This window comes from Streptomyces sp. NPDC046866, from assembly GCF_040704625.1.
In the GTDB taxonomy this organism is placed as follows: Bacteria; Actinomycetota; Actinomycetes; order Streptomycetales; family Streptomycetaceae; genus Streptomyces.
This window is the reverse complement of record NZ_JBEYXN010000037.1, coordinates 1-45,825: the sequence shown is the minus strand read 5'-3', so window position 1 is coordinate 45,825 and position 45,825 is coordinate 1. Positions and strand designations below refer to the sequence as shown.

The window sequence follows — 45,825 nt, the reverse complement described above, 5'->3', positions numbered from 1 at the left end:
GCGCGGACCGGAAAAGGGCATGGCGAAGAGGGCCGCTGACGGCCATATTCATCAACCTCCCTGCACCGGAGTCGTGTTCGCGCGGGCTCGCGCCGGGGCGACCGTAACAGACCGAACACCGAGCCCTCCCGCCCGCCCCCCGCAAACAGCCGCCTGTCGAGCCGGCAGGCTGCCGGGCGTTGGCCGGCGACGTGTTCCTCGGCGGCCGCAAGCGTGAACGACCGGCCGCTGCCGGTCCGTTCCATCACGGGCAACGCCTGCCGGGCGATGCCGACGACTTCCAGGCGGCGCTCGCCGGCTCCCGTGAGCCAGGGCCGCCCTTCGGTGACCCGGGCCCACGTCGCGGTGCGGCGGTTCAGCGCAGGCAGCCCCGCAGCCCGGCGAGGTCGACGTGTTCCAGGGAGGCCGCGAAGGACCGCGCCCGGGAGGCGGCGACCTCCAGCAGGGACGGCACCACCAGCACCGCGCAGCCCGCGGCCTCGGCCGAGGCCGCGCCGTCCGGGGAGTCCTCGACGGCCACGCAGGCCCCCGGTGCGGCGCCGAGCCGGGCGGCGGCCGCCCGGTAGGGGTCCGGGTGGGGCTTGGTGCGCGGAGTGTCGTCGGCGGAGAGGGTGAACGCGAACGGGACATGGGCCAGCGCCCCGCCGGCCACGGCGTCGACGACCAGCCGGGGCGAGGCGCTGACCAGGGCGAACGGCACGTTCTGCGTGGCCAGTACGGCCAGGAGCCGGTCGGCGCCGGGCCGGAGCGGGGCCCCGGCCGCCACCCGGCGGAAGAACCGCCCGGTGAGCTCCTCGGCCACCCGGTGCGGGTCTCCCGCGCCCGAGACCCGCACCAGGTGGGCGGCGGTGTCGGCCACGGCCCGGCCGACGACCTCGGGGGCGTCCGCACCGCCGAGGGCGTGGCCGAGCCCGGCCGCGACCTCCTCGGTGGCCTGCCACCACAGGACCTCGGTGTCGACGAGGGTGCCGTCCATGTCGAAGAAGACGGCGGCCAGGGCGCTCATCCGGCGCTCCGGGCCACCACGAGCACGGGCCGCTCGACCAGGCCGACGGCGGCCCGCGCACCCGGTACCAGGTCCGCTGCGTCCCGCGAGGGCACGTCGGCCTTGACGGAGGCGGTCATCCCGGGCAGTTCGAGCTGGAGCCGGGTCACGGCGCCGAGGAAGGAGGCGGCGAGGACGGTGGCCGTGCCCTGCGGGTCGGCGGCTGCGGTGACGTTCTCGGGGCGCACCAGCACCTCCACCTCCCGCGTCCCCTGAGGGAGCGGCCCGTCGACGGGCAGCCGGGCACCCGCGGCGGCCACCTCCACGAGGCCCGCGTCGGTGAGCCGGCCGGGCAGCCGGTTCATGGTGCCGACGAACTCGGCGACGAACGGAGTCGCGGGGCGCTCGTACAGCTCGGCCGGGGCCGCGCACTGCTCCAGCCGGCCGGCGCCGATGACGGCGACGCGGTCGGCCATCGACAGCGCCTCCTCCTGGTCGTGGGTGACGAACACGGTGGTGATGCCCAGGGCCAGCTGGAGCCGGCGGATCTCCTCGCGCAGGGTGGCCCGTACCTTGGCATCGAGGGCCGACAGCGGCTCGTCGAGCAGCAGGACCCGCGGGCGCAGGGCCAGCGCGCGGGCGAGGGCGACGCGCTGCTGCTGGCCGCCGGACATCTGGTGCGGGAAGCGGTCGCCGTGCTCGGGCAGGCCGACCAGGTCCAGGAGCTCGGCGGCGCGTTCACGGCGCTGCGCCGCACCGACGCCCCGAACGCGCAGGCCGAAGGCCACGTTGTCGCGGGCGTTGAGGTGGGGGAAGAGGCTGTACGACTGGAAGACCATCCCGATGTCGCGGCGGTTGGCGGGGACGCGGGTGACGTCCTCGCCGTCGATCAGGACCTCGCCGGCGTCGGGCTGCTCGAAGCCGGCGAGAATGCGCAGGGCGGTGGTCTTGCCGCAGCCGGAGGGGCCGAGCAGGGCGAGGAGTTCGCCGGGCTCGACGGTCAGGTCGAGGCCGTCGAGGGCGGTGGTGGAGCCGAACGCCCGGTGCAGTCCGCGGAAGACGACTCGCGCGCCCGCGGCGGTGGCCGCACCGTCCGCGCCGTCCGCGCAGTGTGCGCCGTCCGCGAGGTCCTCGGTGGGCTTGGGGTCCGCGGGGCCGCCGGGCTTCCGGGCCGCGGGAAGGGTGGTGGGCATGGGGGTCAGGACTCCTTGCGGGAGGTGGCGGGCGTACGGGGTGCGGCGGACACCGCGGAGGGGGTGGTCCCGACCCGCGAGAGGACGAGCAGCAGCAGCCAGGTGACGAGGAGGCTGAGGATCGAGACGGCGACCGACATCCGGGCGTGCGCGCCGGAGAGGGAGACGATCCACACGGCGAACGGCTGGAAGCCCAGCAGCGAGGCGATGGTGAACTCGCCGAGGACCAGGGCCAGCGTGAGGAACGCGGCGCCGGCCAGGGAGGCCCGCAGATTGGGCAGCAGGACCCGCAGGACCACGTACGCCCAGTTCGCGCCGCAGCTGCGGGCGGCCTCGACCAGTGTGGGCACGTCGACGGCGCGCAGGCCGGCGTCGAGGGAGCGGTGGACGAAGGGCAGCGCCAGCACCGTGTACGCGAGGATCAGCACGACGGGGAAGTCGGGGTCCTGGACGGCCAGGAAGGTCTGGTAGAGCGGGGTCCGCGACAGGTGGTCGGGGCCCCACCGCAGCACGGTGGTGATCCCGGTGACCAGCGCGATGGGCGGCACGACCAGCGGAAGCGTGCACACCACCTCGACGACCGGCCGCAGCCGCGGCGCACCGAGTCGTACGGCGATCAGCGCCGGCACCGTGAGCAGCAGGGACAGGGCGATGGTGGCGGCGGCGAGGCCGAGGGAGAGCAGCAGGCTCGGAGTGAACCCGTCGGCGGAGAGCAGCTGGGTGTACGCCCCGAAGTCGATGCCCTGACCGGGCACGTGCACGGTGAAGACGAAGGACGCGAGGAGGGGGAGGAGGAAGTAGGCGGCCGCGGGCAGGAGCACGGCGACGCGCCAGGGGCGTGGTGTCATCGCAGCCATCGGGCGCTCCGTCGCTGGAGGGGGAGGTGGACGGCCATCACGAGGCCGGCGATCAGGATCATGTCGAGGCCGAGGGCGAGCGCCACGTTTTCCTGGCCGGTCAGCACGTTGCCGGACAGCGCGTCGGCGATCTTGAGCGTGACGAGCGGGACGGAGCCGCCGACGAGTGCGGCGGCCGTGGCGTGCGCGGCGAAGGCGGTCCCGAAGAGCAGCACGAAGCCGCCGAGGAGGGTGGGCGCGAGGACGGGCAGGCCGACGAGGCGCCAGTACTGCCAGGCCGTGGCCCCGTGGGTGCGGGCGGCCTCGCGCCACTGGGGGCGCAGTCCGTCCAGTGCGGGAACGGTGACGAGCACCATCAGCGGGATCAGGAAGTAGAGGTAGACCACGGCGAGGCCGGTGAAGGAGTACAGGTTCCAGCCGAGGGCGGTGAGGTCGGCGAGCTGGGTGACCACGCCGGAGATGCCGACGGTGGCGATGAACGCGAACGCGAGGGGTACGCCGCCGAAGTTGGCGAGCACCCCCGAGGCGGTCAGCGTGGCGTTGCGCAGGGCCGTCGAGCGGGAGGTGACGACGGCCTGCGCGATCAGCACGCCGAGCACGGTGGCGATCAGCGCGGTGAGGGCGGAGAGCTGGACGCTGCCGAGGAGCGAGGTGAGGTACGGGCCCTGGAGGGAGCGCGCGAGGTGTTCGGCGGTGGGGCGGGTGGCGCCGTCGGCCGGGTCGGTGCGGGTGACCGCGCCGAAGGCCATGGCGCCGAGCGGGAGGCCGAAGCAGACCCCGGTGAAGGCGAGCAGCGGAAGGGCGGCGAGCCAGGTGCGCGGGCCGCGTCGGCGGCGCCGGTCTCCGCGGCCGGAGGCAGGGGCCGAGGCGGTGGAGGCAAGGGCCCGAGCGGCGGGGGCAGGGGCCGGGGCGGAGGTGCCGGGCCCGCCGCCGGCGGCGGTGTCGGGCATGCCGCCGGCGGTGTCCTCCGCGTGGGGAGTGGGGGCGGGGGTGGACATCAGGAGAGGGCCTTGTCCCACTTCTCGGCGAGGGTGGCCTTGGCCTTGTCCAGCTCCGCGGAGGCGGGGAAGGCCGGCGTGCCCTGGATCTGCGGCAGCTTGGCGGCGGCGTCCTTGTCGGCGGTGCCGTCCTGCGTCATGGCGGGCAGCAGCACCGGGCGGGCGTGGCCCTTCAGCCACAGGTTCTGGCCCTCGGTGCTGTACAGGAACTCCATCCACAGGCGGGCGGCCGCCGGGTGGGGGGCCTCCTTGTTGACGGCCTGCGAGTAGTACTGGGCGTAGACGCCGTCGGCGGGGACGGCGACCTTCCAGTCGACGCCCTTGTCCTTGAACTGCTCGGCGTAGCCGGCGTTGAGGTAGTCCCAGTCGATGGAGATGGGCGTCTCGCCCTTCTCGACGGTGGCCGGGGTGGACTCGACCGGGATGAGGTTGCCGCTCTTGCGCAGCTGCCCGAAGAAGTCGATGCCGGGCTGGATGTCGGCGAAGGAGCCCTTGTTGGCGAGGGCTGCCGCGTAGACGCCGCCGAAGGCCGAGCCGGACTTGGTGGGGTTGCCGTTGAGGGCGACCTTGCCCTTGTACTCGGGCTTGAGCAGGTCGGCGAAGGTCTGCGGGCAGGTGGCGATCTTCGCCGCGTCGCAGCCGATCGAGACGTAGCCGCCGTAGTCGTTGTACCAGCGGCCGTCGGCGTCCTTCTGGGCGGCGGGGATCTTGTCCCAGGCGGTGACCTTGTACGGGGCGAACAGGTTCTCGCCGGCGCCGCTGCGCGCGAAGGCGATGCCGAGGTCGAGGACGTCGGGGGCGCGGTCCTGGCCCTTGCGGGACTTCACGGCGGCGATCTCGTCGGAGCTGGAGGCGTCCGGGTTCTCGCTGGTGAGCTTGATCTTGTACTTGGCCTCGAACGCCTTGATGATCTCGCCGTAGTTGGCCCAGTCAGGCGGCAGCGCGATGACGTTGAGCTTGCCCTCCTTCTGCGCGGCCGCGACGAGGGCGTCCATGCCGCCGAAGTCGGAGGCGGAGGCGGCGGCGCCCGGCCGGGCCGCGGCCTTGCCGCCGGCCGGGGCGCCGGCCGACTGGTCGGGGGCGGCGCCGCACGCGCCCAGCGTGGTGAGGACGGCGGCGCCGAGCAGGGCGGTGGCGCCGCGGCGGGCGGCGGAGGAGGAACGGAGCACGGTCTCTCCCGGAGACGTTCAGCGGATTCAGCGGTCTACTTGTCTGAACAAGTGACCCCAGTTCGCCCGGTCTCACCGTACGGACGGTGAACGGCGGCTGGACCGCGGGGCACGGCTCGACGAAGACCGGGGAATGACCGAAAGAAGCCGTGACAAACGGGCCGGAGATGATCTTCTGGACCCCGCCCCGCCTAGGCTGGCGGAGCACACCGACGCCAAGGGGGACACGGCATGGGCACGGCCCGCTATCTCGAGATCGCCGAGGCGCTGCGCTCGGAGATCCTGTCCGGTGCGTACGGGGTGGGGGCCCAACTGCCCTCCGAGAGCGACCTCGCCGCCCGCTGGTCCGCCTCGCGCGGCACCGTCCGCCAGGCGGTCGCCACCCTCGCCGCCGAGGGCCTGATCGGCTCCCGCCAGGGGGCCCGCAGGATCGTCCTGCGCCACGAGCGGCGGCACAGCTTCGGCGAGTTGAACAGTTTCGCCCAGTGGGCCGAGGGCATCGGGCACGAGGTCACCAGCCGCTTCCTGGCGCGCACCCGCAGGCCGGCCACCCCGGAGGAGGCGGAGCGGCTCGCCCTGCCCGCCGGCACCGAGGTCCTCGCGGTGCTTCGGCTGCGACTCCTCGACGGGGAGCCCACGATGGTGGAGCGGACGGCGTACGCGGACTGGGCCGCGCCGGCGGTCGAGGCCCTGCCGGAGGACTGCCGCTCGGTCATGGACAGCCTCGCGCACGGCTCCGGGATCGTCGCCCACTACGGCGAGCACCTCATCGACGCCCTGCCGGCCGGGAGCGAGGACGCCCGGCTGCTGGAGATCCGGCGCGGCAGCCCGCTGCTGCGCCAGCGGCATGTCTCGGCCACCGCCACCGGGCGGCCGATCGAGTGGGGCGACGACCGCTACCGGGCCGGCAGCGTCACCTTCAGTGTGAGCAACTCAGCGGTAGCAACGCCGTTGGAGCGCCGCACCGGGGACGGCTGACGGGTCACTCCCGCGGTTGACGATCGCCCACAGGCCTGGCCGGAGGCGTCGGGTGCTTCCGACCTGAGCGCCTCTATGCCATATTTCGGGCATGTTCCCTGTGGAAGGTGCGTCATGAAGTTCGCGGTCATCGGTGGTACGGGGCTGATCGGGTCGCAGGTCGTCGAGGTGTTGAACGCCTCCGGCCACGAGGCGGTGCCGCACGCGCAGTCCACGGGAGTCGACGTCATCAGCGGCCGAGGAGTGGACGAGGCGGTGGCGGGGAGCGACGTCACCATCAACCTGACGAACTCCCCGACCTTCGACGAAGCCTCCCTGGCCTTCTTCCGGACTTCGATGGACAACCTTCTGGCCGCGGGCCAGAAGGGCGGGGTGGGGCACTTCGTCATTCTCTCGATCGTCGGCGTCGACCAGGTGCCGGAGTTGGACTACTTCCGGGCCAAAGTGCTCCAGGAGGACATCCTCAGGGCCGGACCGATCCCGTACTCGATCGTCCGTGCGACGCAGTTCATGGAGTTCATCGACGCGGTCCTGTCCTGGACTGCCGACGGCGACACCGTCCGACTGCCCCCCACGCCGATCCAGCCGATCGCCTCCAAGGACGTGGCCCGCGCCGTGGCGGACGTCGCCGCAGGCACTCCACTGCGGGGGATCCGCAACATCGCGGGTCCCGAGGTCTTCGCGCTGGACGAGCTCGGCCGGATCACCCTTTCCCGCAAGGGCGACAGCCGTACCGTCGTCACCGACCCCACCGCCGGCCTGTTCTCCGTCGTCAAGGGCGACGTCATCACCGACAAGGACGCCCAGCTCGCTCCCACCCGCTACACCGACTGGCTCTCCTGACCCACTCGGGCACTGCCGACAGCCCGAACCCCACAGTCGGCCCTCGATGCATGAGCCGACTCTTCTTGTACGCCCTCACCGACGCGGCGCGCCGACTGGGCCGTCATGGCCGGCCGGCCGGCACGCGGTGGGGCACCGTGTGCCGGCCGTGACGGGTCAGTCGATGGCGTGGAGGACCTCGCCGAGGTCGACGAACTTGAAGCCGGTCGCTTCGCGGTCGCCGTCGGCGGGGGTCTCCTGGCCGTCCTGGACGACGAGCAGGCCGTGGGGGTAGCGGGTGCCGAGGGGGGCGTTCAGGGCGGCGGCGCCGTCGCAGACCTCGGAGCCGTCGAGGACGGCGGAGGCGGCGGTGATGCGGAAGGCGCCCTCGAACTCGTTGTCGTCGTCGCGCTCGCGGTCGTAGGCCGCGAAGGTGTTGTCGCCCTGGCTGGAGGCCAGCAGGTAGCCGTCGCCGTCCGGTTCGGTGACCAGGGTCAGGCCCTCGACGTCGGCCGTCAGGCGCTTGCCGCCGTAGCCCGGGTCTGCGCCCGAAGTGCACTCCTCGGTCTGCGGATCGTAGGTGCCGGGTACGCCGTACTCGCGGACCTTGTCGATCAGCTTCGGCGTGCCGGTGAGGCCGGCGTCGATGCGCCAGATGCCGACGTCCTCCTGGCCTGCGTACAGGGTGCCGTCTGCGGGGTCGACGACCATGCCCTCGACCTGCGGCAGCTCGCCCGGCTTGGCGCAGGGCGTCCAGGCGGCGCCGTCGGGCAGGCGGAAGGAGGACGGGAGGTCGAGCGTGCGCACCTGGCGGTAGTCCACGGTGCCGTTCGGGGTGGCGAGCAGTTCGAGGAGGGCGATCCGGGTGCGGTTGCGCTGGCTGACCAAGGCGTAGGAGCGGCCGGTCTTGCGGTCGGTCCAGGTGGCCAGGCCGTACGCGGTCCTCTGCTTGTTGATCTCGGCCTGGTCGGCGGAGAACACGGGCCGCGTACCCGGGTCGGTGACGTCGGTGAGCGGCCCGCCGGGCTTGTCACGGTCGATGCGGTAGATCCGCAGCCGGTCGTTGCCGCGGTCGCTGACCACCGCGACGTCGGCGGGGGCGCCGCCCAGGCGCAGACCGTGCACGAGGTCGACGTTGTTGAAGCGGCCGGGCTTGTCATCGGTGCCGGGCCCGGCCGGGGCGGGGATCGACTGCACCTGGCGGGCGTCCAGGTCGTAGACCCGCAGGCCGCCCTGCTTGGCGGTGGCGATCACCAGGCTGCGGCCCGGGTCGGTGGCGTTGCGCCAGATCGCCGGGTCGTCCGCGTTGGCGTGGCCGCCGGCCTCGTCGTCGTACAGCGGCGCGGTCTCGGCGTTGGGGCGGATGCTGCCGATCGAGGAGGCCTGGGCCGGGAGGGCGACGGAGGCCGCGAGGGTCGTGCAGAGCACGAGCGTGGAAGCGCGAGCGGCCAGAGGTGTCGTCATGTTACTTCCTTTGCGAGGGGTTTGCCCTGATGCGGAAGACGCTCGCCGCGGCAACTGTCATGTTCGCGACCAAATGGTGGCCGGTAGCTGAACACATGTAGTGGCCGGTGGTTGAACCATGTTCCGTCGACGACCCATCTGACCAGCCGTGTGTGGGCGGTCTGGACCGGGCCGAGCTCCTCGGGCAGGTTCCGTGCGAGGGCCGGAGACCTCAGCCGGCTGCTCCTGCCGGGCAGTCGGGCCTGGCCGTCAGATCGTGACGGGGCCGTGGGCGGTGGCGAACTCGACCGATACCAGGCCCGGTTCCTCATCCTCGACCCAGGTGACGTGGATCTGGTCGAGGGGGTGGTCGGCCGGTTCGCCGAGGAATTCGGCGATGGAGGCGGCGTCGCCGGCGATGGAGAGGCCGTGGATGGTGGTGGAGGTGCGCGGGTCGGCGCTCGGGCGCTCCTCGATGGGGACCAACCACTGCAGGAAGTAGGGCAGTTGGGGGTCCTCCAGCAGTTCCAGCAGGCCGATCTGCTTCCACCTCAGGTCGAACCCGTCGGGGCGGACACGGTGGCCCTCGGCCGAGGTGCGGCCGAGGCGGGCCTCGACCGGGGCGATGTCGTCGACGGAGACCACCCAGCCGAGCCAGCCGCCGCCCTCGGCGGCGCGGCGCGCGACCGCCTGACCGAAGGGTGCGCGGTCGGCGGCGGGGTGGTCGAGTGTGGTGACGACCTCGACGTAGGTGCCGCCGCTCAGCGGGAGAACGAAGTTGCGGGTGCCGAATCGCGGGTGCACGCCCCCGTCGACGAACCCGGCGCCGAGGGCCGATCCGATCCACTGGACGGTCGAGACGAAGCTGTCGCGGGCCACCGCATAGGACACGTGATCAAGTCGCACGGCGCCATCCTCACCCGACAGCCTGCACAAATCCCCACACCACCCCGGCGCCCCGGCCGCCTCCGCCGTGGAATCAGCCGTAAAGCGGATCGATCATCGTCATCCCTGCGGAAGGAGGCCCGGCCGGACCCAGGCAGCAGCGCTGCCGCCCGTCGAGGCCCACGACCCGCTCGATCAGGGTGGCGCAGGGCGTCGAGCGCCTGGGCTCGAGTGGCAGGCCGGGCCCGGCCGGAGGCCGGCGTGCAGTCGCGGGTGCGGACGAGCATCGGCCGCTGTTCGGCCCCGTCACCCGTCGCCCACGCCTCCTGTCCGGGATCTGCGCAGGCCTCGACCCCTTTGAGAGCCATCCGGTCTTTACCCGGTCCTCACCTTCCTGCATGGTCCACCATGTGGAGCCCCGATCGGAAGTGCCGGGCCGCCGACCAGACGCGCTCGCGGAAGCGCACGGTGTGCTGTGGCCGAAGTCTTCCCGTCCCTAGTCGTCCTCGATGCGGCCGTCTCCGTCCTGCAGTCGGCGCCAGAGGCCGGTGCGGTGCAGGCCGAAGAGCGCCATGGCCAGGAAGACCACCTGCAGGCCCACGGCGAGCAGCCAGAAGACCGCCCTGCTGTCCAGCTCGTTGGTCAGGTACGCGAAGTTCATGCCGAAGAACCCCGTCAGGAAGGTCAGCGGCAAGAAGATCGTCGACACGATCGCCAGGCGGTTGAGCACGCCGTTCTGGTCACCGGACACCAAGGAGGAGTGACTGGCGAAGGCGCGGCGGGCCGCATCCTGGAGCGACTCGATGTTCGTGAGCGTCGACTTCGCCGTGCGCTGGTACTCGCGCACGAGCCGCTGGCGCGCTTCCGGGAAGCCCGCGCTCATCATGCGGCGCGTGACCGTTTCCTCCATCACCTGGGTGTAGGGGAGGAGCGTGCGGTGCAGGAGGGCTGCGCTGCGGCGCAGCCGTGACAGGCGGTAGACCTGCTCGGGCAGCCTCTGACGGAACATCTCGTCCTCCAGGTCCTCCACGTCCAGCAGGGCCCGGACAGCGGTCCGGCGATAGGTCTCCAGCGCCTCGTCCAGCAGGAGGAACAGCGTGGCCACCGCGTCGGCGGGACGTTCGTGCGGGAACCGGGAGGTGAGGCCCGCCAGCAGTCCGGTCGCCCCCCGGTGCACCGTGATCAGGTAGGTCTCGGTCACCACGGCGTGGATGTGAACGACCCGGCCGGCCTCGACGGCGGGCAGGACGAACCCGGCGCTGTCTCCGAGGAACTCGGCGCGGACGCTTTCCCCGTCCCGGCCCAGCCAGCCGAACGCCGCGACGTCCAGACCAAACAGGCTTACGAGCGGCTGCGCGTTGGGCGGGGTCCTCTCGGGTAGCTCCACATTCACGAGCAGGAACGGGGACGTGGTGAGGAGCTCACGTGCCTCTGACGGCCGAGCGCGCTTCATGGCGCCGTCCGGCATCGACATCACCGATACGATCATCGCCCCTCGCCTGTCTGGTCAGCTGCGGCGCCTCCCAGCCTGTATGCGCGGGAGGGCGGTGCAAACGCAGGCGCGCGTTCGCACGGCAACGCACCTCGAACAGGTGAGGGAGCGGGCCCAGGTCCGGTGTGGCACAGCTCCACAGCAACCCGAGCGCAGCGTGCCCTGCGTTCAGGTGTAGGCGTCCTCGACGGCGACTCGGCGCACCGTGCGCAGCGCCGACCGGAGGCTGTCCAGATCGGTCGAGCCCAGGGCGAGGCGGATCGCCTGGGGTGTGTGCGCCGACGTGGTGAACGGCTCAGCCGTCGTGACCGAGATGTGCCGGCGCGCGAGGGTGGCGGTCAGGCGGTCGGCGCGTGCGTCGTCGGGCAGGGGCAGCCAGGTGAAGTAGGACGAAGGGTGGCCGATGAGCGGGAGGCCCGCCAGCTCCTCCCTGACCAGTGCCTGCCGAGTCCTGGCATCGTCTCGTTTCTGCTCTTCCAGGTGGTTCACCGTGCCGTCGTCGAGCCAACGGCAAACGAGGGCGGTGGTGAGGGCAGGGGTGTTCCAGGTGGTTGCCCGGATGGCGCGTTCGAGGGACGCAACCGTGGACGGAGGGGCGAGGAGGAAGCCGACCCGCAGCCCGGTGGCGATGCTCTTGGACAGCCCCGAGACGTAAACGGTGATGTCCGGTGCGGTTGCGGCCAGAGGCGGTGGAGGATCCTCGACCAGGTAGGCATATGAGGCGTCCTCGATGATGAGCGGACCGTGCTGTCGGGCGATCCTGATCAGGCGTGTGCGGTCGGTGTCCGGCATCACCCAGCCCAGGGGGTTGTGCAGGGTGGGCATCGTGTAGATCGCGCGCACCGGGCGGGTGGCGCACAGTGTCTCCAGGGCATCGAGATCCGGCCCGTCGGCGGTGGTGGGGATGGGTTCCAGGTCGAGATGGAAGGCGTGCGCGACCACCTTGAAACCCGGGTAGGTGAGGGCGTCGACCGCGACGACGTCGCCGGCGCTCAGCGTGGCCATGACGGTGACGGCCAGGCCGTGCTGGGCGCCGTTGGTGATGAGGATCTGATCCGCGTCGGCGGTGATCCCCCGTCGTGTGAGGTGTCGTGCGATGGAGGCCGTGTCCTGGGGGCGCCCTCGGTGTGGTTGGTAGCGCAGCAGCGAGTCGAGATCACCGGAGGTGGCCACCTCGCGCAGGGCCTGCCGCAGGAGGTCGGCCTGGCCGGGCAGCGACGGGTAGTTGAAGCTGAGGTCGACCGCGTCCGTGGCGACGGCCTGCTGAACGATCCCGTGACCGGCGGGGACCGCGATGTCCCGCACGAACGTGCCGCGGCCCTGTTCCCGGCTCACCAGGCGCATCGCTTCCAGCTCCGCGTACACCCGGGTCGCGGTCACCACGGCGATGCCCTCGCGGGCGGCGAGAGCGCGGTGGGTCGGCAGCCGCACCCCCGGGGCGAGGCGCCCGGTCCGGATGTCGGCTGCGATCGCGTCGACCAGCTTCTTGTACCGCGAGGCTGCCATGCCCCGGATTGTATCCATGACAATTCTTTGGCTGTCCTGCTCACGGGTTCTTACCATCGAGCCCCACTCGCCCGGAAAGGACAGCCGTCGTGCACATCGCCATCCTCACCTTCGAGGGCTTCAACGAGCTCGATTCCCTGATCGCGCTCGGTGTGCTCAACCGCATCAAGAGCGACGACTGGCGTGTCACCATCGCCACCCCCACCCCCAAGGTGACGTCGATGAACGGCGTGGCCATCGAGCAGATGTCCACGCTGGAGGAGGCGTGCACCGCTGACGCCGTCATCGTCGGCAGCGGCATCGCCACCCGCGAGGTCACCGAAGACCCGGCGATCATGGACATCCTCCGGGGCCTGGACCCCTCGCGCCAGCTCATCGCGGCGCAGTGCTCCGGTGCGCTCGTGCTGGCCAGGCTCGGCCTGCTCAACGACATCCCCGCCTGCACCGACCTCATCACCAAGCCGTGGGTCGTCGCCGCCGGCGTCGAGGTCCTCAACCAGCCCTTCTACGCCAAGGACAACATCGCCACCGCCGGCGGATGCCTGGCCTCGCACTACCTCGCCGCCTGGATCATCGCCCGCCTTCAGGGCAACGACGCCGCCGAGGACGCGCTGCACTATGTCGCCCCGGTCGGTGAGAAGGAGGAGTACATCGAGCGCGCCTGGCGCAACATCACCCCCTACCTGCCCGCTCCCGCCCCGGCGCGCGTCTGACGACCAGCCGCAAGCAACGGCCGGCCAGGAAGCCGCGACCTTCGCGCCGGCATCGGGACGGCGCAGCCCGCCGCCCGGCCGGACTACGCACCCGGCCGCGACGGCCGAACCCGGGTTTCCCGGACAGCGAGGCCGGCACCCCGACCAACAGACCTGGGAGCGGCGCGGCGGGGAGTTCGTCCTGGGCCGCCAGTTCGCCCATCCGGTGGACGCGGGGCACGGGCTCGTCGAGCTCGCACCGACCCGCGCCGGGCGGCTGATCGTGCTGGAGCGCGGCTTCACACGGGAGTCCACGAGCGCCTCTTCCAGGGCCTGCACAGCCTGCCGCGACCGCGTTCCACCTCCCGCTCGACCGGCTTGCTGCGCACCGGTGCGGCGAAGCACTTCCCGTAGTCGTGCTGCTCCGCTGCTCCGGCCCGAGCGGGCTTCCCCGGTCCAGCAGCCCGGCCAGGCCGTCCCGTGCGGCGACCTGGTCGACCTGGTCGGGGTTGAGGCGGCTGTAGTGGCGGTGGCCGCTGGGGTCTACCAGGAGGCCGCACGCGATCAGCTGCTCCACCGCGCAGGAGGACACCGCCGGTGGCTGGCCGGGCTCGCCGGAGTGTCCAGCGCTGCCGCGACCCGGTTCGCCACCTCGTACGGCGAGATCACGTCCCGGCGGATCGCAGCCCGCACGGCGCCCGCGTCCATCGCCTCCACCGCCGACCGCGACCACGCGAAGCCGCGGACGTCCGAATCCGGGACGACCCCCACGTGCCGCGCCCCGCGCAGCACCGCGACCGTCGTGTGCAGTCGCTTGCCGGCCCGGGACTCGTCGTACCTGTGGATCGGCGGCTGTTGCCGGTCCTCGAAGGGGACCGGCTCCTCGTTCCCGTCCACGTCTGCCCACCCTGCTCCGGGCTGCGGAGGCGCCCGCGGGGAGTCAGTCCCGGCAGGACGGCCGGACGCGGAGCAGCTCGGTCCGCAGTACGGGGGTGCCGTCGACCGGTGCCGGGTTCTCCGCTGTCGGCTCGATTCCTCCGGCGGCGGTTTTGTCGAGTGTCGCCAGGCCGTCGGGGCCGACCGTGCCGAACACCGTGTAGTTCGGTCGGAGTGCGGAGTCGCCGTAGACGACGAAGAACTGTGAGCCGTTCGTGTCCGGACCGGCGTTGGCCATCGCCAGCAGGCCGCGCCCGTACAGGCGGCGCGCGCCGGTCGGATCGGTCGGTGCGGGTGGCAGATCCACCGGCAGCTCGTCCTTGTACTTGTACCCGGGCCCTCCCTCACCGGTACCGGTCGGATCGCCGCACTGCAGGACCTTCAGCGTCGGATACGCCGTCAGACGGTGGCACACCGTGCGGTCGTAGAACCCGTGCCGTGCCAGGTGCAGGAAACTCTGGACCGTGCACGGTGCCTTGGCGCGGTCCAAGCGCAGTGGGAGCGGGCCCTGGCTGGTCGGAACAGCCATGTCAACCGTGCCACGACTGGGGGTGCGCGCCGGGTCCGGCGGCAGCGGAACAGAGCGCGCCGGCGGCTCGTCCGGAGTCTGCGTGTACTGGCAAGGACCGTGCGTGGTGCGCGGCGGAGCGCCGTCGGAAGCGGTGGCGGCACTTCCTCCGGACACGACTAACGCCACGGCCGCGAATGCGCTGATCAGTGCTCGGTTCATCTTGCGCGCCCTCCTTAAGATCGCCAGGTTTTGGAGCGGTCGCAGTTTAGGGCGTGGTTGGTCCGGCGGGAATGGCCAACGACAGGAGGCCGACGCGGCCGACCTGTGCGCCCTGACCACCCCGCCCGGCACCCCGGTCTCCGCTTCTCCGCTGGCCCTCCGTTGAGGACGCCATGGGCAAGCAGGCACTGCAGAGTCGTGGCGTTACCGCAAACGCGTACTACTCGCCTGAGTGGACCGGACAACTTTCGGCTACTTCTTGCCGACGGCGTGGACGTGGAAGGAGTGGGTGCCGGTCTCGATGATGTTGCCGCCGAAGGTGAGGCGGTCGACGACGGCCGCGCACTGGCGAGCCGTGCGCACCGCCCGCGCGGACCGCCGCTCCCCGCTCGCCGCCCTCGACCGAGGTCGCCTCCGGTGCTGACCGGGTGTTTCCGGCGGAGGTGGCGCCGATGGCCAGGGCGGGCCGGGCCGCATCGTGAACTGGCGCCGCCGACACGACGACTTCCGCGACCCGGTGGCCGGCACGGACGTCCGCCGCCGGGAGCCGGAGGTCAGTACTCCGCAACAAGCCGATCCCGGCCCCGTGACGAATCACCTCCGGCCATCGCCCCGGCCGGATCCCCGGGACTACGGTCTGCGCGACGGCGGAACTCGCAGAGGGAGATGACCATGAGAGCGGTACGGGGGCAGGCGGCCATGGCCGTCCTCGCGGTGTGCGGGATGCTGGCGCTGAGCGCCTGCCAGAACGGCGACGACCAGGCCGCCGCACCCGACGCAAAGCCCAGTGCGGCCGCACCGGCGGCGCCCACCGCCACGACCGCTGTGCCGGGGGCCCCCTCGAAGACCGGCGCGGCGCCCAAGCCCTCGGCGACCGCCACCCCGGGGCCGAAGAATCCCCCCGCCCCGGCCCCGCCCTCCGCGTCGGCCTGCGGCGCCGACCACAGGATGCCGGTCTCGCCCGACACGATCGCCGTGCACCGCTACACGCCCGAGGGCGGCATGACCAACCTCATCGTCCAGCACGGCACGTACGGCTGCCCCGGGCGCTTCGAACCGTCGGGCGCGTGGACGTACATCCCGATCTCGGAGACGGCCAAGATCACCGCGACGGCACCGATCCTGCCCTCGGAGGTGATGGGCAAGCCCATCTCCACCAGCGAGCTGACCTCCTGGCTGGACACCCACCCGGACAAGGGCCTCCCCTTCCGCTACCACCTGAACGCGGAAGGGGTCATCGACACCCTCGACGAGATCTACGTGAAGTAGCCCGCTGCCGCCGCCCATCAGGCCCCTGACGGTGCGTCTCGGCAGGAGGGGGCCGTCACCGGCAGCGCCCTCTGCGTGATCGAGCTGCCGGCCCCGCTCGCGGCCTGGCCGGTCGGTACCGGCGGAAGTCTCCGGTGCCGTCAGTGCGGGGGGCACGGACCACCTCCTTCGGCCCCGCCAGCTCGCGCGGCACGTACGTGGGCTCGGTCTGGGCCCGCCGGGCGGGGTCCGCTTCCGGTGGGTGTGCTCACCCTGCTCACCAGCCCATCTGGGAATAGGGGCGGCCTTCGGAGATTGCGGTGATGGCCGTGCTGGTGTAGGAGACGATCCGGTCCGGGAGCTCGTGCCGCGGCCACCACTGCCAGGTCAGACACTTGTCGGGCTCGCGGACCTCGGGGGTGCCCTCCCACCGGCGAGCCCGGAAGACGAGCTGCATCAGGGGCAGGCTGCCCGGGGCATCAACGACGTGGACGACGTGCGCGAGCTCCGCGTCCGCCGGGTCGATGACCAGCCCTGCCTCCTCCCACGCCTCGCGGACCAGGCACGCGAGGGCGGACTCCTGCTCGCACCGCCCGGCGAGGTAGTGCCAGGTGTCGCCCGCGTACTTCGAGTCGGGGTGACGCAGGCCGAGAAGCACCCGGCCCTCGGCGTCTTCGAGGTGGAGGTGGACTCCGATTCCGTTCAGCACCACCCGGCTGCCCCCGTCCCACACTGGCGGAGCCGCGGCCGACCGATCGCCCGGAGGGTTCTCGGCCGCGTGCCGGCGAATCAGGTCCCGGGTGGCGGGGCCCAGCCGCAGCCGGTCCAGCTCATCGGGCGGGAACCAGCGCAGCAGCACACCCTCATGCAGCGCGAGACGGTCGGGGTTGCCGCGCCACCGGCCGGCGAAGACCCGCACCGCGACGTTGAGGCCGTCGATGCTGGTGGCGGCCTCCACGGCGTAGGGCTTCACGTCCTCGATGCGGAGGTCGGGCACCACCTCGGACAGCTCCCGCAGCAGCGTGCCCTCGAGGCTCTGGTCGTCGTGCGCACGGCCGCCGCCGAGAAGGGACGCCTCCGCGTTGATCCACGACGGACAGGGCCGCTACCTGCTTGGTCGCGGCGAGCCGGTGGGTGACGAGCTCGGCTCGTCCACCAGCAGGAACGACGCCTGCCGGTACCTTGTTCGAGCGGAGCCCAGCTTCTGCCACTGGCCTCCCGAGAGCTGGACACCGCGCTCGTAGCCCTTGAACACGATCGAGTCCCAGCCGTACGGCAGGCCCTCGACCAGCTCGAGCACACCCGCCTCATCGGCGGCTTTGCGGACGCGGTCCATGTCCCGGGGACGGTCACCGACCCCGATGGCCACGTTCGCGGCCGCCGTCATCTCCCAACGCGGGAAGTCCTGCGCCAACAACCCGACCTCGGCGAAGATCCGGGCGCGGTCCGCCTCACGCAGCTCGACCCGCTCGCCCGACTCACCCACCCACCACACCTCTCCTTCGGCGGGGAGCAGCAGCCCGGCCAGCAGCTTCGTGAGCGTGGTCTTCCCCGAGCCGTTCGCACCGACCAGGGCCGTCACCTTCCCCCGCGGCACCCGCACGCTCACGCCCTTCAGGGAGGGGCCGTCGGCGCCCGGATAGGTGAACGAGACCGCTTCCGTCCTCACCTCCCGCACCGGCACGGGCAGCGGCGCACCGGTGAGCGGGATCGCGTGCGCGCCCGCCACCTTGATCGCGTCCTCGGTGTCGGTGAGGAACAGCAGCTCCTCGTACAGCCGGTTGACCTGCTGCACCAGCGAGGTGAGGCGCGCCGTCGACGTTCGGATGGCGATCACCGCGGTGCCGCCGACGGCGAGCGGCAGACCTCCGGTCGCCAGCAGCCACCACAGGACGCCGTAGCAGGCCAGCGACGCGACGCCGGCGAACGCGCCCGCGACCAGGTCCGTGGATGCCTGTGCCCGGGCCAGGCGCCGCTGCTCGGCCTCCGTCTGCCGCGACATCTCCTCATAGCTGGCCAGCAGCTTCGTGCCGGCGGCGTGGACGCGGAGCTCACCGGCGGCATGCGGGCGGGTCAGGTAGGCGAGCAGGGACGCGATCGCCCTGCGGTGGTCGACCCAGTTCATCCGGGAGAGGTAGTCCCGGCGCGCGGAGCGGACCGCGCCCCACCCCTTGGGCAGGGCGATCGCCAGCAGCATCGGGAGCAGCGCCCAGTGCAGCGCGGCGAGCACGACCGCGGCCGCCACCATGCCGATCACCACGTTGCCGACGCCCACCGACAGCCGCAGCATGCTGCGGGCCGAGTCCGTTCCGAACTTCCCCGCTTCCAGGATCCGCTGGACCTCAGGCCGCTCGGTCGCCTCCACCTCCACACCGGTGACGGCTGTGTAGTAGCGGGCGGAGACCGCCCGCTCCACCTGCGGTTCCAGCCGGCCCGACATGGCCGTCGACCACGCCGACAGCACGGCGCCGGCCACCGCCGCGACCGCGAGCACCACCAGGGCCGGCAGCGCGTCGCGAAGCTTGTCCACGGTCGGACCGTCGGCGAACAACTGCGCCAGGACGCCGTTGACCGCCACCAAGCCCCACGCGGCCGTTACGCCCTGCCCGAGCTCGGCCGCCACGACCCCCGTCAGTGCGCGCGGGTCCGCCGTCCAGCCGGTGCGCAGCACCATGCCCACCATGTGCGGCAGCGCGGCCGCCATGTGCCCGAACTTCAACCGGGTCAGCGGCCCTTCGTGCCGTACGAAGGACTGGTCGTAGCGCAGCCGACCCCCGTACAGCTCCCGCTCGGCGTCCGAGACGTTGTCCGTGGCTTCGGCCTTCGGGCCGCTCGGGAGCTGATCGCTGCCCGGTTCGACTGGCGTCAACGCGTTCCCCCCTCATGGATGTGGTGTCGCGTCGGGGTGTTCAACGACGCCGCACGGTTTCGAGCGCCTGTTCCTTTCGGACGGGTTGTGCACCCTGTAATCCAGCGGATTTCCCAAGGTGTCCAGTGCACCGACCCTTGCCTCGCACGAGTACCGGTCGAGGGCGGATTGGCCGAAACGCGGACGTCGAGCGCTCCAGAGGCACGTGTTCAACAAGAGCTCCAGCGGATGCCTCCCCTGCCTGCCGAGGTGTGCGAAGCCGCGGTCCCCGCAGCCCGGCGCCGGGGGCGTTCCGTTGCAGGTGCGCTTCGTGTCGAACGGCAGCCCCGCGCCGTCGTCAACAGCCCAGTGCGCGGGCGCTCCGGCACCGCGCCGGCGGCCGCGGAGGTAGCGCGTTTCATCTGGCGCGGTGGACCACCACAGGACCGGGCCGGGGCTCCCCGCGCGTAGGAGAAGGAGATCCACGCGTACCTACGAGACCGACCTCGGCGTCGCCTGGAGATGACCGCGCCCCGGGTCGCGGCCTCCGGGCACGGGCATGGAGGACTACGTGCCCACCAGCGATCGCAAAGTGGGGAAAGTGCCACAGGAAACCCCGCCTCCGCGTAGGCTGCGGGAATTACCGCAGGTCGATCGCGTGGTGCGCAGTGCGGTGGAGGTGCCATGGGTGGGGACCCGTACGTGTCGGCGACGGTCGAAGACAGCGGGCGGACGAGGGTGCTCGATCCCTACGGTGACGAGCCCCTGCTGACGCCCTCCATGACGCGGGGCCGGGGCGCGGTACCGGACCGCGAGCTGCAGCCGCTGGTGCGATACCTGGAAGCGGTGGTCTCCGCCCGCCGCGCACCGGTGCACACCGCAGTCGCCTTCAACGCCGCGTACTTCGGGTACGACCTCAACGGCGACGGCTACGGCGGCAGTCCGCTGCGCCTCGACGACTTCCCCGTCATCACCCTCGGGAAATGTGCTCCCGAACTTCCGGTCGGTGCCATGGTGTGCGTGGCCACGGGATCGGACCCGCTCTATGCGGAGATCGTTTACCGCGAGGGCGCACACCCGGAGGTCGGGCCGCTCGGGGACGTCCCCGCGTGGGTGTCGGGGGCGCCTGCCGGCGCCGAGGGCCCGGGCAGGCCGGCGAGCGGCCCCGCCCTTCGCCGCCGGGAGCGCATTGTCCCGGATTTCGATGCCTTCGGCCCGGCCCTGCGCCTGTCACACGCCCAGCTCCACCGCTTGCGCACGCGCCGGCGCCGGCTCAGCGAGGACGGGCACGTCGAGGTCGAGGTCACCTACCCGTCCCCGGAAGCCGCCCGGCGGGATGACTTGGCGGCCTACGCGGACCACCTCCTGACCACGGGGCGCGAGCAGTTGCTCAGCCCCTTCGTACCCGTGTCCCTGGCCGAACTCGTGGGCGGCACGAGCGAGGACCTGATGCGGGCGGGGCTGCTCGGACTGCTCGACACGGTGCGGGCCGCCCTCCTGTCCAGCGCCTCGCTGCGCACATGGGGCCACTACGCCGTGACCCGGACCTCTCTGGCGGAGTGCTGGGGCGATACCGGCCCGCTGGGCGGCGACGACCTCAGGTCCCTCGCGGCCGCCGTGGAACACGCGGCCACGCCGGCGAAGCGGCGCCACGGCCTCACCGCGCCGGTCACCGTGTACACGGCGCTCGGACCGCGGCTGCGCCAGGTGCCCGGTGCTGCGCAACTGCTGGAGGGAGTGGGGTACGCCTCGGCGGTGTGCCGGGCGAACCTGACGCTCGCCGATGTCGTCCGGCGGGACAGCGAGCAGGGCCTGTTCGGGAACGGCTGCCTGGTCACGCTCGACGACGCCTTCGAGAGCGGGGGTGTGTGGAGGTCGCACCATCCCGGCGGTGCCGAACCGCCGGGCGACCCCCTGACCCCGTCAGGGCGCGGCTGGGCGTCGACGGTCCCCGCTCCGCCGGAGCCGGAGCCGGAGCCGGAAGCGGAAGCAGGGACGGAGCCGAAAGCGGACGTCGATCCGGTCGATCAGCCCCTCGCCGACGACGCCGACCTCGGCCCCTGGGAGCTCCTGCGGAACGATGCGGAGGGGGTCGTGTGGCGGTCGCCCCTGCGGCTGGCCCACCTCATGGACGGCTGGTTCCCCCTGCACCCGCACGTCCTGCGTGAACTCCGCCGGTCGCACGGCCCGCGCATCAGGGCACGTCTCGAACTCGGCCACGCCGACCGGACCACGATCGCTCATGGGGCGGGACAGGACGTCACCGCCGAAGTCGGTGACGCAGCGGGCCGGTTGACGGGCATCGCCTGGCCCCGCGACTTCTTCCCCGGCCTGCTCCTCGAACTGTGCTGGCCCCGCGGCGCAACGGTGATCCGCGCGGCCACGACGCGGCTCGAGGAGACGCTGGAGGTCGACGATCGTGTGATCGGGCACTGCTACGACCCCCGTGTCCTCACCCGAGAGGACGCCCCGGGCAGCGGCCGCCACGGCGACAGCGCGATCGGCCTCGGCCCGCGGCAACTGGTCATGCGCGCCGTGCGCCGCTGCGGGCTGCTGACCCCGGGACGGCCACGCCCTGCTGGACCGCTCCGTCCTGCCGAGCGCAGCCTACGGGCGCCCGCCCGCCCGGCAGCAGGCACAGGCGCTGGAGGCGGCGGTCGCCGAACTCCTGGCGGAGCGCCGCCTGGAGTCCGCCTGCGGCAGCCGGGACGCCTGGGGCCAGCCGCACTACCCGGCCCGCGAGGGGCAGCCCGCCATCCCGCTCATCGCCTACCGCCCGGTGCGGCGCCGGGTGATACGCCCTTGGGGCGACACGGAACCGGACGGCGCCGGGCAGCTCCCCCTCCAGCTCGTCGCCGGCCACCTGCGGCGCCTGCGGTCGGGCTGCTCGCCCAGCGCGGCGCAGCGGGCGGCCTTCCGCGACCACTGCCGCAGGCTCGGCAAGGCGGACGGCTGGGAACTGCCCTACGGCTACACCTTCGTCACCGAGCACATGCGCGGCCGCTGAGCCGCGCACCCATGCCCCCACCCACCCCGCCACCCCCCTCTCCTTCGGCTCGGAGCCGCGTGAGCCGATCCCGCACCCACACCACCAGCCGCAGAAACGGAGCAGGCGTACATGCACGACCGCTACCACGTCATAACGGGGCCGCCGCTGTCCCCGCCCACCGTCTCAGCCGAGGCCCTGCAGGGACTGGCCTCCGCGCTCAACGCCCTGGAAGATCCGGTCGGCGCCGCCGTGAACGAGCTCACGGCCGACGTGGTGGAACTCGCCTTCAACTCCCTTCCGCCGACACACCGGCAGGGGCTGCTGGGCAACCTGGGCATCCGCATGGCGGCCCCGCGACGCGCGGGCAGGGCGCTGTGTCAGGACGTCCTCTCCCGGCTGCGGCGCGACGCGCACAAGTGCCGCTGCGGCATCAGGGACCTCACGGCCACTGTGATGAACCAGGTCGGCGAGGCCGTCTTCGCACAGGACGGCGGCAACGGCAAGACCGTGTCCGATCCCGTCTCGCGATGGGGCGCGACGCTGATCCGGACCACCGTGTTCGCCTGGTGCAACGCCTCCGTCTTCCATGCGCACGTCCTCGCCTGGGCCGCCGACCAGGACTGGTTCATGGAGACGGCCGACGAGGAGCAGGCGGTACGCCTGGCCGCCGCGGCCGACGCGGCCCGGTCCATCCGGGCGGCGTACCCGGACCTGGAGCGCCTGTGGGAGGGCTTTGAGCGGTCGTCCGCAGGTGACTCCGAGAGTGTCATGTCGGCCGTGCCGGAGCCCGACGCCCCCCGCGATGTGCCCGCGGCCGCGGGCGACGAGGCCGGGGACGCGCAGGCCGGCGGCGCGCAGGGGCCGGCCCCGGAGGCGGCCTGCCAAGAGGTGGAGTCGGCCCTCGTGAGGGCCCGGCAGGCCGCGGAGAACGCGACCGGTGCGGTGGCGGACGGCCGCCCTCCGCACGAGGAGGACCTCGCCGCGCTGGGCGCGGTCGGCGCCGCCTTCGACAGCGCCGACGCGGTGTTCCGGGCAGCGGGGATCACCGGGGTGCCCCGTCGTCTGGAGGACATGGCGCGAGCCGCACGCGAGCACCGGACGGCACGCGAACGCGACCGCGAAGCGCGGGAGGCGCTGCGGGAGCTGCTCGGCGTCGCCGCCCTGCCGGACAGCGCTCCCGCCGCCCTCGCCGCCGAGACCGTGCGTGCCGAGACGCGCCGCCTGCTCGACGCAGCGGTGTGGGAACAGCCGCAGCGGCAGGAGGCCGCCGCCCTCGCCGACCTCGCAGGGCTGCTCCGCCGGGGGCGGCAGGCGTACGAGGCGGCGGAGATCCTGGCCCTGCAGGACCACGTGGTGCAGGTGCTGCCCGGCTGTGCCATGGCGGTGCTCGTCGCCGACCACCTGGTCCTGGCCCGGCCGGAGACGGCCGCAGAGCCGCCGGAGACGACGGGACAGCCGACGGCGGACACCGCCGAAGGCGCCGCCGGGGCGGACGACGAGCCCCCCGCTGCCGACACGACGGCCGACCCTGCCGAGCCGGTCGCCGAGCCGACGGACGAGCGCCCGGCCGAGGCGCCGACAGACCGCGCCTCCGAGGGGCGCCGGCCCAGCGCCGTCCACGCATGCGAAGCGCCCGTCGAGAAGCCGGAGGATGACCCGGCCGGCACCGACCCCACGCCGGTCGCGCCGGCCGCCCACGAGTCGACGGCACCCACCGCGGCCCCGGAGGCAACGCCCGTGCCCGCCGCACCCGCGCCGCACGACGGGGAGGCCCCGTCGGCCGAGCCGGCCCCACAGGCCCCCGCCCCCGCCCCCGCCGCCGGCGAGGCGAACGGCAACGAGGCGGCCAGCGTCCTGACGCACCTGGTGGTGGAACGACGTTTCGGACTGGCCCACCATGTGGCGAACGCGGCCGGCCACCCCGAGCCCCAGGTCGTGGCGCTCCGCCTGGCCGGCGCCGCCGGGCTCCTGACGCCCGGTGACAGCCAGGGCGCCCGGCTGACCGCCGACCTGCTCCAGCAGTACGGCGGGTACGCCGGCCGGGACGCGGAAGGCAGCGAGCTCGTCCTCCTGCCCGCCTTGCTGCGCACGGCGCTGATCACCGGAGACCATCTGGCAGGCGCCCAGCTGAAGGCCCTGGTGCCCCGGCTGCCGGAAAGGCTTGCGGAGGCCGCGACCGCCGTCGCCGACCGCGCCCTCAGCGGAGCCCTCATGACGGCCTCGCCGCTGGTGGTCAGCGCCGACGTCTCCGGGGCGGAGGCCCGGCTGCGGGAGCTGCTGGAGCAGTGCCGCACCCACCTCTTGCCGCCGCGGCTCCGCTTCGCACGCGCGACGGAGATCGCCAAGCGGTGGCTGGCCGACGACGGGCTCCTCGGATCCATGCTGAGGACGGTCGCCGCCGACGACCGCGACGGGGCGGCGCGGGTCCGCGAGCAGGCCGAGCGCCTGTCGAAGCTGCCCGACATCAACCACGAGATCGACCGTATGGACCGCAAACACCGCTCGCCCAGCGGCAAGCCCCTCCAGGGCTCCGGACGGCAGGACCTGGTGCACCTCGTGGAGCGGGTCGCCGCCCTGGCGAAGGAGTGGTGCCTGGTGGTCGACACCATCCGCCGGGGTGACCGCAGCGACGGCAACAGGGCGGTCAAGGAGATCTCCTCCCTGCGCCGCTCCCTGCTGGACGGCCGGGATGCGGCACTGGGCGAACTGCTGCACCTGGCCCAAAGCTCCGATGCCGTCAACGGCGCGACCGCCTGGGCGGCCCACGCGTCGATAGAAGAGCTGTTCGATCTGCTGGCCGGCAAGACCGCGGCCGCACCTGCCGAGAGCCCGGTGGGCCCGGAGCTTGTACTGGACGTGGAACTGCTCAAAGTGTGCGACCGCATCGACGAACGCCCGCCGCTCCCCCGACTGCTCACGGCGGTCGACCGGAGCTGGCAGGACGCCTTCGCCGAGCGGCTCGCCCACGACGCCTTCGCCGCGGCGCGGACGCTCGTCGAGTTGGCGGGACGGGGACTGCTTCCCGGGCCGCAGCCCGGGGCGCTCCCCTTGCCCACGGTGGCCGAAATCGACGCCCGAGCGGCAGCCCGGCGCGCGGAGCTGCGTGAGAAGCACCGGGAGCTCGTCGCCGAACTGCACCGCGCCCAGGCCGACGGCGCCGTCACCGACGACCAGGACCTGAGCCTCCAGGAGCTCCTCGCCGACGCCGTCCGGCGCCTCGACGACTCCGACACCTACGACCTCGTGGACGTACGGCGCGCCCTCGACACCGTACGGGACGCACTGCCCGACTACCGGAAGCAGGCCGCCGATCGGATCCGCGCCCGCCTCGACGCCCTGGACCCCAGCGAGGAGCTGCGCGCACAGGTCCTCAGACACCTGGACACCGGGGGCCTGGCCACGGCAGCGGACCTCGTCTACTTCCTGGAGATCGGCGAGGAAGTCCCGGAGATCGACGCCGGCGAGTCCCACCTGACCGACTTCTTCCCGGCCGTGCCCGACGGCCTGCCCAAGGGCATCGACCAGGCCCTCACCGACCTCATCCGGTCCGGCGGTACGCACCCCGACATCCCCGTCCTGGACTACAGCGCCCTCTCCACCGACGAGGCGGCCCTGGCGGCGGATGCCCTTGAGGAGTGGCGGGCACTGGGCGCCACCGAGCCGAAGGACCGGCTGGAGGTCTCCGCCCGGAGGCAGCTGCTCCCGGCCCTGAAGCTCCTCGGCTACGACGCCAAGAGCGCCAAGCCGCTGGACGAGAGGTCCCACCGCCGGCGCGAGTACCGTCTGTTCGAGGCGACGGAAGTGGAGATCAACGGCAGGGCGAAGGCGCCCGCGTTCGGCTCGCAGATCCGCGAGCAGGGGGGCACCCTCCGGGTGCTGCTGGTCTGGGGCCGCCCGCCCGCCAAGGTCGTCATGAGCCTGGCGGAGAGCGACACGAGCGGTACGAGCCTCCTCGTCGCCTACTTCGGCACGCTGAGCCGCGGGGCCCGCGTCGAACTCGCCGCCGGCTCCGGCCGGCTCCAGCCGATGCTGGTCGTGGACGACGCCGCCCTGGCCTACCTCGCGGCGCGCGGCAACCGCCAGGTCAGCACCGCCACGCAGACCCTGCTGCCGTTCTCCGGCGTCAACCCCTACATCAGGGAGAAGCGCGGCCGGATCGGCGGCGAGATGTTCTACGGCCGCGACGCCGAACGCAAGAGCGTCCTGGACCCGCTTGGCACGCAGGTCATCTTCGGCGGCCGCGGGCTCGGCAAGTCCGCCCTCCTCAGCGACGCGGGGGAGCGGTTCGAAGCGCAGCGCCCCGGCTACCAACTGGCGGTGTACGTGAACCTCGACCAGGAGAACATCGGCAAGGGCAGCTCCCTGGGGCTCGAGGCGCTGTGGAGCGTCCTCGACCGGGAGCTGAGGAAGGCCGAGGTCCTGGGCGGGCAGCAGGGCCGCAAGCCCGTCAAGGACATGTCCGAACGGGTGCGCGCCGGCATCGGCGCCTGGCTCGACGGCGACTCCCGCCGCCGTCTGCTGATCCTGCTCGACGAGTGCGACCAGTTCTTCGAGGCCGACGCCCCCCGCTTCGACCAGACCAAGAAACTCAAGGGCCTCGGAACCGACACCAAGGACCGCGCCAAGGTCGTCTTCGCCGGCCTGCACTCCGTGCAGCGTTTCACGAAGCTCGCCAGCAACGGGCCGTTCAGCCATCTCGCCCAGACCCCGAAGGTGATCGGCCCGCTCGCGCCCCAGTCCGCCGCCGAACTGCTGGTCGACCCGATGCGGGCGCTCGGCTTCGAGTTCCAGGACATGGACCTCGTCAACCGCGTGCTCGGCTACTGTTCCTACCAGCCGTTCCTGCTCCAGATGTTCGGCCACCGGCTGGTGGAGGTCATGCACCGCAAGCGCATGCGACGCGGAGCCGAAGGACCTCCGTACGCGGTGGAGATCGGCGACATCGAGGTCGTGGAGTCGGACACCGGCCTGCGGGACAGCATCTCGGCTGCTTTCAAGGACACCCTGAGCCTCGACCACCGCTACGACGTGATCGCCAACGTCCTGGCCTACCACGCCCGCCACCGGGGCCTGGAGGTACGGCTGAGCGACGCCGAGCTGCGCGAGGAGTGCGAGACGTTCTGGCGCAAGGGCTTCGAGCAGCTCGACACCGAGGGCTTCCGCGCCTACCTCTCCGAAATGGTGGGCCTCGGCGTCCTCGCTCCCAACCACGACGGTCAGGGCTGGCACCTGCGGGGCCCGAACGCCCTGCGCATGATCGGCACCTCCCATGAGGTGGACGCCCGTCTGCTCAGGGCCGAGCAGGACTGCGAGCTCCAGGAGAGCATCGTCCAGGAGGGCCGCCCCGAGCTGCCCGACGGCCGACCGGCGCCGCTCACCATCACCCAGCTCGACGACCTCCTGGGGGAGCGGTCGAACCAGACGAGGGTCGTGCTCGGCACCGCCGCGACCGGAGTCGGAGACGTCGGCGACACCCTCCGTGCGATCGCCGGACGCATCGCCGACTGGACCCTGCCGGCCGTCGGCAAGCCCAGCGTCTACAAGCAGGAGCTGACGGGCGGCCGCCCCCGGGAGCGGCGGGTCGTCATCAGCGACTTCGCCCGCTACCCGGACGCCCGCCCCGAGGCCCCCCGGCAGGCCGTCGACCAGGCCGAGGCGATGCTGCCCACCACACCCGGCGTGACGCGCGCCGTGGTCGTCGTGACCGACCCCACCCAGCTGGGACTGTGGCGCCCCCTGCTGACGGGCACCGAACCCACCTCGGCCGCTCCCGTCGTGCTGCGTCGGCACGACCGCCGCAGCCTGCGCGGCTGGGCCCAGCGCGTCGAGGAGTTCCACACGGAGGACCGCCTGGACCGACTCCACGAGCTCACCGGAGGCTGGCCGGTCCTGGTCGACAGGGCGCACCGTCTCCACGGCGAACTCGGCGACCCCGACGCGGCCCTGCACCGCCTGGCCGGCCTGCGCTGGGACCGGGCCGCCGCCCGGTCCTTCGCCGAAGCGACCGGGGTGTTCGCGGACCCTTTGCTCGCGACCGGCTACCGGGCCCTCGCCGAGGAGTTCAAGGAGACCCCGTTCGACGTGGAGAGCGCGGTGACCGCCGTGGCGTTCCGGATCGAGGACGAGGACGAGGCCCGCTGGGTCGTCACCTGCCTCGATGCCCTCCAGGTCCTTGACCGGGAGGAGAACCACCTGCTGCGCCTGGAACCGCTGCTCCGGGAGTGCGTGGCGCTGCTCAACTGACACCGTCGCACGACCTCGCCCCCACCGTTCGCTCGGTGGGGGCGAGGGGACGGGCCACCGGCGGCCGTGAAGGAGTCCTGAAAGCCTGTCGCAGGGGTGCGCGCTGCCTTCGCTCCGCCCGCCTGGGCCGCCCCGCACCCCAGGCGGCCCAGTGGCGGTCGTGGACCGCCTCAGCCGCCCTCGGCGAGCGCGGCACGCAGACGGCCGAGTCGGGAGGCGGCGCGGGCGGCCCACCCGTCGCGCATATCGAGCGGCACGTGCACCGTCACCCCGCTCTGCACCGGGTCGCGGACCTCCACCACGAACGGGTCGGCGGCGTGCAGCCGCAGGTAGGCGCTGCGGCCGGTCGCGGGCCAGTCGGTGGCCGACCCGTCCGGCAGGGCGCCGTCCTCCTCGGCGGCGGCGCGGGCTTCGAGGAAGGCGGTGAGGTCCGCGAGGTCAGCGTCGCTGAAGTGCAGGGGCAGGCGCGCGTCGACGAAACCGGTCTCGATCACGATTTCGGCCTCATGCCAGCCCTCGTGGCGTCCGCCGCCCGCCGCGTCCTCCAGCACCACCGTTACGCGTCGCGCCCGGTCCGCGAACCTCACGACGTCGAGTTGCCCCATCCCTGCCCCTTCCTCCTCCTGCGACCGGCTGTCCCGGACTGGTGCGGGCCACTCGCCCCTTCACGATCCTGGCAGCGGCATCCTTACAGGTGGCACCGACAAGGCCCGTCCCGCTGTCCGCCCCAGTCGCCGGTGGTCTGCGGCGGCGGGACCGGCACCTGCACCGGCCATGCCGAGGTCCCGGGGGTGACCAGCCCTGAGGGAGCGCCATTTACCCGATGGAGGGAACCATGGCGCCGGCGCTGGCGGACCGGACCCCCTGGTCGCAAGGATGCACTGGTGATCAACACACTTCGAGGCGCCCGGATCCGCAGGGCCGCTCTCCACACCGCTGCTTTCGTCGCAGCTCTCGCTCCGACGCTTCTGCCCTCGCCCTCGGCGGCTGCCGCCGCAGACACCGTCGCCTCGCATGCCCACCCGTTGTTCATCGAAGGGAGGGTCTGCTTCTGGACCGAGCCCGGCAGGCACGGTCAGAGCTGGTGCTACTCGGGCACCGGGTACACCGATGTCCCGGACTTCCTTCACGACAAGGCCGCGTCTTTCCTTTCCGAGTCGCCCCACAGCGTCTACGCGATCGACTGGCCCCGCTCGGGCGGCTGCGTCTACCGCCACATCCGGCCCCACGACCTCAGCGACAACTGGTCCTGGGGTCCGCGCGTCGATGGCGTCGGCGACAGCACGATGAACTGTCAGGCAGGCTGAATCGCTCTCGTGACCAGAGCCGGCGGCCGATTCCGGAGCTGCTCCCGCGTGCGGCCGACGCGCCGGCTCTCTCGGGCTGCAGCACCTCGAGCAAGGGTGAGACCGGGTCGGACTGGCCGGGATCGCCTCGCTTCCCGTCGTTACGCAGTGGACGGCGCCGATTCCCTACGATCGTTCCGTGCCCACCTTTTCCCTTGAACGCACGCCCCCGCTCGCCCCTGCGGAGGCGTGGCGCAGGCTGACGGCATGGCCCCGCCACGCCGATGTGGTCCCGCTGACCAGGATCGTGGTGCTCACCGCGCCGCCGACCCACGAGGGAACGCGTTTCGTGGCCCGGTCGGGCGTCGGACCGGTGACCGTCGACGACGTCATGGAGGTGACGGTCTGGCGGCCGCCGGTGGGCGACGAGCCTGGCCTGTGTCGGTTGGAGAAGCGCGGCCGGGTCGTCCTGGGCTGGGCGGAGATCGAGGTCCGGCCAGGGCCGGGGGGCGGCAGCCGCGTGGTGTGGCGGGAGGAACTCCGCATCCGCTTCCTGCCCCGCCTCTTCGACGGTGTCCTGAACCGGACGGCCCGCCTCGTGTTCGGCCGCGCGGCGACCCGGCTGCTCAGGAAGGCCCAACGACGCTGATCGGGAAGAGCGGCCGGCCCGGTGCCGAGCCGGGAACCGCAGGGACACGCCCCCTCTCCCGCGCTACCGCCCGTTGGGTTGCGGTCGGACGGGTCGTTCTGGCGGGGACAGGTGCTGCAGACGCGTGGGTGAGGCCTAGGTGTATTGACCCGCAGCGTTGTTCACACGGGTGATGGGCGGGTGTCCGCCGAGTGCGGTGTGGCAGCGGTGGTGGTTGTAGGTGTGGAGGAAGTCTGCCAGGGCGGCTGTCCGCTCGTCGTTGGAGGTGTAGGGCCGCTGGTAGGCCCACTCGTCGAGCAGGGTGCGGTTGAAGCGTTCGACCTTGCCGTTGGTCTGTGGCCGGTAGGGCCGGGTCTTCTTGTGGGTGATGCCGGCCGCGGCCAGGGTCTGGGCGAACAGCTTGGACTTGTAGCAGGAGCCGTTGTCGGTCAGGACGCGCTCGACGGTGATGCCGTGGGCGGCGAAGAACGCGTTCGCCCGGGTCCAGAAGCCGGCGGCGGTCTCCTTGCGTTCGTCGGGGAGGACTTCGCTGTAGGCCAGGCGGGAGTGGTCGTCGACGGCGGAGTGGATGAAGGAGTAGCCGATCACGGGTTTGGAGCTCTTGCGCCGGGCGGTGGTGGCGATCTTGTTGTCCATGGCCTGACGGCGGTCCATGACCCGGTGGCCGCCGCCCTGGGGGATGTTGCCGAGCTTCTTGATGTCGACGTGGACCAGCTCGCCCGGCCGGGCCCGTTCGTAGCGGCGGATGACCCGGCCGGTGGGCCGGTCGAGGAAGGCCAGGCGGTTGATGCCGTGGCGGACCAGGATCCGGTGGACCGTCGAGGCGGGCAGGCCGAGGACCGGGCCGATGCGGGCAGGTCCGAGCTTGCGGTCGATCCGCAGGCGGCAGACCCGGGCCTCGGCCGTGACCGGGGTGCGGTGCGGTGTCGTTCGGGGCCTGCTGGGCCGGTCGGCCAGCCCGGCCTCGCCCTCGGCCCGCCAGCGGCGCATCCACTTGTGGGCAGTCGGGCGGGATATGCCCATTTCGGCAGCCACATGAGCGACCGGACGCCCGGCGAGAACACGCTCGACCAGGATCCGCCTGCCGTGAACAGTCAGGCGGGCATTACGGTGGGACACGAAGACCTCCGTGTGCGGTGCAGCTTAGACACCTCCACCACACCGGAGGTCTTCGTCATGATCAAGACCTGACCAGCGTTAACAACGCTGCGGGTCAATACACCTAGGGGAGGGTTCGCATCAGCTGGTCGAGGTAGGTGCGCACCTCCGGGAGCTTGGGGTGGTTGGGGCCGCCGACGCGTTCCAGTGCACCGATGAGCCGTTCGGTCGCCGAGACGGCTTCCTCGAGCCGTCCGGCCTGGTCGTAGGCGGAGATGAGGGAGACCAGGGCGTCTAGGGTCCGCTCGTCGTCCGGGCCGAGGCTGTGCTCGCGCGCCGCGAGGGCTGCCCGCGAGTACGGCAGGGCCCGGTCCGGGCGGCCGGCGTCGAGGTGGGCGATCGCCAGGTTGTGGTAGCGGTAGGCGATCTTCTCGTTGTGGGGGCCGAGGATGTGTTCGAAGCCCTGGACGACCCGCTCGTAGCAGGTGATGGCCGCGTCGAGGTCCCCGGCGTCGTGGAGGAGGTGCGCCAGGTTGTCCACCCAGATGTAGGTGCTGAGGTGGTCGGGGCCGTAGAACCGCTCCTTGTCCGCGATGATCTCCCGGCACAGCGTCGTGGCCTCGGGCAGCCTGCCCGCCCCGTGGTAGGCCGTGAACAGCTTCTGCTTGCGGGCCTCCAGCTTCTCCCCGCCCGCCGGCAGCAGGCGCCTGCTGCCGGCCACGGTCTCCTCCAGCACGGCGATCGCCCGGTCGGTGAGGCCCGCGGCGGCGTAGGCGTCCGACAGCTTCTCGCGCCAGGTGAGGGTCCGCTCCTCGTCGCGGTCGGGGCTGAGCTCGTCGCCCTTCAGGGCCCGTTCCAGGTAGGGGACCGCCTCGGCGGGGCGGCCCGCCGACAGGTGTGCGGATCCGATCCCCTCCAGGGTGGTCAGGGTGTCCCGGGCGTACGGGCCCAGGCTCGCCGACTGGTGGCCCAGGTTCTCCAGGAGCAGCGGAATCGCCCGGTCCAGCATGTACGTGTCTCCCGGCGGCGCTGCGGCCGACCACGCGCACAGGATGAAGGCGTAGTTGTGGCGCAGCCGCAGGACCTCCTCGTGAGCCGGGCCCAGCCGGCGCTCCGCCTCCTGCAGTGCGTCGCGCATCCGCAGGGTGGTGTCCGCGCCGAGGCTCATCGGTGCGTCGCCGGGATCCGCCAGCCGCAGGTCGAGCGGATCCGGCGGGGTCCCGGGCTCCGGCGGCGGGTTCTGCGGGTTCTGTGGTTTCCCCTGGCTCGCCGGGGTGTCCTTGGCGCGTTTCCTGCGGAACATCGCGGTCACTCTCCTCGTTCGTCGGCGGTCACCACGGGGACGCGAGGTCCCGTACGAGCTCCAGCAGTTCCCCGGTCGCGGCGTTCGGTGCCCGCCCGCCGTCGAGCCACGCGCCCAGGGCCGCCCGGTCTGCCGCGGTGAGCGAGGCGAGCGGTCGTCCGGCGAAGGAGAGCGGGTCGCCCAGGTCGTGCACGGTGGAGCCGTGGACCACGTGACGGCCGCCGGGCGGGGCGGTCAGGAGGGGCGGGGCGCCGCGGCGGGGCGGGGCAGCGAGCGGACGCGGCTGCGGCACGGGGCCGAGCGCCACCGCGTCGTGGAAGTACGTCGTCCCCCCGCCCTCGGCGCGGCCGCCGACCACACGCCAGCCCGGGATCGCGAAGAGGTGCTCCAGACGGGGTCCGGGAGCGTTCCAGGCAGTCAGCATGGTCTCTTCGGACTCCTGCTGGAACAGGTAGACCCCGCCGGTGGAGGCCGCGGTCACGAACTCGTCGGGTGAGAGGAAGGCGGCGGCCTCCAGCGTGCCGTGCTGGTCCGGCGCACTGCGCCGGCCCTCGGCGGACAGCGGCTCCAGACCCGCGTCGGTGAGGACCAGGTGGCGGCCGTCGGCCAGCAGGAGCCGCTGTCCGGACGGGTCGACGGCATGGACGGTGCAGCGCTCCAGACCCAGGTCGCGCAGGTCGATCCGCTTCAGCCGGCGGCCCACGGCACCGACCAGGGCCACGGGTTCGCTCCACAGCAGGACGACGAACCCGCGGGCGGTGGCGAAGGTCCGTGCGCCCACGAGGTCCGGGCCGCCCGCCAGGTGCTCCATCCCGCCCGGCCGGTACAGGACGAGTTCGGGAGCGAGCCACAGGTCCGTGCGCAGCGCGAGGACCGCCTCCGGCCCGAGGCAGGTGACGGCGTCGGTGCCGACCCTGAGGTGGTCGGCCGACCAGAGCCGCGAGCGGGAGGCGAGGTCGTACACGTCGATGCGGGTGGCGTGCTCGCCGTGGGGGCGGCGCTTGCCGGGCGGCCGGTACGTCTCCCAGGTCATGGCGGTCGCCCCGGGGGCGAAGGAGACCCGGTCCGGTGCCGCGGGGCCGTCCCGGTGCGGCAGGTGCCACACCGCCCGCGCGGCCGCGGCCCGGGCGGTGCGCTCGGCGGCCTTGGGCCGGTGGCGGCGCGAGGTCAGCCGGGCGGCCAGGTGCCGGCCGGGACCGTCCTCGGGCGGGGCCCAGTGTTCGGGCGCGTGGCGGTGGGCGATCCGGATGGCGTCGGTGACGGGGACCCTGCGCATGAGGTCCCACAGCCCCGCCCGGTCGGCGTCCCGTACCAGCTGCTCGGCCGCCCCGTCGATCTCCGCCGGCGTGCCCCAGGGCAGCCGGTCGGCGCCGCGCCGCTCCCGCAGGTAGAGCAGCGCACGGCCGATGGCGCCGCGTTCGGCCGCGGCGGCCACGGCGTCGTCCGGGGCGAGGGCGAGGCGCTCCCGGTGCAGGGCGAGGATCTCCTCGACGATGGCGACGGCCTCGGTGTGCCGCTCCAGCGCGATGAGCTTGCCGGCCGCCTCGTGGAGCCGGGCCGCGAGGACGTCCCGGTGGTGGGCGGCGGCCTCGGCGAGCTGGCGGTAGAGGTGGATCGCCTCGAGCAGCGCGCCGACCGATTCGGCATGCCGCCCGGCGTTCCACAGGTGCTGGCTCTGGATGCTCAGGCTGCCGGCCAGGTCGTCCCCGAACCGGGCCGGATCGAGGTCCGCCATCTGGCGCGCGGACGCCACCACCGCCCCGGCGCCCTCGGCCGCTTCCTCGTCGCGTCCGGACATCGCCAGCAGGTAGCCGTTCACCATCTCCAGACGGTTCACGTCCGGGGACATGGACCACCAGAGGAAGGGGTCGTGGTCCAGCACCCGTGCGAAGAGCCGTTCCGCCTCCGCGACGGACGCGTGGGCCTGCTCTTCGGCTCCGGTCTCCCAGAGCGCCAGGGCCAGCCGGGTGTGCGCCTGGGCCAGGGCGCCCAGGACGGGCGGGGCCGCTCCGCCCTGCGCCGCTCCGTCCTGCGCCATCAGCCCGATCGCCTCCCGGAGGAGGCCGACGCTGCGCACAGCGGAGATCTCCTCCAGGAAGAGGCCGCCGAGGTTCAGGAGGGCGGCGGCGTACGCGGACCGGTGCGCCGGATCCTGCTCGGCGGCCTCCCGGGTGAGGAGCACGGCCTCTTCCATGTGCGCGAGCGCCTCGCCGCGGCGGCCCGCCTTGAGGTGGGCTCCTACCAGCTGCGAGCGGAGCCGGGCGCGTTCCATGCCGTCCACGGCGCCTTCGAGGCGGTGGGTGGTGAGCCGTACGGCCAGTTCCCCGGCCCCGCTCTCCACCCGGACGTCGCCCGGCGGCAGCAGGGGCTCGATGGCTTCCAGGACGTCGGTGTCCACCGAGTCGAGCATGGCGATCGCGGTCAGTACGGAGCTGCCGCCGCGGACCGCGAGTCCGGGGTCGCGGCGCAGCAGCGGGAAGAGGACGGCGGGTCCGATGTGCGGCCAGCGTTCGGCCGCGGCGACGAGGAAGGTGAGGGCGCGGGGCGTCCAGGCGGGGGCGGCGCCTGCCTCGCGCCGCAGGACGCGGGTGGTCGCGGTGACGGACCACAGGTCGGTCGGGTAGGCGGTGACGGGGCTGCCGGGGAGGGTGAGGGCGAGGTAGTCCTCGGCGAGCCGGTCGGGAAGCAGCGGCTCGAGCACGTGGTCGGCCGCGGGGTCGGTGGCCGGGTAGTGGACGGCGTGGGCGGTCAGGGCCCGGTCGGCCGGGGTGCTCAGCAGGAGCCGGTCCAGGAGGGGGCGGGCGGCGTCGCGGCTCATCGGGCCGGTGAGGACCGCGGTGAAGACGGTCCGCGCGAGGTCGAGGGCGCGGCGGTCGCCGTCCTCGGTGCCCGCGCCGGGACCACCCGCGTCGTGCGCGCCCGGCCGGCGCCAGTTGTCGTGTTCCCGGTCGAGCAGGTACGCGGTCATCCCGGCGAGGCCGGCGGGAGGTTCCCGGCCGCCGGCCCGGGCGTCGACGGCGACGAGTGCGGCCATGTGGACGGCGAGGGTCAGCCCGAAGTCGGGACGGGCGAGGTCCTCGTACGGCGGGCGCAGTCCCTCCAGGGCGGCGGGGTCCGGGTAGTGGGCCGCGAAGCTGCGGCTGGCGGCCTCGAACATCCGGCTGCGTTCGCCCTGTCGGCCGGAGAGCGGGTCCAGCGGCTGGTCGGAGAGGTCGGTGGCGCGCCGCTGCCGGGTCAGCTGCGCGCGCAGGGCGGGCCAGGGCCGTACCGAGCGGGCGATGAGGAGGACCCGGGCGGGGAGTGCGCCGAGGAGCAGCCTGTTGTGGAACAGCCACCTGAGGTGGGCGTCCGGCCAGCGGTCGGCGTAGTCGACGAGCAGCAACACCCCGGTGCGGTGGCCGGTGCGCAGGTCCTGGCTGCCTTCGGCGGGCGGGTGGGTGTCGGTGCCGTGCACGGCGTTCACGACGAGCCAGCCGACGTCGGCGCATTCGGCGGCGAACCGGGCGGCGAGGCGGGACTTGCCCGCGCCGCCGGGGCCGTGCAGCCAGCGTACGGCCGACCGGTCGGGCTGATCGCGCCACTCCCGCAGCCGGGCCAACTCCCCTTCGCGGCCGGTGAACTCCACGATCTCGCTGCGGGCGTCGAGCATGCGGCTGGGCTGGGCGCGCAGCCAGGCCGAGTCCCGCCGCAGGGTGTCGGCGGCGCCGTGCGGGTCGCGCGCGTAGAGCAGGTACACGGGGCTGCCGTCGCCGAAGACGTGGATGTCGGCGCCGACCGCGCCGTAGGCGAAGCCGGCGACGGCGCGGACCTCCTGGTGGACCTCGTCGGGGAGGTCCACGGTCAGCCTGCCCCCTCCGCGCCGTCCTCGGCGGGCGGTGGCACCTGCCCTTCGGCCGCCTGGTGGTAGTGGAGGTTGCCGCCCTGCACGGCGAAGAGGGTGCCGTGGTCGCGTGCCGTGTTCGACTGCGTCCACACCTGCCGCCCGTCCGGCAGGCCGCCCTGCAGGCGGGCGACCAGCTCGCGCAGTTCGCCCTCGCTGTCGGGGTGTTCCTCCAGCAGCAGGAGGAGCCGCCGGCGCCATACGGGGAGCAGCTCCGCCCGGACCTCGTCCGCTCCGGCCGGCTCGGCGCGCCCCACGAGCAGGGCGTCCTCGTCGAGCTGCGCCCCGATGAGCTCCCCGCGGTCCTCTCCGCCGCGCCCGAAGAGCCGAACGACCCCGCCGCGGGCGCCCTGCCAGACGTCGGTGGCCATGGCTCCGATCAGCGCGGTGGCGCCCGCACCGGCGAGTGCCGTCAGTGACTCGGCCAACATCCGTCCTCCTGGTTCGATGCGCAGGGCAGCCCCCGGGTAGCTGAACTCCCCTTGACCGCACCCAGGTTAGCCAGAACGGCAAGCGCTGTCCCCGCTCCCGCCGGGCTCAGTCGCGGCCGCCGCGTCGAAGCCGGGCAGTTGCGGGCTGTGCGGACGGTCAGCCGGGCGTCGGCGGCGTCCAGCTGGCGGTGACGGTCAGGTGGGCCTGGTTGTTGCCGTTGACGATGCCCAGTTGGAGGTCCTGGGTGAGCTGGATGCCGAAGGTGACGGTGACCTCGGTGGGAGGCACCGGCACCGAGGTCATCGAGGAGTGGACCTCGCGGACGAGGACACCGAGCGGCTTCAGGGTGGAGCGCAGCGCGTCGGTGGCGAAGGCGGCGACCGCGTCGGCCCGCCTGCCGACGGGGACGACGGGGCCGAGGCCCTCACCGGGTGCCGGCGCCCCCGTGGCAGGCCCCGACAGCAGGAAACGGACGGTGGAGCCGTCCTCCAGGGCGATGTGCTCGCTGATGTCCTCGGTACTGGTCATGGGCGAATGGTGCGTCGGGGACGGCCGGACGGAACCGCCGTTCGGGTGATCGGTTACAGAACCGTGGCATGCCCGGCTCAGGCACAAGGTGCCTGCGACGGGGTGCCGTCCGGGAGCAGTTTCCGCTCGGCCGGGGTGTAGTCGCGTGCGGCGGCGGCGCACAGGGCCCGGAACTGGACGTCGGGCCGCAGGTCCAGCACGCGGGCCCGCTCCCCGTCCTCGAGCAGCAGCCGGCCGTCCGACGTCACTGCGGCCGTCGCCGTGTTGACCTCGGCGTCGTAGGCCAGCTTCACCTCGGCGGTGACAGCGGTTCCCCGCGCCGGGTCGTGGAGGGTGAGGGTCTTGGCGTTCCAGGTCAGGAGGGTGCCGTCCGGGCCGAAGCCGACCAGCTGGGTCAGGGTGGGGACCGTGACGGGCTCGGGCAGCTGCTTTCCGGCGTCGACGTCCCAGACGGGGATCCGGCCGTCGCCCTGTTTCACGGCCAGCCGGGTCCCGTCGGCGTTGAAGACGAGCGTGTCGCCGTGCCAGTGCTGCTGCAGGAACGGGGTGCCGACCGCGAGGCCGTGCAGGGGGGCGGCGAAGCGCTTCTGCGTGCGCAGGTCCCACAGGCCGATCTCCCCGTTCGTGGTACCGGCCCGGCTGACGACGGCGGCCTGGCCCGGGTGGCCGGGTCTCGGCACGATCTGACCCCGGCCGAACGCGTCCCGCACGCGTTCGACGTCGTCGGGGTGCTCCTGCGCGGAGAACGCGGGAGTGAGGACCGCTCCGGTCGCCGCGTCCAGGCGGGCCACCGTACCGTCCGACCCGAGGAGCGCGATCTGCGAACCCTGGAGGCCGACGAGGCTGTCGATGAGGACGTCCTTCTTGAGAAGCCACGGCAGATCCACGCTCCGGCCCAGGTCCGCCGCGGCGTGGGCACGCAAGAGGCCGTCGTCCCGCCGCCAGACCACGATCCACCGGCCGTCGGCGGTCCAGCTGACCCGGGTACCGTCCTTCTCCGACGCCAGGGCCACGGAGCGGTGGCGTGTCCGGGAGGCGTCCAGTACCTGGAGGGAGTCGCGCCTGATGCGCGCGATCGCGCTGCGGTCCGGGGACAGGGCGTACTCCCCGTCGGAAGTGTCCCCACCCTGGAACCGCTCGGTGCCCGCCGGGCCGGCACGCACCACCATGAGCGAGTTCCCGACGGGGGCCAGCACCACGATCCCGCCTCCCGGGCCCGGCGCCACGGCGAAGACCCCGCGCGCGCCCGGGGCATCGCCCGCGTTGGGGAGGCGGGCGGTGAAGTACCGTCCCGTACGGAGATCGAGCAGGCCGGTGTCGGCGTAACCACCCGCGGTGTCCGCCTCGTAGCTGTATCCGGGCGAGAACTGTTCGTACGCTCCTGATGCTCGCGTCCCCCCTTGCTGGGAGGCCAGCGCGGGAAGTTCGGTGACCGCCCCCGGGGAGCGGCCCAGCGGGCGGCTGTAGGCCCGGCCTCCCTCGGTCCAGAAGGCGAGCTCGCCGCCCGCCTTGAGTTCGGGCGTCCCGCCGGCAGCGTCGGAGGAGGGGCCCACGGTGTAGAGGGTCCGGCCGGTGGCGAGTTCCTTGACCGTCAGCTGCGGGGACTTGGGGTCGGAGTAGCCCATGGCCACCGTGTCGGCGTCACCGGTGAAGGCGACCGCACTCACGCCGGTCCGGGGCAGCAGGTCAGCGGCTACGGTGAGGCGTCGGCCGGAGGGCACCTCCCACGCGTCGGCGAAGGCCGGTACGCACGGCTGGGTGCCGTTGTAGCACTCCATCGTGTGGTCGGTGAGGGTACGCAGCAGGCGGTGGCTGTCCGAGCTGAAGTCGACGGAGCTGCCGGCCCCGTGCGGGAGCTCACGTGCGGGCAGCTCGAGCGTCTCGGGGTGCTCGGGGTTGTCCAGGCGCCACAGCCGGATCGAGTCCGGGGAGGACACCGCGAAGAGACGTCCGTCGGGACTGAGCGCGCTCTCGTACCTGGCCTGGACCTCGCCGCCCAGCCTGCGGGTCCGCATGCGGCCGTCGAGCGCGCCGGTGACCAGGGTGAACACAAACCGGTCGCCGCCCCCGGGAGGCCGGGCGGCGACCACCAGGGTCCGGCCGTCCGGGGTGGCGTCCATACCGCTGATGTCCCCCTCCGCGACGGAGGGGTAGGCGTGCAGGAGGTCCGTGTCGCGCACGTACTGCCGCAGCAGTGCCTCGGCGGTCTTGGCGGTCCGCTTGGTGCTCCGGGCGGCGAGCGCGAGTTGCAGCGCGGTGGCCGGTTCGCCGCCCGGCATGTCGTCGGCCGCCTGGGCCAGGAGGCCGGCCGCCTGGACGCGCAGTTGTTCTTCCGTGCGCTGCAACCCCTGCCGGGCGAGGAGGGCGAGGACGAGGGCGAGGGCGGTCAGCGCGGCGAGTGCGGCCACGGCGGTCCGCCGGATCCGGGTGCCGCGCCGAGCCGCCCGTGTGCTCAGCCGGACGTAGTCGGTTTCCTCGGGGGTCGTGTCGTCCGGATGGTCGGCGAGGCGGCGCTGGGCCTCGGCCAGATCGGTGCCGCCCAGCAGGCGCGCGGCCTCCCGGCCGTGGGCCTCCCAGCGCCGCAGATCGGTCCGCAGCTGTTCCTGCCAGGTGCGGAACTCGCGGGTGTCGGTGAGCCACTGGCGCAGCTGTGGCCACAGCCGGGTGAGGGACTCGTGTGCGAGGTCGACGATCTCACCGGAGCCGTCCGGGGCGGGGGAGAGGACGACGAGCTTGCCCGGCGCCAGTCGCCGTGCGGCCGAGGCGAGTTCCGGCGGCAGCTCGCCGATCGGGGTGGGCCTGCGCACGAAACCGTCCCCTTCGGGCCGGGCCAGTTGGACCATCAGCCGTCGGGCGGACCGGCGCTCCCGGTCCGTCAGGGCGTCGAGGCTCTCGTCGGCGTATCCGACGAGGGCGCCGGCGACCCCGCCCAGTTCGTCGTAGGCGGCATGGGTGAGCATCGAGCGGCTGCGGCGTTCCCACAGCCGGGTGAGCGCGAACTGCACCAGCGTCATCCGGCCCGGCGCGTCACCGGCGTCCGCGACGATCCGCTGCGGCAGCCCCGGCTCGAACCACAGCCCGGGCTCGGCGGCGACCGGCTCGGTCACCGCCCGCTCCAGGGCATCACCGGCCAGGGCGGCGAGGAACTCCACCGCCTCCCCGGCCAGTTCGGAGGTCTCCGGGGTCACCAGGGCTTCCAGCGAGCCCGGGCGCCCGGTGGCCACCACCCGCAGAAGCGTCCCGCCCTCCCGGCCAGCGAGGGCGGCCAGCAGCCGGAACAGCTCCCGGGCGTCAGCGGGGGCACCGACCGCGTACTCCTCCAGCTGGTCCACGAACAGCAGGTGACCGGCGGGGGCGGCGCCGGGCCGGGCGAGCAGCCGGGCGCGCAGCTCGGCCGGCACGTCACGGCCCGCCTCCAGCAGCCGGGCCAGCTCCTCGGCCCGGGCGAGCCGTTCCACCTCACCCGGTGCGGGGTCCAGCAGGTCGGACAGGGCCCGCGCCAGCACCGCGGCGGCCCTGACGCCCGGCACCGCGCGCAGCTCGGAGACGTCCATCCCCGCGCCCCGTGCCTTCGGCAGCACCCCTGCCCTGACCAGTGAGGACTTACCGCACCCCGAGGGGCCGACGACCAGCGTCACCGGGCGGCGCACCACCGCCCCGAAGACCCGCCGGGTGTCGTCGTCCCGCCCGTGGAAGAACTCCGCCCCGTCCTCGGCGAAGGGTGCCAGCCCCTGGAAGGGGCAGCGCGGGCGCAGCGTCCGACCGTCGACCAGATCGGCGGAGGGCAACAGGTAGGCGGTGCGGTCACCCTGGTGTGCGGCGACCGTCATGCCGACCACGCCGTCCTGGGCGTCGTCCCAGACGGGTGATCCGCTGAACCCGCCCACGACGGCCGGACCGCTCCCGCGGACCTCCATCTGAACCCACCCGGAGCCCTGCCCGGCCCGCAGCACCCCGGACGCCCAGATGCCGTGGTCGGCTCCGTACGGGTAGCCCAGCGCGCGGAACGTGTGGCCCCAGACCGAGGTGCCGTCCACGAGCGGTGCCGGGCGCGTCCCGGCCACGGGTGCGTCCAGCCGCAGCAGTGCGACGTCCTGCCCGCCGTGGCGCCAGGACACCACGCGCGCCCGGGCCGCCGGCCGGCCCTCGACCAGCGGGAAGTCGAGGTCCACGGACCCTGCGGCGGGGCCATCCGCATGTGCCGGCCCGCGGGCCTGGCCGACAACGTGGGCGCAGGTGCACACCAGGTCCGGAGCGACGAGGAACCCGGCGCCCACGACCTCCCCGTCAGCGCCCCTGATCCGTACCTGCGAGGCGTCGAGCACCCCGCTCCCGCGTACCGCGGCCATTGACTCCCCCGATTCTCCGGCTCGGGCCAGCATCCGCCACACCGGAGTCACCGACAACAGCCGTACCGGCCGCATACCGGAGGGAAATCGAAGGTGTCCGGATCCCGCCAGGAGCTCGCCCACCCCCAGCGGCCGTAGGCGCTGCTGTGATCCCCGGCAACCGCGACGCCGCCGGGGCCGGCCCGCCATCCCTGCGCGGCGCGGGCAGGACGCCCTCGGGCTCGCCGCGGTTCATGCGCGACCCGACCCGGACACCGCTTTCGACGACCTCGACCGCACCACCCACGCGGCACTGTCTGCTTGAGGCGAGAGCCGAGAACGGCGGGGCGCTGGGGGGACGGCGGGCCGGACCGGGCCGCCCGCGTTCTGTCCTGCCGGGCACAGCCGGTCCGGGGCGGGCAGGCTGGCGATCTCGCGGGGAGCTGCGCGCGGCCGGGCCGCAAGGCGCAGCCACCGTCACCGGCCGCGCCCCGCGACACCCCCACTCAGCCGCGTACGGCCTTGAGCAGGACCTTCACATCGTGGCCCTGGTGCCAGCCCGTGTCCACGAGCGGGCTGTGGTGGCTCTCGTCGCCCCAGGCGTAGTACCTCTCCCACGACTGGTACCACTGGCCGTTCAGGTTGGAGCCCGTGGCCGTGTACACCTGGGCGACCTTGCCGTCGTGGCGGTTGTCCCAGATGTACAGCTGCGCCTTCGTCTGCGTGTTCGCGCCGCTGTACCGGTCGCACTCGCGGTACTTGACCCCGGCGGCGTTGTGGTCGACCTGGATGATCCGCCACTCCGTGCACGCCCCCTCCGTAGCACTCGCCGGGGCGGCGGAGGCAGCCGAGGGGACCAGAGCGGCGGTGGCCGCCGCGGCGAGTGCCGCCGCTCCCAGCGCTATGCGGCTGCCAGAGCGCCTCGTGCGCCCCTGCGCGCCGTGCTTGTTCGTCCTGCGCGTGTCCAGATTGCGTGCGTTCACTGCGTGCCCTTCGCATCCGACGACCATGGGTCCGCTCGTTTTCATCGGCCGAGCGGAAGTCCCAGCCAGCCCTTCAGTTCCGGCGCCCGGTCCCGAACGGGTGCTGGTGCTCGTGCAGAAACGTACGGGGGGACCCGTCACCACGTCGTCCGCTCCTGGTTGGACATCGCTGCTCCACCCTCGACGGTAGGGTCGGGCCACCTGCAACCCGTGCGGTACCGCAAGGCAACGCTCGGTGTCTCGAACGGCGCTGGGGGACCGCGTGGGCGGCCGCCCGCTCCTGAGAACCGCCTCGTTGCCCAGAACCGTGCCACCGGAGTGCCGGGGCCCCGACTCCCCGGCTCGTTGCTCGTTGAAGCAAGCGGGGAGTCCAGCGAGCGAGGCTGCGGGTCGCTCTGTCGGGGCCGCGGCGGCGTGCAACGGCTTGACCTCATTGCCGACGGCAGAGGAGGGGCCACTAGGCTGCGGTTCCCGGAATGATCCCCGTTCCCTCGCAGAAGTGGCCCCCATGCCCACCACCTCCGGTCCGTTCACCGCCGAGGAGCGTCTCGACCCGCAGGAGATGGTCGTCCTACACCGCGTCTTCCGCCGCGAGATACCACTCCTGGCCGACCTGGTCGAAGCCGCCGTCCCGGGCGACCGGCGGCGTACCACCGTGCTCGCCGATCACCTCGACCTGGTCCTCGGCGCCCTGGGCGAACATCACGAGGGCGAGGACGTCCTGCTGTGGCCCAAGCTGCGCGAGCGCGCCACCCCGGGCGTCAGCGTCGTCTCACGGATGGCCGACCAGCACGAGGCCATTGCCGGCGCGCTCGCCGCGGCCACTGACCTGTCGCACCGCTGGCGCACCCGCCCCGAGCGCGACACCGCCCTGCGGCTCGCCGAGGCCCTGCGCGCGCTCGACCGGCACGCTGTCGCCCACATGGACGACGAGGAAGAACACCTCCTGCCCTTGATGGCCGATCACATCACCGCCCGGGAGTGGTCCGAGGTCGGCGAACGCGGACGCCGCAGCGTCCCCAAGCCCAAGCTCCTGATCTTCCTGGGAGCGATCCTCGAGGACGCGACCGCACAGGAACGGCAGCTCTTCCTCTCGCACATGCCCGCTCCCGCCCGCCTCCTGTGGCGCACACTCGGCATCCGCCTCTACAAGCACACGACCACCCGCGTCCGCCGAACCAACGCCGTGGCCCCCAAGGCGTAGCACCCGACCGCAAGTGCGGGAGGGCGGCGTTCCACGCCCCGCGTGCGGAATCAGGGTGAGCAGGTCCGGCCTACACCACCCTCCTCAGCACTCCCGTGAAGCTCGAGCCTGCCACGGAGACTCTCCGGTGCCGTGACCCGGACGCCTTCCATGGCGCTCACCGCCCACCGCTCCCCCCACTCGCGGGGCGGAGGTGTGTCCAGCAAGCCGCCGAATGGGCGCCTGGTTCACCGGCTTGCCCGGCGCCGCTCGCACAGAGGGTGTCCAGGCCGTAGACAGGAAGCGCAGCGCCGCTGGGTGGGCGGGGCTGTGGCCTTCCCCGGGCCGGGGAGCCGTATCGGCCCCGAGCGGTACGGCTCCCTCCCGCGGCCCGGGCGGCTTGGGCGAGCACTGCCTGCGCGGTTGACGCGTCACAGGGCACCAAGGCCATGAAGACGCCCGCTTGAGCAGGTCCACTCACACCGCACACCTGCCAGATTGCCGGAGGCCTACGCGGGGCCTGGGCTTTCGGCTCGCCGGGCCCCATCTGTGGCGCGCCAAAGCACATGACCTTGCTCGTGCTTTTCTGGAACCGACTGCCGCAGGTTGGCGCTGTGCTGCCCAGGAGTTGACCCGCTAGGCCACCCGATGACCGGTGGACCGCCGTCGGGGCGCCCTGAAGAGCCCGGCCGAGTGGCCAGCCTCGGCGACCGCGTACCGGTCCGGCGCGCCACCCCCGCACGTTGGATGGAGCGACCCGCGCCGGGTCCGTACCTCTCGACTTCCGCGGTCTCACACAGGCGTGCGGATGGCGTCTCGGAGCGCCTTGGCGGCCCACGGGCAGCGCCCCGCTCCGAGGGGGCCATGGGTCTTGGGCCAGGATGACGGCGAGGACGGCGAGCGCTTCGTGTGCTGCAGTCGTTCGGGTCGGCTGCTGCACACGCCCGCCCGGTCTCGGGTCGTCACCCGGCCGGTGGCCGCTGAGCCAGACGCCGGCCAGAGCCCCGTGCCCGGACCGCGGGGGGGGCGCCCTATCTCTTTGGTCAAGGGAAACAGGGCTGCGTTGGGTCGGGGGCCTCTTGCGGGAGATTGGGCGGCGGTCGGGCAAACCGCTCTGAATCCGGGCTCCGGTCGTGACGCCGACTCCCGGCATCGAAGTCGGGACCTTCGAAAGAGCCCCCGTACGAGCCCGCTGCTCGGCGGCTCCTCCGCGGGGTGCCGGCGGAGAGGAATGCGTCGGCAGTGCGACCACACAACCGGGCGGCCGTCCGGCGCACTGCTGACGAACGTCCGGTACACACCTGCTGACCTGCACGGACAGCGGCCGGGACAGGGTCGGACAGTCCCGGACAGCGGTTTCGCTTGGCCAGGGCCCGCTGCCCCGTCGAGAGTTCTGCCATCCCAGCGAACTGCCGTGCGAACCACGGCTCTCGACCATGGAGTCAGCCATGCGCAAGCTCACCTCCCTCGCGGCCAGGGGCGCCGTAGTCACCCTGCTCGCCGGAACCGCGTTATCGGTCACGGGCGTCGGCAGCGCCCAGGCCGCCTCACTGGGGGCGAACATCGCAGCCACCGCCAAGGGGCAGATAGGCGCCGGCCCCTGCGGCCTCAACAACAAGGGCAGCTACTGGGGCCGGGGCACCAAGCAGACGGGCAGCTGCGGCCCCCACCACACCGAAGCACACGCCTGGTGCGCCGACTTCGTCGGCTGGGTGTGGTGGAAGAACGGCGTCGGCGGCAAGATGAACCAGCTCGACAACCTCGCCTCCAGCTTCACCAAGTACGGCTCCCTGCACTCCACCCCGAAGGTCGGCGACGCGATCCTCTACAACCTGGGCCCCGACGGCTACGAGAACGACCACGTGGCCATCGTGGTGGCCATCTCCGGCCAGAAGATCACCGTGGTCGGCGGCAACCAGGGCATCCCCGGCAGCGTGAGCTCCCACACCTGGACGTCCTACAAGGTCGGCACGAAGGTCAACGGCACCCAGACGATCAGCGGTTACGTCACCCCGGTGGCCCGCTGACCCCACGCCGGCGGGGGCGCGCCCCCCCCCCGCGGCCGGGGCCCCCGCACAACCCGCCGCCCACAAGACGCGGGAGGGAAACAGAAAAGGAAGACAGGGGAAACGGGTAAGCGC

At 72.9% G+C, this 45,825-nt stretch carries 31 protein-coding genes and 1 pseudogene; 10 read left to right on the top strand and 22 right to left on the bottom strand.

The features are described from left to right. Positions 1-355: 355 nt before the first annotated feature. Genes AB0953_RS32880 through AB0953_RS32860 form a run of 5 tightly spaced genes read right to left on the bottom strand, consistent with a single transcriptional unit; the run spans position 356 to position 5,160 of the window. Complete coding sequence (locus tag AB0953_RS32880) at positions 356-1,006, bottom strand: HAD family phosphatase (RefSeq protein WP_366863243.1); 651 nt, start codon at positions 1,004-1,006, stop codon at positions 356-358. Continuing rightward, on the bottom strand, positions 1,003-2,178 hold the full coding sequence (locus tag AB0953_RS32875; RefSeq protein WP_366863242.1) for an ABC transporter ATP-binding protein: 1,176 nt from the start codon (positions 2,176-2,178) through the stop codon (positions 1,003-1,005). The genes AB0953_RS32880 and AB0953_RS32875 overlap by 4 nt, the downstream gene beginning before the upstream one ends. A gap of 5 nt (positions 2,179-2,183) precedes the next feature. Beyond that, positions 2,184-3,035, bottom strand: a complete 852-nt coding sequence (locus tag AB0953_RS32870) for an ABC transporter permease subunit (RefSeq protein ID WP_366863241.1) — start codon at positions 3,033-3,035, stop codon at positions 2,184-2,186. Further along, entirely contained in the window at positions 3,023-4,033 is a 1,011-nt protein-coding gene (locus tag AB0953_RS32865) for an ABC transporter permease subunit (protein WP_366863240.1), read from the bottom strand. The genes AB0953_RS32870 and AB0953_RS32865 overlap by 13 nt, the downstream gene beginning before the upstream one ends. Continuing rightward, complete coding sequence (locus AB0953_RS32860; RefSeq protein WP_366863245.1) at positions 4,033-5,160, bottom strand: extracellular solute-binding protein; 1,128 nt, start codon at positions 5,158-5,160, stop codon at positions 4,033-4,035. The genes AB0953_RS32865 and AB0953_RS32860 overlap by 1 nt, the downstream gene beginning before the upstream one ends. A gap of 273 nt (positions 5,161-5,433) precedes the next feature. Here AB0953_RS32860 and AB0953_RS32855 point away from each other — a divergent pair, with 273 nt between their 5' ends. Both AB0953_RS32855 and AB0953_RS32850 read left to right on the top strand, forming a co-directional pair. After that, positions 5,434-6,180 carry a GntR family transcriptional regulator gene (locus AB0953_RS32855; RefSeq protein WP_366863239.1) on the top strand — a complete coding sequence of 249 codons (747 nt, stop codon included), beginning with the start codon at positions 5,434-5,436 and terminating at the stop codon, positions 6,178-6,180. A gap of 114 nt (positions 6,181-6,294) precedes the next feature. After that, positions 6,295-7,023: an SDR family oxidoreductase gene (locus tag AB0953_RS32850; protein WP_366863238.1), complete on the top strand. Its 729-nt coding sequence runs from the start codon at positions 6,295-6,297 to the stop codon at positions 7,021-7,023. Between the two features lie 156 nt (positions 7,024-7,179). On the opposite strand, the gene AB0953_RS32845 is transcribed toward AB0953_RS32850, so the two are convergent. From AB0953_RS32845 to AB0953_RS32825, 5 genes and pseudogenes are all read right to left on the bottom strand, one after another. Continuing rightward, the gene (locus AB0953_RS32845) at positions 7,180-8,466 is read right to left on the bottom strand and encodes a phytase (protein ID WP_366863237.1); all 1,287 of its coding nucleotides are present in this window, start codon (positions 8,464-8,466) and stop codon (positions 7,180-7,182) included. A gap of 249 nt (positions 8,467-8,715) precedes the next feature. After that, positions 8,716-9,351, bottom strand: coding sequence for a VOC family protein (locus AB0953_RS32840; protein ID WP_366863236.1), 636 nt, complete (start codon positions 9,349-9,351; stop codon positions 8,716-8,718). 185 nt (positions 9,352-9,536) lie between these two features. Next, positions 9,537-9,698, bottom strand: a pseudogene (locus AB0953_RS32835) (DUF6233 domain-containing protein); the annotation flags it as partial. A gap of 128 nt (positions 9,699-9,826) precedes the next feature. Continuing rightward, positions 9,827-10,804, bottom strand: a complete 978-nt coding sequence (locus AB0953_RS32830; protein ID WP_366863235.1) for a CorA family divalent cation transporter — start codon at positions 10,802-10,804, stop codon at positions 9,827-9,829. 186 nt (positions 10,805-10,990) lie between these two features. Continuing rightward, on the bottom strand, positions 10,991-12,328 hold the full coding sequence (locus AB0953_RS32825; RefSeq protein ID WP_366863234.1) for a PLP-dependent aminotransferase family protein: 1,338 nt from the start codon (positions 12,326-12,328) through the stop codon (positions 10,991-10,993). Between the two features lie 89 nt (positions 12,329-12,417). Here AB0953_RS32825 and AB0953_RS32820 point away from each other — a divergent pair, with 89 nt between their 5' ends. Further along, entirely contained in the window at positions 12,418-13,041 is a 624-nt protein-coding gene (locus AB0953_RS32820) for a DJ-1/PfpI family protein (protein WP_366863233.1), read from the top strand. Positions 13,042-13,584: 543 nt separating this feature from the next. Here the strand turns inward: AB0953_RS32820 and AB0953_RS32815 are convergent. Together AB0953_RS32815 and AB0953_RS32810 are read right to left on the bottom strand one after the other, a co-directional pair. Beyond that, on the bottom strand, positions 13,585-13,917 hold the full coding sequence (locus AB0953_RS32815; RefSeq protein WP_366863232.1) for a hypothetical protein: 333 nt from the start codon (positions 13,915-13,917) through the stop codon (positions 13,585-13,587). A 43-nt stretch (positions 13,918-13,960) separates the two neighbouring features. Further along, complete coding sequence (locus AB0953_RS32810; protein WP_366863231.1) at positions 13,961-14,686, bottom strand: peptidylprolyl isomerase; 726 nt, start codon at positions 14,684-14,686, stop codon at positions 13,961-13,963. Positions 14,687-15,358: 672 nt separating this feature from the next. On the opposite strand from AB0953_RS32810, the gene AB0953_RS32805 reads away from it, so the two are divergent. After that, a complete protein-coding gene (locus AB0953_RS32805; protein WP_366863230.1) occupies positions 15,359-15,955 on the top strand; it encodes a hypothetical protein in 597 nt (198 codons plus the stop codon). Positions 15,956-16,211: 256 nt separating this feature from the next. Here AB0953_RS32805 and AB0953_RS32800 read toward each other — a convergent pair whose 3' ends face one another. Then, entirely contained in the window at positions 16,212-17,021 is an 810-nt protein-coding gene (locus AB0953_RS32800; RefSeq protein WP_366863244.1) for an NUDIX domain-containing protein, read from the bottom strand. 18 nt (positions 17,022-17,039) lie between these two features. After that, positions 17,040-18,803 (bottom strand): ABC transporter ATP-binding protein, encoded by a 1,764-nt coding sequence (locus tag AB0953_RS32795; RefSeq protein ID WP_366863229.1) that lies wholly within the window; start codon positions 18,801-18,803, stop codon positions 17,040-17,042. A gap of 2,770 nt (positions 18,804-21,573) precedes the next feature. On the opposite strand from AB0953_RS32795, the gene AB0953_RS32790 reads away from it, so the two are divergent. Beyond that, the gene (locus tag AB0953_RS32790; RefSeq protein ID WP_366863228.1) at positions 21,574-21,789 is read left to right on the top strand and encodes a hypothetical protein; all 216 of its coding nucleotides are present in this window, start codon (positions 21,574-21,576) and stop codon (positions 21,787-21,789) included. 111 nt (positions 21,790-21,900) lie between these two features. Beyond that, a complete protein-coding gene (locus tag AB0953_RS32785) occupies positions 21,901-28,014 on the top strand; it encodes a hypothetical protein (RefSeq protein ID WP_366863227.1) in 6,114 nt (2,037 codons plus the stop codon). 170 nt (positions 28,015-28,184) lie between these two features. Here the strand turns inward: AB0953_RS32785 and AB0953_RS32780 are convergent, their stop codons facing one another. Then, positions 28,185-28,619 (bottom strand): DUF5959 family protein, encoded by a 435-nt coding sequence (locus AB0953_RS32780; RefSeq protein ID WP_366863226.1) that lies wholly within the window; start codon positions 28,617-28,619, stop codon positions 28,185-28,187. A gap of 279 nt (positions 28,620-28,898) precedes the next feature. Between AB0953_RS32780 and AB0953_RS32775 the strand changes: the two genes are divergently transcribed. Then, complete coding sequence (locus AB0953_RS32775) at positions 28,899-29,321, top strand: hypothetical protein (RefSeq protein ID WP_366863225.1); 423 nt, start codon at positions 28,899-28,901, stop codon at positions 29,319-29,321. 178 nt (positions 29,322-29,499) lie between these two features. Further along, a complete protein-coding gene (locus tag AB0953_RS32770) occupies positions 29,500-29,949 on the top strand; it encodes an SRPBCC family protein (RefSeq protein WP_366863224.1) in 450 nt (149 codons plus the stop codon). A 135-nt stretch (positions 29,950-30,084) separates the two neighbouring features. Here AB0953_RS32770 and AB0953_RS32765 read toward each other — a convergent pair whose 3' ends face one another. From AB0953_RS32765 to AB0953_RS32735, 7 genes are all read right to left on the bottom strand, one after another. After that, complete coding sequence (locus AB0953_RS32765; protein ID WP_366863223.1) at positions 30,085-31,068, bottom strand: IS481 family transposase; 984 nt, start codon at positions 31,066-31,068, stop codon at positions 30,085-30,087. A 103-nt stretch (positions 31,069-31,171) separates the two neighbouring features. Next, positions 31,172-32,350 (bottom strand): tetratricopeptide repeat protein, encoded by a 1,179-nt coding sequence (locus tag AB0953_RS32760; RefSeq protein WP_366863222.1) that lies wholly within the window; start codon positions 32,348-32,350, stop codon positions 31,172-31,174. A 28-nt stretch (positions 32,351-32,378) separates the two neighbouring features. Then, positions 32,379-36,188: a hypothetical protein gene (locus AB0953_RS32755; protein ID WP_366863220.1), complete on the bottom strand. Its 3,810-nt coding sequence runs from the start codon at positions 36,186-36,188 to the stop codon at positions 32,379-32,381. A 2-nt stretch (positions 36,189-36,190) separates the two neighbouring features. Further along, entirely contained in the window at positions 36,191-36,661 is a 471-nt protein-coding gene (locus tag AB0953_RS32750; protein ID WP_366863219.1) for a hypothetical protein, read from the bottom strand. A gap of 157 nt (positions 36,662-36,818) precedes the next feature. Further along, positions 36,819-37,190: a CU044_2847 family protein gene (locus AB0953_RS32745; protein WP_366863218.1), complete on the bottom strand. Its 372-nt coding sequence runs from the start codon at positions 37,188-37,190 to the stop codon at positions 36,819-36,821. Positions 37,191-37,267: 77 nt separating this feature from the next. Further along, a complete protein-coding gene (locus tag AB0953_RS32740) occupies positions 37,268-41,539 on the bottom strand; it encodes a trypsin-like peptidase domain-containing protein (RefSeq protein ID WP_366863217.1) in 4,272 nt (1,423 codons plus the stop codon). A 485-nt stretch (positions 41,540-42,024) separates the two neighbouring features. Continuing rightward, entirely contained in the window at positions 42,025-42,501 is a 477-nt protein-coding gene (locus AB0953_RS32735) for a hypothetical protein (RefSeq protein WP_366863216.1), read from the bottom strand. A gap of 508 nt (positions 42,502-43,009) precedes the next feature. Here AB0953_RS32735 and AB0953_RS32730 point away from each other — a divergent pair. Together AB0953_RS32730 and AB0953_RS32725 are read left to right on the top strand one after the other, a co-directional pair. Next, entirely contained in the window at positions 43,010-43,705 is a 696-nt protein-coding gene (locus AB0953_RS32730; protein ID WP_366863215.1) for a hemerythrin domain-containing protein, read from the top strand. Positions 43,706-45,132: 1,427 nt separating this feature from the next. Next, positions 45,133-45,711, top strand: coding sequence for a CHAP domain-containing protein (locus tag AB0953_RS32725; RefSeq protein WP_366863214.1), 579 nt, complete (start codon positions 45,133-45,135; stop codon positions 45,709-45,711). Positions 45,712-45,825 lie beyond the last annotated feature (114 nt).

Excerpts from the sequence above, each read along its gene's own strand:
- AB0953_RS32880 (WP_366863243.1), bottom strand. The coding sequence starts at position 1,006 with ATGAGCGCCCTGGCCGCCGTCTTCTTCGACATGGACGGCACCCTCGTC.
- AB0953_RS32875 (WP_366863242.1), bottom strand. The coding sequence starts at position 2,178 with ATGCCCACCACCCTTCCCGCGGCCCGGAAGCCCGGCGGCCCCGCGGAC.
- AB0953_RS32870 (WP_366863241.1), bottom strand. The coding sequence starts at position 3,035 with ATGGCTGCGATGACACCACGCCCCTGGCGCGTCGCCGTGCTCCTGCCC.
- AB0953_RS32865 (WP_366863240.1), bottom strand. The coding sequence starts at position 4,033 with ATGTCCACCCCCGCCCCCACTCCCCACGCGGAGGACACCGCCGGCGGC.
- AB0953_RS32855 (WP_366863239.1), top strand. The coding sequence starts at position 5,434 with ATGGGCACGGCCCGCTATCTCGAGATCGCCGAGGCGCTGCGCTCGGAG.
- AB0953_RS32850 (WP_366863238.1), top strand. The coding sequence starts at position 6,295 with ATGAAGTTCGCGGTCATCGGTGGTACGGGGCTGATCGGGTCGCAGGTC.
- AB0953_RS32845 (WP_366863237.1), bottom strand. The coding sequence starts at position 8,466 with ATGACGACACCTCTGGCCGCTCGCGCTTCCACGCTCGTGCTCTGCACG.
- AB0953_RS32830 (WP_366863235.1), bottom strand. The coding sequence starts at position 10,804 with ATGTCGATGCCGGACGGCGCCATGAAGCGCGCTCGGCCGTCAGAGGCA.
- AB0953_RS32825 (WP_366863234.1), bottom strand. The coding sequence starts at position 12,328 with ATGGCAGCCTCGCGGTACAAGAAGCTGGTCGACGCGATCGCAGCCGAC.
- AB0953_RS32810 (WP_366863231.1), bottom strand. The coding sequence starts at position 14,686 with ATGAACCGAGCACTGATCAGCGCATTCGCGGCCGTGGCGTTAGTCGTG.
- AB0953_RS32805 (WP_366863230.1), top strand. The coding sequence starts at position 15,359 with ATGAGAGCGGTACGGGGGCAGGCGGCCATGGCCGTCCTCGCGGTGTGC.
- AB0953_RS32785 (WP_366863227.1), top strand. The coding sequence starts at position 21,901 with ATGCACGACCGCTACCACGTCATAACGGGGCCGCCGCTGTCCCCGCCC.
- AB0953_RS32780 (WP_366863226.1), bottom strand. The coding sequence starts at position 28,619 with ATGGGGCAACTCGACGTCGTGAGGTTCGCGGACCGGGCGCGACGCGTA.
- AB0953_RS32760 (WP_366863222.1), bottom strand. The coding sequence starts at position 32,350 with ATGTTCCGCAGGAAACGCGCCAAGGACACCCCGGCGAGCCAGGGGAAA.
- AB0953_RS32750 (WP_366863219.1), bottom strand. The coding sequence starts at position 36,661 with ATGTTGGCCGAGTCACTGACGGCACTCGCCGGTGCGGGCGCCACCGCG.
- AB0953_RS32745 (WP_366863218.1), bottom strand. The coding sequence starts at position 37,190 with ATGACCAGTACCGAGGACATCAGCGAGCACATCGCCCTGGAGGACGGC.
- AB0953_RS32740 (WP_366863217.1), bottom strand. The coding sequence starts at position 41,539 with ATGGCCGCGGTACGCGGGAGCGGGGTGCTCGACGCCTCGCAGGTACGG.
- AB0953_RS32730 (WP_366863215.1), top strand. The coding sequence starts at position 43,010 with ATGCCCACCACCTCCGGTCCGTTCACCGCCGAGGAGCGTCTCGACCCG.
- AB0953_RS32725 (WP_366863214.1), top strand. The coding sequence starts at position 45,133 with ATGCGCAAGCTCACCTCCCTCGCGGCCAGGGGCGCCGTAGTCACCCTG.